This window comes from Ketobacter sp. MCCC 1A13808 (genome assembly GCF_009746715.1).
Taxonomy (GTDB): domain Bacteria; phylum Pseudomonadota; class Gammaproteobacteria; order Pseudomonadales; family Ketobacteraceae; genus Ketobacter.
In genome coordinates, this window is record NZ_VRKW01000005.1 from 230,686 (window position 1) to 280,342 (window position 49,657).

Annotated in this window: 44 protein-coding genes, 3 tRNA genes and 1 pseudogene (1 of these 48 cut by a window edge); 36 read left to right on the plus strand and 12 right to left on the minus strand. The window is 46.8% G+C overall.

Annotation, left to right across the window (positions count from 1 at the left end; all coding sequences use genetic code 11):
- The 3 genes in view from FT643_RS12260 to FT643_RS12270 are tightly spaced (at most 21 nt apart) and all read right to left on the minus strand, a layout consistent with a single transcriptional unit that may run on beyond the window.
- A protein-coding gene (locus FT643_RS12260; protein ID WP_156871688.1) for an ATP-binding cassette domain-containing protein crosses the window boundary here: on the minus strand, window positions 1-92 show its beginning. The gene continues 1,828 nt to the left of window position 1, outside the view; the window shows 92 of its 1,920 coding nt (coding positions 1-92); the start codon lies at window positions 90-92; its stop codon lies beyond the left edge, outside the window.
- Window positions 93-113: 21 nt separating this feature from the next.
- Entirely contained in the window at window positions 114-2,609 is a 2,496-nt protein-coding gene (locus tag FT643_RS12265) for an ABC transporter permease (protein ID WP_156871689.1), read from the minus strand.
- Window positions 2,606-3,313 (minus strand): ABC transporter ATP-binding protein, encoded by a 708-nt coding sequence (locus tag FT643_RS12270; RefSeq protein ID WP_156871690.1) that lies wholly within the window; start codon window positions 3,311-3,313, stop codon window positions 2,606-2,608. Before FT643_RS12270 ends, FT643_RS12265 begins: the two co-directional genes overlap by 4 nt.
- Before the next feature lie 47 nt (window positions 3,314-3,360).
- Between FT643_RS12270 and FT643_RS12275 the strand changes: the two genes are divergently transcribed.
- Window positions 3,361-4,014: an arylesterase gene (locus tag FT643_RS12275; protein ID WP_232340146.1), complete on the plus strand. Its 654-nt coding sequence runs from the start codon at window positions 3,361-3,363 to the stop codon at window positions 4,012-4,014.
- Between the two features lie 7 nt (window positions 4,015-4,021).
- Here the strand turns inward: FT643_RS12275 and FT643_RS12280 are convergent, their stop codons facing one another.
- Together FT643_RS12280 and FT643_RS12285 are read right to left on the minus strand one after the other, a co-directional pair.
- Window positions 4,022-5,260 carry an acyl-CoA dehydrogenase family protein gene (locus FT643_RS12280; RefSeq protein WP_156871691.1) on the minus strand — a complete coding sequence of 413 codons (1,239 nt, stop codon included), beginning with the start codon at window positions 5,258-5,260 and terminating at the stop codon, window positions 4,022-4,024.
- Window positions 5,261-5,393: 133 nt separating this feature from the next.
- On the minus strand, window positions 5,394-6,845 hold the full coding sequence (locus FT643_RS12285) for a rhomboid family intramembrane serine protease (protein ID WP_156871692.1): 1,452 nt from the start codon (window positions 6,843-6,845) through the stop codon (window positions 5,394-5,396).
- 280 nt (window positions 6,846-7,125) lie between these two features.
- Between FT643_RS12285 and ihfB the strand changes: the two genes are divergently transcribed.
- The 19 genes and pseudogenes from ihfB (at window position 7,126) to FT643_RS12380 (ending at window position 26,835) form a co-directional block, all read left to right on the plus strand.
- Window positions 7,126-7,458 carry an integration host factor subunit beta gene (gene ihfB, locus FT643_RS12290; protein ID WP_255473934.1) on the plus strand — a complete coding sequence of 111 codons (333 nt, stop codon included), beginning with the start codon at window positions 7,126-7,128 and terminating at the stop codon, window positions 7,456-7,458.
- A 93-nt stretch (window positions 7,459-7,551) separates the two neighbouring features.
- Entirely contained in the window at window positions 7,552-7,860 is a 309-nt protein-coding gene (locus FT643_RS12295) for a DUF1049 domain-containing protein (RefSeq protein ID WP_156871693.1), read from the plus strand.
- 1 nt (window position 7,861) lies between these two features.
- Window positions 7,862-9,034 (plus strand): lipopolysaccharide assembly protein LapB, encoded by a 1,173-nt coding sequence (gene lapB / locus FT643_RS12300; RefSeq protein ID WP_156871694.1) that lies wholly within the window; start codon window positions 7,862-7,864, stop codon window positions 9,032-9,034.
- Window positions 9,035-9,087: 53 nt separating this feature from the next.
- Window positions 9,088-9,783 carry an orotidine-5'-phosphate decarboxylase gene (gene pyrF, locus FT643_RS12305; protein WP_156871695.1) on the plus strand — a complete coding sequence of 232 codons (696 nt, stop codon included), beginning with the start codon at window positions 9,088-9,090 and terminating at the stop codon, window positions 9,781-9,783.
- Window positions 9,784-9,855: 72 nt separating this feature from the next.
- Window positions 9,856-10,173: a helix-hairpin-helix domain-containing protein gene (locus tag FT643_RS12310; protein WP_156871696.1), complete on the plus strand. Its 318-nt coding sequence runs from the start codon at window positions 9,856-9,858 to the stop codon at window positions 10,171-10,173.
- A gap of 117 nt (window positions 10,174-10,290) precedes the next feature.
- Window positions 10,291-10,974, plus strand: a complete 684-nt coding sequence (locus FT643_RS12315) for an MlaC/ttg2D family ABC transporter substrate-binding protein (protein ID WP_156871697.1) — start codon at window positions 10,291-10,293, stop codon at window positions 10,972-10,974.
- A 175-nt stretch (window positions 10,975-11,149) separates the two neighbouring features.
- Window positions 11,150-11,611, plus strand: a complete 462-nt coding sequence (locus FT643_RS12320) for a transcription termination/antitermination NusG family protein (protein WP_156871698.1) — start codon at window positions 11,150-11,152, stop codon at window positions 11,609-11,611.
- A 111-nt stretch (window positions 11,612-11,722) separates the two neighbouring features.
- The gene (locus FT643_RS12325; RefSeq protein WP_156871699.1) at window positions 11,723-13,198 is read left to right on the plus strand and encodes a capsule assembly Wzi family protein; all 1,476 of its coding nucleotides are present in this window, start codon (window positions 11,723-11,725) and stop codon (window positions 13,196-13,198) included.
- Between the two features lie 49 nt (window positions 13,199-13,247).
- Window positions 13,248-15,971, plus strand: coding sequence for an SLBB domain-containing protein (locus tag FT643_RS12330; protein ID WP_198043507.1), 2,724 nt, complete (start codon window positions 13,248-13,250; stop codon window positions 15,969-15,971).
- Between the two features lie 116 nt (window positions 15,972-16,087).
- Window positions 16,088-16,912, plus strand: coding sequence for a glycosyltransferase (locus FT643_RS12335; RefSeq protein ID WP_156871701.1), 825 nt, complete (start codon window positions 16,088-16,090; stop codon window positions 16,910-16,912).
- 772 nt (window positions 16,913-17,684) lie between these two features.
- Entirely contained in the window at window positions 17,685-18,629 is a 945-nt protein-coding gene (locus FT643_RS12340; RefSeq protein WP_156871702.1) for a Wzz/FepE/Etk N-terminal domain-containing protein, read from the plus strand.
- Window positions 18,626-19,507: an FkbM family methyltransferase gene (locus FT643_RS12345; RefSeq protein ID WP_156871703.1), complete on the plus strand. Its 882-nt coding sequence runs from the start codon at window positions 18,626-18,628 to the stop codon at window positions 19,505-19,507. Before FT643_RS12340 ends, FT643_RS12345 begins: the two co-directional genes overlap by 4 nt.
- 26 nt (window positions 19,508-19,533) lie before the next feature.
- Window positions 19,534-20,802, plus strand: coding sequence for an MATE family efflux transporter (locus FT643_RS12350; protein WP_198043508.1), 1,269 nt, complete (start codon window positions 19,534-19,536; stop codon window positions 20,800-20,802).
- 25 nt (window positions 20,803-20,827) lie between these two features.
- Window positions 20,828-21,649 carry a sulfotransferase domain-containing protein gene (locus FT643_RS12355; RefSeq protein WP_156871705.1) on the plus strand — a complete coding sequence of 274 codons (822 nt, stop codon included), beginning with the start codon at window positions 20,828-20,830 and terminating at the stop codon, window positions 21,647-21,649.
- 376 nt (window positions 21,650-22,025) lie between these two features.
- Window positions 22,026-22,175: pseudogene (locus tag FT643_RS24045) on the plus strand (DapH/DapD/GlmU-related protein); the annotation flags it as partial.
- Between the two features lie 29 nt (window positions 22,176-22,204).
- On the plus strand, window positions 22,205-23,083 hold the full coding sequence (locus FT643_RS12365) for an alpha-1,2-fucosyltransferase (RefSeq protein ID WP_156871707.1): 879 nt from the start codon (window positions 22,205-22,207) through the stop codon (window positions 23,081-23,083).
- 501 nt (window positions 23,084-23,584) lie between these two features.
- The gene (locus tag FT643_RS23445; RefSeq protein ID WP_255473936.1) at window positions 23,585-24,280 is read left to right on the plus strand and encodes an O-antigen ligase family protein; all 696 of its coding nucleotides are present in this window, start codon (window positions 23,585-23,587) and stop codon (window positions 24,278-24,280) included.
- A gap of 16 nt (window positions 24,281-24,296) precedes the next feature.
- The gene (locus FT643_RS12375) at window positions 24,297-25,169 is read left to right on the plus strand and encodes a glycosyltransferase (protein WP_156871709.1); all 873 of its coding nucleotides are present in this window, start codon (window positions 24,297-24,299) and stop codon (window positions 25,167-25,169) included.
- A gap of 259 nt (window positions 25,170-25,428) precedes the next feature.
- Window positions 25,429-26,835 (plus strand): undecaprenyl-phosphate glucose phosphotransferase, encoded by a 1,407-nt coding sequence (locus FT643_RS12380; protein ID WP_156871710.1) that lies wholly within the window; start codon window positions 25,429-25,431, stop codon window positions 26,833-26,835.
- A 150-nt stretch (window positions 26,836-26,985) separates the two neighbouring features.
- On the opposite strand, the gene cysC is transcribed toward FT643_RS12380, so the two are convergent.
- Window positions 26,986-27,579, minus strand: a complete 594-nt coding sequence (cysC, locus tag FT643_RS12385) for an adenylyl-sulfate kinase (RefSeq protein ID WP_156871711.1) — start codon at window positions 27,577-27,579, stop codon at window positions 26,986-26,988.
- A gap of 258 nt (window positions 27,580-27,837) precedes the next feature.
- Window positions 27,838-27,913: transfer RNA gene (locus FT643_RS12390), tRNA-Asn, on the minus strand.
- Window positions 27,914-28,078: 165 nt separating this feature from the next.
- On the opposite strand from FT643_RS12390, the gene FT643_RS12395 reads away from it, so the two are divergent.
- The 13 genes from FT643_RS12395 to FT643_RS12455 all read left to right on the plus strand — a co-directional run bounded on the left by FT643_RS12395 (window position 28,079) and on the right by FT643_RS12455 (window position 39,810).
- Window positions 28,079-29,359 (plus strand): aminotransferase class I/II-fold pyridoxal phosphate-dependent enzyme, encoded by a 1,281-nt coding sequence (locus tag FT643_RS12395; RefSeq protein ID WP_156871712.1) that lies wholly within the window; start codon window positions 28,079-28,081, stop codon window positions 29,357-29,359.
- Between the two features lie 138 nt (window positions 29,360-29,497).
- Complete coding sequence (locus FT643_RS12400) at window positions 29,498-30,913, plus strand: mannose-1-phosphate guanylyltransferase/mannose-6-phosphate isomerase (RefSeq protein WP_156871713.1); 1,416 nt, start codon at window positions 29,498-29,500, stop codon at window positions 30,911-30,913.
- Between the two features lie 19 nt (window positions 30,914-30,932).
- Window positions 30,933-32,945 carry an excinuclease ABC subunit UvrB gene (gene uvrB, locus FT643_RS12405; protein WP_317622014.1) on the plus strand — a complete coding sequence of 671 codons (2,013 nt, stop codon included), beginning with the start codon at window positions 30,933-30,935 and terminating at the stop codon, window positions 32,943-32,945.
- A gap of 97 nt (window positions 32,946-33,042) precedes the next feature.
- Entirely contained in the window at window positions 33,043-34,050 is a 1,008-nt protein-coding gene (locus FT643_RS12410) for an NAD-dependent epimerase (protein WP_156871714.1), read from the plus strand.
- 63 nt (window positions 34,051-34,113) lie between these two features.
- Window positions 34,114-34,190: transfer RNA gene (locus FT643_RS12415), tRNA-Val, on the plus strand.
- Between the two features lie 24 nt (window positions 34,191-34,214).
- Window positions 34,215-34,766 (plus strand): translation initiation factor IF-3, encoded by a 552-nt coding sequence (infC, locus tag FT643_RS12420; RefSeq protein ID WP_411267812.1) that lies wholly within the window; start codon window positions 34,215-34,217, stop codon window positions 34,764-34,766.
- A 60-nt stretch (window positions 34,767-34,826) separates the two neighbouring features.
- The gene (rpmI, locus tag FT643_RS12425) at window positions 34,827-35,021 is read left to right on the plus strand and encodes a 50S ribosomal protein L35 (protein ID WP_156871716.1); all 195 of its coding nucleotides are present in this window, start codon (window positions 34,827-34,829) and stop codon (window positions 35,019-35,021) included.
- A 30-nt stretch (window positions 35,022-35,051) separates the two neighbouring features.
- Window positions 35,052-35,411, plus strand: coding sequence for a 50S ribosomal protein L20 (gene rplT, locus FT643_RS12430; protein ID WP_156871717.1), 360 nt, complete (start codon window positions 35,052-35,054; stop codon window positions 35,409-35,411).
- Between the two features lie 101 nt (window positions 35,412-35,512).
- The gene (gene pheS / locus FT643_RS12435; RefSeq protein ID WP_156871718.1) at window positions 35,513-36,529 is read left to right on the plus strand and encodes a phenylalanine--tRNA ligase subunit alpha; all 1,017 of its coding nucleotides are present in this window, start codon (window positions 35,513-35,515) and stop codon (window positions 36,527-36,529) included.
- Window positions 36,530-36,596: 67 nt separating this feature from the next.
- Window positions 36,597-38,975: a phenylalanine--tRNA ligase subunit beta gene (pheT, locus tag FT643_RS12440; RefSeq protein ID WP_156871719.1), complete on the plus strand. Its 2,379-nt coding sequence runs from the start codon at window positions 36,597-36,599 to the stop codon at window positions 38,973-38,975.
- A 2-nt stretch (window positions 38,976-38,977) separates the two neighbouring features.
- Window positions 38,978-39,283: an integration host factor subunit alpha gene (ihfA, locus tag FT643_RS12445; protein ID WP_156871720.1), complete on the plus strand. Its 306-nt coding sequence runs from the start codon at window positions 38,978-38,980 to the stop codon at window positions 39,281-39,283.
- Window positions 39,261-39,623 (plus strand): MerR family transcriptional regulator, encoded by a 363-nt coding sequence (locus FT643_RS12450; protein ID WP_156871721.1) that lies wholly within the window; start codon window positions 39,261-39,263, stop codon window positions 39,621-39,623. Before ihfA ends, FT643_RS12450 begins: the two co-directional genes overlap by 23 nt.
- A gap of 110 nt (window positions 39,624-39,733) precedes the next feature.
- Window positions 39,734-39,810 (plus strand) — tRNA-Pro (locus tag FT643_RS12455).
- 93 nt (window positions 39,811-39,903) lie between these two features.
- Here FT643_RS12455 and FT643_RS12460 read toward each other — a convergent pair.
- Window positions 39,904-41,379: a DUF3237 domain-containing protein gene (locus FT643_RS12460; protein ID WP_156871722.1), complete on the minus strand. Its 1,476-nt coding sequence runs from the start codon at window positions 41,377-41,379 to the stop codon at window positions 39,904-39,906.
- A 68-nt stretch (window positions 41,380-41,447) separates the two neighbouring features.
- The gene (locus tag FT643_RS12465; protein ID WP_156871723.1) at window positions 41,448-42,362 is read right to left on the minus strand and encodes a CE1 family esterase; all 915 of its coding nucleotides are present in this window, start codon (window positions 42,360-42,362) and stop codon (window positions 41,448-41,450) included.
- Between the two features lie 584 nt (window positions 42,363-42,946).
- Between FT643_RS12465 and FT643_RS12470 the strand changes: the two genes are divergently transcribed.
- From FT643_RS12470 to FT643_RS12480, 3 genes are all read left to right on the plus strand, one after another.
- Window positions 42,947-43,219 carry a hypothetical protein gene (locus FT643_RS12470; protein WP_156871724.1) on the plus strand — a complete coding sequence of 91 codons (273 nt, stop codon included), beginning with the start codon at window positions 42,947-42,949 and terminating at the stop codon, window positions 43,217-43,219.
- A 339-nt stretch (window positions 43,220-43,558) separates the two neighbouring features.
- The gene (locus tag FT643_RS12475; RefSeq protein WP_156871725.1) at window positions 43,559-45,079 is read left to right on the plus strand and encodes a hypothetical protein; all 1,521 of its coding nucleotides are present in this window, start codon (window positions 43,559-43,561) and stop codon (window positions 45,077-45,079) included.
- Between the two features lie 178 nt (window positions 45,080-45,257).
- Window positions 45,258-46,442, plus strand: a complete 1,185-nt coding sequence (locus FT643_RS12480; protein ID WP_156871726.1) for an acetyl-CoA C-acyltransferase — start codon at window positions 45,258-45,260, stop codon at window positions 46,440-46,442.
- 95 nt (window positions 46,443-46,537) lie between these two features.
- On the opposite strand, the gene FT643_RS12485 is transcribed toward FT643_RS12480, so the two are convergent.
- The 3 genes from FT643_RS12485 to FT643_RS12495 form a co-directional block, all read right to left on the minus strand.
- On the minus strand, window positions 46,538-47,725 hold the full coding sequence (locus FT643_RS12485; RefSeq protein WP_232340158.1) for a fatty acid desaturase: 1,188 nt from the start codon (window positions 47,723-47,725) through the stop codon (window positions 46,538-46,540).
- A gap of 243 nt (window positions 47,726-47,968) precedes the next feature.
- Entirely contained in the window at window positions 47,969-48,388 is a 420-nt protein-coding gene (locus FT643_RS12490) for a hypothetical protein (protein ID WP_156871727.1), read from the minus strand.
- 232 nt (window positions 48,389-48,620) lie between these two features.
- On the minus strand, window positions 48,621-49,657 hold a 1,037-nt coding region (locus tag FT643_RS12495), incomplete at its 5' end, for a serine hydrolase domain-containing protein (protein WP_156871728.1).

Genomic DNA, 49,657 nt, shown 5'->3' on the forward strand with positions numbered 1-49,657 from the left:
CGTTCCCCCTTTTCCAGGATCAACTGAGCACCGCTCAACAACTCGGGGCCGCCAAAGGCCAGGTGGAGGTCACGTATTCTAAGTAGGGACATGTAAGGACTGCCTTTAAAAAGCTACTCTCTGAGAGCGGTTACCGGACTCATTCGCAAGATTCTGCGGCTGCTGATCTGACCGGCGCCTCCGATCAGCAACCCCAAGGTTGGGGGCACTATTATCCAGATCCAGAGGGACGGCGTATAGGGGAGGGCAAATAACTTAATATAAATAGCCAATCGCACCAGTTCCGCACCGAAGCAGGCCACCAATCCGGACAGGAAGCCGATGGCGAAAAACTCACTCCACTGTTGCATTATCAATTGCTTGCTGGTGGTTCCCAGAGTGCGCATGAGGGCCCCCTCCCGGTAGCGCTGGGGCATGGTGGTGACCAGGGTCGCCAAGGTGATAGTCAGGCCCGCCGCCAGGACAAAAAGAAGAATGAATTCCACGGCAGCGCTGACCTGATCCAGTATTGTACGGATCTGTTTCAATATTACATCCACTTCCAGAAGCGTGATGGCAGGGAATCGTTGCACCATTTTTTTCAATAATGGCTTGGACTCCGACGGAAGATAAAAACTGGTTAGGTAAGTAAAGGGCAGGTCTTCCAGGCCGCCGGGATTGAATATCATATAGAAATTAGGCTGAAAGGATTCCCATTTTACGCTGCGGATGCTGGTGACGTGGGCGATAAAAGTTTGATTGGCGACGAAAAAAGTCAGTTCATCACCGAGCTTGAGGCCCAGTTTTTCTGCCAGTTCTGCTTCGATGGATACGCCGGTTTTATCTTGTGTCGCGTCGCTCCACCATTGGCCATGCTCAATCCGGTTATCACTGGGAAGCTGTTCTGCCCAGGTCAGGTTCAGCTCGCGATTGATTTCCCTGGGGGTGCCGTCGGCATCGGCGTTGTTGTCTTCTTTGCTAATCCGTTCGTTCACCGGTACTTCGTTAATATGAGTAAGCCGACCGCGGACCACGGGGTACAGCGGCTGGGAATTAATATCATTGTCCAGCAGGAATTGTTGGAATGGAGCACCTTCCTCGGGCAGCACGTTGAGCACGAAATGATTCGGGGCCTGGTCAGGTAATTGGTCCTGCCAGGTGTTGATCAGCTCTCCACGCACCAGAAGCACCACCAGCATGGCCATTCCGGTCAGGCCGAACCCAAGCAGCTGTACCCGCGTGCTCATCTGGCGCCGTCGCAGGTTTCGCAGTCCGGCACGTACTGGTAAGGAGCTGCGCTTGCCAACCGATTCCAGTAGGCGGGTGAACACGTTGGTCAGGATCAATGTAACGAACCAGGCTGCCACAATACCGCCGGACAGTGCCGCAATTAAAACCGTGTCCCGGGTGTACCACAGCATCAGCACAGTAATCAGAACGATCACGACAATATAAGAAAATAGCGTCGACAGTGGCGCCGCTATCAGGTCTTTTCGAAGCACCCGAAGTGGTGGGGTTCGTTGTAATTGCAGCAACGCCGGAAAGCTGAATCCAAGCAGAATGACGACGGCCAGGATACACCCGCTATAGAAAGGTTGCAGGGACGGCAGCGGCACGTTTTCAGGCAATAAATCGGACAGCATATCAATGAGAACAAAATGCATGCTCCAGCCCAGGGCACCCCCGATAATGCCGCTGATCAAAGCCAGGGTGACCAGCTGAACACTGAAAATTACCAGTATTTGTTTTGAACTCAGACCGAAGCAGCGCAACAGGGCCGCGGTGTCAAAACGCATTTCGCTAAAGAAGCGTGCGCCCATAGCTAATGCCACCGATGCCAGCAGGATCGCCATTAGGCTGGCGAGCTTGAGATAACTCTGTGCTCGGCTCAACGCTGCGCTGATACTGCGTTGACGTGACTGCAGTGTCAGAATGGTTTGCCCGGGTTTGAGCAGGGCTTCTACCTGCTCTTGCAGCGGGGTTAGATTGCCGTCTGGCACCAAAAACTGGTAATAAAACTCAACCCGGCTACCGGTTTGTATTAAATTGGCTTTATCCAAATCCCCCGTGCTCATCATCAGGCGAGGTACGAAACTATAGAAGTTACCACCCCGGTCCGGTTCGAAGGTCAGCACTTTATCCACTCTCAATACTGCGTCACCGACTTCCACGGTATCGCCCACGTTCACCTCAAGTGCGCTAAGCAGTCGCGCTTCCAGCCACACGCTCCCTGCTGCCGGTCCATGTGTTACCGGAGAATCGTTGGAGTAGGGTTGATCTGCAATTTTTAATTCTGCCTTCAGGGGGTAATGTTCGCTAACCGCTTTGATAGCAGAAAGCTGCAAGGATTCCCCTGCCAATACGACGCTGGAAAACTCCACTGCCAGTGCCGATGTGTTGCGATCCAGCAATGTGTCTAATTCGGGGTCACGCGTCGGGCTGCGTACCACCAGGTCGCCACCCATCAAACTGGAGGCTTGCATGACCATTGCGTTTTCAATGCGCTCGGTGTGGAAGCCGATGGTGCTATGGGTAGTCACCGCGACCAGCAAAGCAACTACCAGCATGCGCAGTTGCCAGGAGTGTCCGTCGCGCTTTAGTAATTTGAAGGCTAAACCGATTAAATTCATGAATTGGACAGGTCCGATTGCAGTTGACCGGCATTCATGGTGATGGTGCGATTGCAGCGCAACGCTAACTTAATATCGTGAGTCACCAGAATCAGCGTGGTGTCTTCGGTGGCGTTTAATTCGAACAATTGATCAGCGATGCTCGCACCGGTTTTAGTATCCAGGTTGCCGGTGGGCTCATCAGCGAACAATATGTCTGGCTTGGCAACGAATGCACGGGCCAAGGCAACTCGTTGCTGCTCACCTCCGGATAATTGGCTGGGGTAATGATGTATACGCTTTTCCAGGCCAACTCGGTATAAGATGTCCTGAGCTTTTGTGTCCGCATTGGGTACATTACCAATTTCCAGGGGTAACATTACGTTTTCCAGTGCGCTCAAGTTGGCGAGTAGTTGAAATGATTGAAACACAAACCCCACGTGAGCCGCCCTGACTTTGGCGCGCTGGTCTTCGTTCATCGTCTCCAGGTTATTACCCATCAGTGCAATCGACCCGGAGCTGGGAACATCCAGTCCCGCCAGTAAACCCAATAATGTGGACTTGCCGGACCCGGACTCCCCGACAATGGCCAAGGATTCCGCTTTATTCACCGAAAGGTTGATGGCATTCAGGATCTGCAATGGCTGTCCGGGCATGGGAACCGATTTACTGACTTCACGGGCTTGCAACACGGAGCCGGAATCGGTAGATGTAGGGGTCGTCATAGATAAAATAGCCGCCTTAAAAAAGTCCAGGGAGTCATCCTACCAAAATGCGAACCTTCTTTTCTTCAATTTGTGCATTAATATTTGCCATGGTTTTGTTCCTCTTTCCGGCCGTGTCCCTATTAGCCGGGCCGGCGGTGCAAGGAAAATTGCTGCTTGTGGGTGATAGCCTGGGGGCGGGATACGGCGTTGAGCCGGGTAAAGAGTGGGCAGCGATATTGCAACAGAAATTTCAACAAGCTGACATGGATATTACCGTTGCGAATGCCAGTATCAGTGGTGATACCACCGCTGGCGGTGCCTCCAGAATCCAGACGTTACTCGAGCGAGAACAGCCGCAATGGGTATTGATCGAGCTGGGCGGAAATGATGGCCTGAGAGGAATGTCTCTTAAGGCCATGGCTGATAACTTACAGATGATGGTCACAGCAGTGAAATCCGCGGCCGCAGAACCCCTGCTTCTGGGGATTAAAGTGCCACCGAATTACGGACGTAAATATGCAGAGCGGTTTGAACAGGTGTTCAGTCGCGTTGCCCAGGAAAACAAGATTCCCTTGCTGCCCTTTTTGCTGGAAGGAGTGGGGGGAGAAGACCGGTTCATGCAGGCTGACAGAATCCATCCCAATGAATTCGCCCAGCCGATTATAGCGGAGCTGGTGTGGCAGTTTTTGCGCCCGCAGCTGACTGCGTCAAAACACTGATGGCGGGTTAATCTCTAGACAGCATTTCTCGCGCGATATGAGTGATTTGGATCTCGTCGGTCCCACCATAGATTTGCAGGATTTTTGCATCACGGGCGAGTTGTTCCACCTGGTACTCAGCCATATACCCGTTTCCGCCGTGAATTTGAACTGCTTCCATCGCCACTTCCACGGCCGTTTGCGCGGCATAGAGTTTCATAGCGGAAGCCTCGGCAAGGGTCATGCTGCGTCCCTTAGCGGAAGTTTCAATGTAGCGGAACACTAGATTCTCCAGGTTAATCCGGGCCACTTCCATTTTCGCCAATTTAGCCTGAATCAGTTGGAATTCACCTATTGGCTTGCCGAATTGCACGCGCTCCTTGGCGTAGCGCACACTTAATTCCAGGCAGCGTTCGGTGATTCCCAGCGCCATCGCTGCGACACCGGATCGCTCAGCCGAGAACGTGTCTTTTACACCACTGCGATAGGAAATTTCTTCCGACTCGCCCAGTAACCGCTCAGGCCCTGCTTTCACATCCTGTAAAAACAACTCCCCCGTGGGTGATGAGTGGATGCCCATTTTTCTAAACGGTTTGCTCTGTACCAAACCCTCCATGCCGGAATCCAGAATAAAGCTCAATACCTTACGTTGCGGGGATTCAACACCGGGTTCATCCAGCTTGCAAATAAAAACAAGGGTGTCGGCATAGGGGCCATTGGTAATAAACGTTTTGTTGCCATTCAGGATATAGCCGCCTTTGCCATCCCGTTTACAGGTGGCTTTCATACTGCCGAACGCGTCTGATCCCGAATTGGGTTCGGTAATAGCCCAGGCACCAATCTTATCCATGGTCAGCAAATCCGCCGCCCAGCGTTCTTTCTGTGCAATAGTGCCACGGGACATGATCGTGCCCGCGGTCAACCCCATACTCACGCCCATCGCAGTCACCATGCCGGGGCAGAAGCGGCATAACTCAATGGCTGGAATCAACCGCATAGCGGTTTCTTCACCGCGCATCATTTCTACCATGGCAGGATCTTTTTCGGATTCGTCAGCCTCACCGGCTTCTTTTGCCTTGGCAATATCCGCTTCGAACCGCTGTCGGGCCATAGCATCAATGCCGAAACTTCTCAGAAACTTGCGCAAAACGTCGTAGGGCGGGGTGTCGCCATGCTCCAGGGTTTCCAGGTTGGGGGCGATTTCTTTCTCTACGAATTGCCTTACGGCGGTGCGCAGCATGCGCTGGGATTCACTCCATTCGATCATCGGAATTCCTGTTTCTAATTATTGCTCATGATTAAACATCAGGTTTGACTGCAGGGTCATTTCTTCGATCGAGCTTAACGAAATGTGAGCACAGGGCAAATGACCAAAATTGCTGATTGCGGGAAGGATTGGGTCACTCTGGTGCGGTTTTTAACGAATTTTCCAGTTGGCCGGCCATCTCATTAAGCTGGTTACTTAAGTGGGAATCCCCGTTTTGTTCCACGTTACGGGACAGCAGGCGCAGTATCTTGACCATCATCGGATCCTGTATACGCCTTGTTTGCGCCTGCTTTACCATCTCCTGAACGGTATCCCAGGCTTCAATTTGACAAAAACTCAACATCAGCTTGAGCAATGTGCTCTCTTCAAGGGGGTGCGCTTTATTCAGCAGGGTATAATCCCGGTACACATCCCGCAGCATATACATGAAGACTTCGTCTCTAGTGGGCGTTGCCAATAGTTCGTGCGCAAATTGATGGAAGGACTTCGATTCCGGTGCCAGCTTTTCCAAAAAATAACGCTGCTCAACAATGGTCGCCTTGCTGGGATATTTAGTCTCCAGAGTGGTGAGTTTGCGCTTCGCGGACTCAAAATTAAATGCCGCCAGTTGCTTTAGAAAATCATCCAGTTCAGTACGGTACTCCAGGTCTTCATCGGGCGCCTGATCCAGATAGTTTTCTTCCACTTGCACCAGGTAGCGGCGAGCTGCCAGCATACCGAGCCCGCCCATCAACAGGCCACCTGCATGCGCTATATAAGCAACACCTGAAGTTGAACCCAGAAATGCGTTATACAGCTCCCAGGCGACCCAGATTGGCAGAATCACCAAGCCTGGTGCAGTAAAGTAACCGAAGTAAAATATCAGGCTGTAAAAAAAGCGGATCTTGCGCATACCGTAAATGGCCGCATACATGCCCATCACCCCTGATATAGAGCCGGAAGCACCCACCAACGGTAAATAGCTGCTCCAATTAAACAGGGTATAACTCAACCCGCCGACAATACCGCAAAGCAAATAACACAAGAGAAAATTAAACGAGCCAATGGCGGCTTCCACCGCGATACCCGTGAGCGCCAAAATAACCATGTTGCCGATCAAATGCATCGTGTCGCCGTGCATGAACTGATAGGTCAGATAGGTGATGGGTCGGCTTGCTTGTGGAATCAGCCCCAGTTTGAACGAGCTAATCTGGTCCAGTAGTTCGTTGACTTGTCGCCGCTTTCGCCGCCAATCAGCGAACACATCATCACCCCAGAACTCTTCGTCCGTTTTTTGCAAAACATGGGTAAAGGAAGGGTCGGACAGGATAGTGTAGATCAACGTGACGGCATCCTCCTGGGGATCAATTGATTCCAGCTCAGTGGATAGATCTTTGCGCCGGGTTTGCGATAAATGGCTCAGAAATATCGGCAGTTCCAGCTGCAACAGTTGATTCTCGTAATAATATTCCGCTGCCCTCTGCATGCGCGCGCTGTCACTCCATTGCCAGCCGAAAAATACAATGCAACACAATGCAATCATGGCTGCGGTAACTACGGGGGCCCGGCGCCAATCGATGCCGCGTTCAGCAGGGATAATCAACATAGTCAGGTTCCTAACCAAGAGGCCGTTTCAGGATCGGGTAGTTCTTTAAAAATAGTAGAAAAAACAGCTTTTTATAGAATTTTGTTCTAAAAAAGCACTGATTTTGCGGTTTGGGTGTTTTATGAGCTTGCAAATGCCGGAAGTTTGCTATATTTAAAGCATGAGGCATCTGAATAAATACAGTTTTCTCAAAGAGTTAAGCACACCCGGCCATAGAAACAATACGACGTTACAGGGACATAAGTACTGCGGGAGGTACTGAAAAATGGAAGATAACGGGATGAATGACACCATCAATAATTCCGTTCTGACCAAATCAGAACTAATTGAGCGTGTAGCCCAGCGGCAAAGCCAGCTGTCGCAAAAAGATGTGGAATTGGCAGTGAAAACCATGCTCGAAGAAATGTCCCAAGCGTTGGCCACCGGTGGCCGAATCGAAATCCGTGGCTTCGGCAGCTTCTCACTCCATTATCGAGCACCTAGGTTAGGGCGTAATCCCAAGACCGGAGAATCGGTCGACTTGACGGGGAAATATGTACCCCACTTTAAGCCGGGAAAGGAATTGCGGGACCGGGTCAATGGTGAAATTGAAAATCAAGGGTCATCCCACTAAGTATTTCCCTTGAATTCCCTGATAAAAACGGCATGATTACCGCATGCCGTTTTTTTATGGGCGTAAGCATAAGTTTCTGAAATTGAGAGAATAATGGTAAAACTCCGAATTTTGATCATCGTACTGATATCGTTAGCAGTGGCGTTGATTCTAGGAATGTTCCAAATCCAAAACGATCACGATATCTATGTCGACCTGATCTACACCTCCGAATTGGTTGAAATTAGCGTTGCCCGCTTCGCAATGGCTGTCTTTTTCGCCGGGCTTCTTTTGGGCATTGCGCTCTGTGTTGTCATCTGTGTGACTCTGGGGGTCGAGCTCAATTCCGCACGGCGGCAAAGCAAAAAACTCGCAAAGAAACTGGATCAAGCCCGAGAGCAGTCGATAAAGGGCCCCACCTGATATGGTGGATCTTTTCGTTGGCATTTTACTTTTTGTTGCCATCGTTATCGGCTGGCTACTTGGTAAAGCCGAGCGCAAAAAGACCCATACGGATGAGCCCGTCAGCAGTGTCGGAAAAGGCTACTTCGATGGACTTAACCTGCTTCTCAATGAAAAACGGGATGAAGCAGTAGACCTGCTGCTGAAAACCTTGGATGTAGACGGCGAAACGTTCGAGACTCACATCGTGATGGGCAGCTTGTTCCGGCGGCGGGGTGAAGTAGACCGCGCCATTCGTATCCACCAGGATTTACTTGCTCGTTCTGATCTGGCCCGCAATCAATATGCTGCGGTGAAATTGGAATTGGCACGGGATTATTTGAGCGCAGGGGTACTGGATCGTTCAGAGCGCCTGTTGAAGGAAATTGCTGAGGAAGATTCCCCCAACCAGATCAAGGCGCTTGAATATCTGCTCAGGATATTCGAACAGGAGCGAGAGTGGGAGCGCGCTACCGAAGTCGCGGAAAAATTGGTGGCCAAGGGCAAATCGCTGCAGACTCAGTTGTCTCACTATTATTGCGCTCTGGCCGAGCAGAATCTGAAAGTAGGGGATTTTGTGCATGCCCGGCAGGATTTGAAGAAAGCCCTGCAGACAGACAAGCGTTGCGTTCGTGCCAGCTTGATGTTGGCGGACGTGGAATCACAGGCGGATAATGCCAGGGAAGCGGTAAAATCCCTCAAGCGAGTGCTGGAACAAGATCCTGCTTTCATTCCCGACACTTTGCCTCAGTTACGCAAAAACCACGAAACACTCAATCAACTGGGTGAACTCTCCAGCTATCTTTTTGAATGCCTTGAAAAAAGTCCTGCTATTTCTATTGTTATCGAACTATCCGAGTTGGTGACCCAACTGGAAGGGGAGCAGGCAGGGGCCTATGTACTATCTGAATATTTGAAGAAGCGTCCGTCAGTAAAAGGTTTGGATCGTTTAATCAGCTTGCAAATGTCCAATGCCAGCGGTGAAGAAAAGGAGAATCTCGGTATTCTACAAGCATTCACCCAACGCTTAATCAAAGACAAGCCGATCTATCGTTGCGAGTCCTGTGGTTTTGACGGAAAAACCCTTCATTGGCAGTGCCCCACCTGTAAATCCTGGGGTTCGACCCGGCCTATTCAAGGACTTGAGGGTGAATAGAGTAGGCGCTCGGAAAGGTGTAGTTTTAGCAGCTTTGTACAAGGAGCCCCAACATGACTTGTAGCACTCCGGTAATTGTCGCTTTGGATTTTCAATATCTGGAGCAAGCCCTGAATCTTGCTGATCAACTTGATCCGGAAAAGTGCAGGGTAAAAGTCGGTAAAGAACTCTTTACACGGGAAGGCCCCTCCATACTGAAAGCGCTCCATGAGCGAGATTTCGACGTATTTCTTGATCTGAAATTTCACGATATCCCTAACACGGTTGCGCGGGCCTGTGCGGTGGCCGCGGATATGGGCGTCTGGATGGTAAACGTGCATGCATCCGGCGGCAGGCGAATGATGGGAGCCGCGAAAGAAGCGCTTGAATTATCGGGTGCAAAGACGCGTCTGATTGCAGTTACGGTTCTGACCAGTATGGAGCAACGCGACCTGGCTGATATCGGCCTGGATGTGGCACCCGCAGAGCAGGTGATGCGGCTGGCAAAAATCACTCAGGAATGTGGATTGCATGGCGTGGTCTGCTCAGCGCAAGAGGCCAGCCTCCTTAAGCAACAATTTGGTCCGGAATTCGAACTGGTCACTCCGGGCATTAGGCCAGAAGGCGTCGCTACAGACGATCAGCGCCGCATCATGACGCCCGCCCAGGCGGTGTCGGCCGGAGTGGATTATATGGTGATTGGCCGTCCAATTGCTCAAAGCAATCACCCTGAAAATGCGCTTGATGATATTTTAACCAGTCTCCGTTAGCTCTCTTAATCCCCTGAAATTTACGGGCAGTTTGTCTCTGTAGAAACACACTCCATCTGGAGGAAACTGCCCATGATAAACGAGTGCCAGCGCCGCAGCTTCAGGTTCATTTGTCTATTCAGCGTGCTGTTGGTTACGTTGAAATGTATCCAGCCAGACGTCAGTTACGCTCGTGAAGAATTTCTGATCCTTCTTCCGATTAATATTAATGAAGCCAATGCGTTGACCTTGTCCCGAGCACTCACCGGTATTGGTCCGAAGAAAGCCGAGGCGATCATCGCTTTTCGTGAAGAGCATGGTGATTTTGAAAATTTACACGACTTGTTACAAGTCAGGGGGATTGGGCCAGGAACGCTAGCTAAAAACCACAGTCGAATTACCTTGGAGTAAAGTTTTTCAAGGCGCATCAACAACCTAGCAAAAGAAATTATCCACAAACGCCGGGTTATTTCCTATACTAAGTGCCACGTTCGACCCAAAAATTATATCAAACGGAGCGACCCACCTGTGACCAGACGATCTTTTTCTTTAATGCCATTCTACCGCTTAATGAGTTTAGTCATTAGTGGGTTAGTGCTGTGCTTGTCGGTTTCCATGGCGAATGCAGCGGACGTGCCATCTCCGGATAAGCTAATCCAGTCTCTCTTCACCGAAGTCAATGAGCGTGTTCAAAAGGATCATTCCAAGATAGAGGCGGATAAAACGTACCTGATCACCATTGGCAATGAGGTACTTCTACCCTACGTTTCTTTCGAAACTATGGCTAAGCAAATCCTGGGAAAAAACTGGCGCAAAATCACTCCGGAACAGCGTTCCCGCTACACTGATGCCTTCCGCAATCGAGTATCGGTATCGCTGGTCTCCCAGTATGACCCGCAAAAGCGATATGACCTGGAAGTGACCGGTTCTCGCATGAACAGTAAAGGGGATCGGGCCGCGGTCAATAGCGTGGTTACCGAAGCGTCTGGCACCAATAAATACAATATCAGTTACAAGCTGTTTGTTGATCGCAAGGCGGGCAACTGGAAAGTGTACGACGTGGTAGTAGAAGGCATCAGTGTATTGCAAAGTTTCAAAACCGCCAGTGCGGAAGACTTCAAACGCAACGGAATCGAATACATGATTTCCCAGCTGGAGAGCTCAGACGCCAGCGCAGAACTGAATGCCAAAGCAAATTCCAAAGCTCAATAATTTCGCTCTAACCGGTTTTTCGCGTGGATAGGCTTATAGTTTAAACAAAAGCAAAATAAGTGCTTGAGATAATCGCAGTATCATTGAATACTCTGGATATTGTTATAAACTGTTAAAAACACTTGATTTTCAATGAGTAAACTTTTGACAGCGTCTCAAATGCGCGGGGGAAAACATGTCCTGGTATGTAATCCGAACCAAATCACGCCAGGAAGCGCGTGCTGTGTTCAATTTGGAAAATCAAGATTTCAAAGTCTACTGCCCCTGGTTAATCCGCAAAAATACTCAGCGGGAAGCGCTCTTCACCGGATATCTATTTGTTCAGGTCGATGCCTTTGAACGTTCCTATGCGAGCTTGCGAAGTACGCGTGGTGTTTTATCAATATTGAAGTTCGGAGAGACCTGGTCAACGGTAGACGATGAGTTTATCGATTACCTGAAATCGAACGAAAACAAACACTGCGGTGTACCCCTGTTTAAACCTCAACAAGAAGTGATATTCAAAGACGGACCCTTCAAAGGAATCGAAGCCGTTTATTTGTGTGCCAATGGAGAAGAGCGGGCGATGGTGTTGATCAGCATATTGAACCGGCTTCAGAAAATTCTAGTGGAAGAACACCTTCTTCAGGCAGTTTAATCTTTAGCAAATAAATTACACATTTATAAGATTACGCAACGGTTCTATGGGGTGGTTGCATCAGGGCGGTAGCGTGCTTTAGGCCCGGGTTTAGAGTCAGAATAAGGATTTATGCCAAAATATAAAAAGAGAGGATTAAGCCTCCTTATCATTCCATTCGTTTTTTACATCAGCGCGCTTAAAGCTGCCCCCTGGATTGATCCGGGTGATGAACGCTTGCGCCACCATATTACCGTTCTGGCCGATGCAGGAATAATTAAAACGCCCATAACCACCTGGCCCTTAACGTGGGGTGCGGTAATTGACGGCATCGAGCAGGCAGATGCTTCCGAAGTCAGTGATGCGGTCGTATGGTCGCTCGAGTATGTTAAATTCTCCTTCAAGCAAGCTACTGGATTTTTTAGCGCAAGATCCTATGCAGGAATGCAGTCAGACGTTTCCGCCATTTCTGATTTCGGCACCGATCAGCGTGAAAAAACGGAGTTGAAAGGGGAGCTGGACTGGTTGGGTGACAATATCGCTGTCCGTCTGCGCGGCACCTGGGTTAACGATGCGAGTGATGGGAAGGATCTTCGATACGACGGTAGTTACATTGCGGGGATGCTCGGTAATTGGATTGTCAATGCAGGGGCGATCGATCGCTGGTGGGGGCCGGGTTGGCAAAGTAGCTTGATCCTGTCCAATAATGCACGACCGGTAGATGGACTATCGCTTCAGCGTAATTTCTCCGATGCGTTCGAGTCGCCGATTTTAAATTGGCTGGGTCCCTGGAGCATCACGGCGTTTGCCGGACAATTGGAGCAAAATCGTGAGATTCCCAATGCAAAGCTACTCGGTGCTCGTTTTACTTTTCGTCCATTTTCAAATCTGGAAATCGGTTTAGCCCGGACGGCGCAATGGGGTGGAGACGGTAGGCCACAGGATTTATCTAGCTTGTGGGATTTGATTATTGGCAATGATAACCGGGGCAACAATGGTATTGATATCGACAATGAGCCGGGGAATCAGATGGGTGCAATCGATTGGCGTATAGGCGGCAATGTGCTCAATACCCACTCTGCAATTTATATGCAGTACGTGGGCGAAGACGAGAGTAATGGGTTTCCTTCACGTGGAACCTATTTGTATGGCCTGGAAACGGCGTTTTCAACTTCATCGGTTTTTCATCGGTTTTATTTGGAGTTTACGGATTCCATGACCAAAGGTAATTTGCCTAACAATGCCTATGAGCATGAGTTATATAGATCGGGTTATCGTTATCATGGGCGACCACTCGGTGCCAGTTTCGATAACGATTCTAAAGTATTTACATTTTCCGGGGCGCACTATTTTTCGAATGGCAATGCATTGGAATGGCGTATACATAGATTGGATCTTAATCGCGACGGTACCAATGTTGGTAAACCGGGCGGTAGCGTCTATGGTGACGTGAACAGCGAAACCGAAATGGTTGAAATTGCCTACAGCACAATCATATCAGACTTCAAAATCACAGCATCGGTACAGAATGCAAACGAAGAAATTTATTGGAACAACCAAACCATCAAAGGAGCCGGTGGTGGCCTCTCGATCGAATACAAGCTCTAGAAACTGCCTTTGGCTCATTGTGATTTCGCTATTGATAGGCGGAGCACCTATGTTTGCCAAACCGGCCAGTGCGTTTACGCCTACTGATGCGCAAATCGAACAGTTTTTAAAACTACCGAAATCCCAGCAGGAGCAAATTGCCAAGCAATTTGGTGTGGATCTGGATCAGTTTAAGATGTCGGCGCTATCGGGGGGCGGATCCAATACTCAGAGGGAAAACCAAGAAACAGATCAGTATTATCAACAGCCAAGGGCGCCTTATCAAGATTACAAACCGACCACGCGGCAGCAAAATAACGGGGCACAGGGATACTCGTCACCTCCAAGTCGTCAATACCAATACAATCAGCGGCAGGGGCAGCGTGAGGATTATCAAATGCAAGATTATTCGGGGCAAAGATACCCCGATGAGAACAATGTGCACCAGGGTCGATCAGCCCCAGATTCCAGAAGTTCATACCAGCAAGTCAACCCGTATTACAGATCGCAACAGGAATATCCGGATCGAACGGATAGTACGTTTTATCCATTAACTCCAGACTCACCCTATCAGCAGCGAAACCAGTTTGACTCGGACAATCCATCACTGGGACAGAAATTCTATTCCGGAATGCAGCATCAGTCCGGTGAACTGCGATCTTTTGGCTACGAACTATTCCAGAATAATTTTGAAGCATTTGTGCCCAACAGCAATGTTCCGGTTCCGCTGGATTACATAGTGGGCCCGGGGGACTCCTTTACGGTCCAGTTATATGGCAAGGAAAATTCCAGCTACGACTTCACCATAAACCGTGATGGTTTCGTGCAGTTCCCCGAAATCGGGCCTGTTTCCGTCGCCGGCCTCAGTTTTGGTCAGGTACAGGATTACATTAATAAAACAGTATCAGAGCAAATGATCGGAGTGAAAAGCTCCGTGACTATGGGCGCATTGCGATCCATGCGCGTGTTCGTTTTGGGCGAAGCCAATCAACCGGGCTCCTATGTTGTAAGTTCCCTCTCCACAATGACCAATGCGCTATTTAGTAGCGGTGGCGTACGCAAAATCGGTTCCTTGCGAAATATTCAGTTAAAACGCAAAGGGAAAGTGATAGCCACTCTGGATTTGTATGACCTATTGCTGCGGGGTGACACAGCGAACGACAGTCGCTTAGCCCCCGGAGACGTAATCTTCATTCCTCCTATCGGTAAAACCGTGAGCGTGGATGGCGAGGTTCGCAGACCCGCGATATATGAGGTAAAAAACGAAACATCGGCACAGCAGGCCGTTCAGTTAGCGGGGGGGCTTTTACCGACTGCCTATCCTAAAGAATCGAGAATCGACCGCATAAATGAAAAAGGTGAGCGAACGGTTGTCAATCTTGATTTATCTAGCAAGCAGGGTGCAGCTCTTCCCATTCGAAAAGGCGATGTGCTAACGGTTTTTTCAGTGCTCGATAGTAAACAAGATATAGTCGAGTTGCAGGGGCATGTAAAACGACCTGGAATTATGGCCTGGAAACAGGGTATGAGAGTAACGGATGTTCTTGGCGATATATATAACCTGAAACCAAATCCGGATTTGAGTGTTGCCATGATAGAACGTGAGGTTCAGCCTTCGCGAAAACTGGAAGTGCTCACATTTGATTTGGGCGCAGCGTTAATAAATCCGTTGTCAGAGTATAATGTAAAAGTTAAGCCAAGAGATAAGATAACCGTATTTAACTACACCGATCCGAGAGCAATGATTATGTTGCCGATCATCGATAGCCTACGAACACAGGCGTCGCAAAGTGAGCGTGAGCAGGTAGTAAAAATCGGTGGATTTGCGCGGTTTCCTGGTGAGTATCCGCTAATAAGGAACATGACGCCGTTGGAGTTGATCGCATTGGCCGGCGGTCTTACTCAGGATGCTTACAGTCTAGAGGTTGAAATAACTCGGTATACCCTTGATGAACATGAGAACCAGGAAATTAAATATCTTAACGTCGAGTTAGACGACACGGCGGGATACGTCTTGCAACGGCAAGATTACTTAAATGTTAAACGGTTACCCGATTGGTCGCCGGAAGAAACAATCACATTGGAAGGTGAAATAACCTTTCCAGGCACCTATACCATTAAAAAAGGCGAAACACTTAGGGAGGTTTTACTGCGCGCAGGTGGCTTGACCGAACAAGCGTACCCCAAAGGCGCTGTATTTACCCGTAGTGATTTGCAAGTGCTTGAAGCACAACGATTGGAAGAGCTGAAGAATAAGCTCAAAGGTGATATTGCCGCATCGAATATTGCGCAGCAAGAATCTATTGAACGAGTAGGCAGCGATGACGCAGAAAATCTTCTGGAGAGTTTGGGTGAAATTAAGCCGTTGGGTCGAATGGTTATAAACTTACCAGAAATAGTTAACAAGCCAGAAGCTCAGGATATTCTGATAGCAGATGGCGATACCCTAAATGTTCCTGGCTTTAAGCAATCAGTCACGGTGGTGGGTGAAGTGCAGTATCCGACTTCGCACCTATTCAATAAAAAGTACAGCGTTGAAGAATACATCGATAGGTCAGGCGGACTGAACACCAAAGCAGATGACGATCGAATTTATGTAGTCAAAGCGGACGGAAGCGTGTTGTTGCCAAAATCTTCTGGGTGGTTTGCGCGAAAATCGATTTCAGTCGAGCCGGGTGATACCGTGGTAGTGCCATTGGATGCGGACAGGATTAAGTCGTTGACATTGTGGACTAGTGTGTCACAGATATTCTATCAGATCGCGTTGGGTGCAGCTGCGGTCAATAGTTTTTAATCTTGATTATGATACAAAAAACATATCGACCTTGGGCTATGTGAAATAGGAAGCGATTTCATGAACTTAAATGAACGATTATTTCCTTCTTGCCACTATTGATAAAGAACTAATGTATGCGAGATTCAAGGGGTATTGAGAAAAAGATTAAAACATCGTGTTGCGTTCTAATACCATTTTATAACGCGGGTCATACGCTTGTAGAGTCCTTGGACTCGATTGATTATGGTTGCTTTATTCCAGATGTCCTAGTTGTAGATGATGGAAGTGAAGTTAAGGCGGTCGATGTTTTGAGCACCTATGCCGGATCTCTGAATGTCTTTATAATAAGATTGAGTGAAAATAGAGGGATTGAGTATGCGCTAAATGCAGGCTTGGAATACTGCGATGGGAAATACGATTACATTGCTCGTTTAGATTGTGGAGATAAATGCAAAAATAATAGGATACAAACGCAAGTCGACTATCTCGAGAGAAACCCAGAAATATACTTACTAGGTTCATGGGCCGAGTGTGTGGATTTGCATGGGGGCGTTGTAAGAATTTTACGGCCGGCGAATAGCTATAAACAGATTCAAAAAGGAATGTATGTTAATAATATGTTTGTCCATTCCTCCGTAATGTTTAGATCTTGTTTAATAAAGGAAGTTGGGTTTTATCCTGTTGAATTTGAGGCATCGGAAGATTTTGCTTATTTTTTTAAAATAGTCAAAAGATTTAAATCTGAAAATTTACCATCAGTCCTATTGGAGTATAGAGTCGATCCAAACTCCATCTCATCTATGAAGTGGAAGGCCCAGCTAATTAGTAGATTGAAAATATTGAAATCAAATTTTTATTTTGGGGCTTACCCTATATGGGGTTTGCTGCGCTCTTTTCTGTTGTTAATTTTCCCTCGGATGACCCTGTTTGCATTTGTTCGAACATTTAAAAGTCACTAAATATTATTGGGAACAGTTCTTATTTATAGCCATTGGCGGCTACAAGTTTCATCCTAATTCTAGGGCTAGGGCTAGGGCTAGTTTGTCGGAGAATAAAAATTCTATTAGGCTACTCATGGCCTCCCTGAGGCAATCCAATCTAAACTTTTCTTTCCCATACATGTGTGTAAAAAGGTAGTATTTTTGCTCTTGATTCAAGTTTTGGCTGAATCGTGATTGGTCAGTAATTTTAGTAGTGAGCGTATTTCTCGCTCAGAAAAGGTCAATGTAACTTCGGCGATCTTAGCTCGAATTTTACTGTATGAAAACTTTGTTGATAATTGAACTGGTTAAAACGTTGATATAGGTCTTTTTCACGCCAAACTAAAAAAGTTTCCGGATCTCTATTTAGTGCAGCCTTGGTATCGGAACTACATTTTCTTAACACGAGTAGCACTAAAATAGAAACGAAGCTGGCTTCACGCCATGCCACTTTATTCGTATAGATTTAACAGATCATAGAACGTTGAGTCAAATTCCTGTTTAAAATGCCGCAAGAAATTCGAAACAATTTTTATGGGGGTTTTCCGATATCGAAACGTCAAATACTTTGGTCGACTTAAACCAAATATTGGAGAGTGAAAGCCTTCCAGGTAGTGATGCTAGTTTGATTGTGGTGAAGTGATTTACTTTGTACTTGTGAAAAAATTATTGTTCTATTTTACTAGTGCTAAACTAAATCGAACGATTAGTTCGGATGTGTTAAACGATTTTTAAAATTAATAAGGGCGATATGATCGATACTAAATATCATAACGAAGAAATAGATTTAGCAAAGCTTGTAAGGAGCATTGTGGCCGAGTGGAAAACCATACTGTTTTTCTTTACGGTATCGGTGATCGCTTCGGTGATATACGCAATCAAAAGCCCTGATATTTACACTTCTACTGCTATGGTCATTGCAGCCCCGACACCTACTGCTACACAGAATTTAGAAATTCCAGGCAAATTGGGTAGTGTAGCATCTCTCATAGGACTAAATGGCGATAAATCTAACGACAATCTAATGTTAGCTCTTGCCATGTTAAAGAGTTGGGAATTTGTAGAGTTTTTTATAAGCAAGAGAGGTATAGGTCCGCAAATATATGCTTCCACAAGTTGGGATAAAGACACTGATACTCTGGTGTATGATGCATCGAGTTATGATGCTAAAGAGAAAAAATGGATTCATAGCAGTCGAAGTATCAGCCCCACTAATCCTGCGCCTTCTAGCTGGTATATTTATAAAATTTTTGAAGATTCATTGGGAATCTCAACTGACACCAAAAGCGGCATAATTCGAATATCCATAAGCCACTATTCACCAAAGCTAGCCCAAAAGTGGGTCGATTGGATCATTCAAGATATTAACCAGCATCTTAAAAAGGAAGAGATTGAGGACACGAAGAGGAGAATTGATTTCTTAAAAAATGAGATAGAAAAGAATAAAATCACACAAATAGATAGAATGTTTAATAGTCTTATAGAAGAGCAAACAAAGATTTTGATGCTCGCCGAGGCAACCGATGAATTTGTATTAAAGACAGTGAGTAAGTCCAAGGTGCCGGTCGAGAAATCGGGGCCAGACCGAATTCTTATTATCACAATTGGAATCATCTGTGGTTTAGCTTTATCTTTTGTTTTTATATATATGAAAAATTTTATTTTTAGATCTGAAAATAGCGATAACGGATTATGATAAAACCAAATACTATCAAAAAATACATAAAGCCAATTGTTGAGCTTAGCCCAATGGCGGCAACTAGTTATCGGTATTTTAGGGATTTAAGTCTTTTAGCAAAAGATTCTAGAATTACACCCTTTGGGTTTAAGTTCACTGGCAACGAAATGATGATAAACGGTCAGTTTGAGCCAGATGAAACCGCTCTTATAAGATCGCTGTTTTCTGAAGCAAGATTGTTCATAAATATTGGGGCGAACATAGGATATTACTGTTGTATGGCTCGAAAATTCAATGTCCCTGTCGTCGCATTCGAACCCATATATATGAATGTACAGCTCTTGTTAAAAAATATAAAAGACAACAATTATGAAGATGAATTTGTATTGTTTCCGATAGCTCTAAGCGATAAAAGAGGAATAGTCGAAATTTATGGGGCTGGTACAGGAGCCTCAATTGTACAAGGGTGGGCAGGTAATTCAAAAGCATCTCCCCAGCTCGCTCCAAGTTCTACTATTGACGCTATCCTTACAAATAAGTTTGAGTTAGATAATGCGCTGATATTAATAGACGTAGAGGGTGCAGAATATTTTGTTCTGAAGGGAGCTGAAGAATTGCTAAACTCGAGAAGCAGGCCAATTTGGATAATAGAGATAGCTATTGATGAACATCAGCCAGGAGGCGCTTCTATAAATAAATATCTTATGAAAACATTTGAGATATTGTGGTCTTCAGGGTACGAAAGTTGGACCGTTTGTAGTGAACCGAAAAAAGTAACAAGAGCCATGATTGAAAATATCATAAATTCTGGCGTCAATAATCTTTCTACTCATAATTTTCTTTTTAAGTCGGCTGAAAATCAATGTGTAATTAATGACATAAAACAATCTATTTGATGAGATTGTCCCTAAAGAAAAGTACTGTGTTGCAAACGATTTATACTAAGTCCGTTATATCATTTTGTTTAAAATTGATGTCGGCTGCAATTCTATATATTGTCACAGTGATTGTTACCAGAAAGCTAGGAAAAAGCGAAAGTGGTATTTACTTCATCGGATATTCTTTAACAATTATTTCATGTGAGATAAGCCGGCTTGGATTGGATAATGTGCTACTTAAGCGTGTAGGTATTCATTCAGGAAATCAGTTGTGGGGAGGAGCTAATAGTTTATTAAAGACCACGATGAGGATGGTTGTTTTTCCGTCGTGTATAGTTGGTGGGTTAATTTGGCTGTTTTCATTTGAAATAGCTGCAAATATATTTTCTGAGCCCGAGTTGTCTAGTACTTTAAGCTATTTCAGTCTTAGCATTCCTTTCTTAGCCGCATTAACTCTGCTTTGTATTGCTTTTCAAGGAGCGAGCCATACGTTTTCTTCAATAATACTTTCGTCAATCATGCCTCCAGGAATTTTGGGTATAGCGCTTTTAGTACTTCCCATTAAAACTTCTGAGCAAACTACTATTGTTTACTCTTTCTCCATTATATTCACATTTGTCGTGTCGTACTTAGGCTGGATAAAAGCTGTCCCCCGCGGGCTAGAGTCGAAAAGCATCTCTGTTAAAACACTATTGAATGAATCTTTCCCCCTTCTTTGGGTTGCAGTTATGTCCCAGGGGTTAAGTATTGGCACAATAATTATTTTGGGAATTATAGAAGGAGCCGATGAGGTTTCTCAGTTTGTTACTGCACAAAGAGTTTCTCTAATTATCAGTTTCACTTTAGTCGCAGTTAATGTTGCCTACGCTCCTAGATACGCTCAGTTGTACTCTGAGAGCAATTTGAGTGGTATCAAATCGCTTTCGTATAGTAGTACTAAATTTATGCTCTTGTTATCGATCCCTATTTTTCTGGTCCTCTCGGTCTTCCCGAAATATGTTATGAGTGTTTTTGGGCCAGAGTTTGCTCATTCTAGTCATGTCTTAGTTATATTATGCTTTGCTCAAATGGTTAACGTTATGACCGGGTCTGTAGGAATTCTGCTGGCAATGACTAATCATCAGATCGTGTTAAGGAATGCAGTAAGTGTGACTGGAATATTTTCGTTGCTATTAGTTTGTATCTTAAGTTATGCGTTCGGTCTGACAGGCGCAGCGATAGCCTCCAGCCTAGGATTAGCGGCGCAAAATTTATTTTTGGTAATTATAGTCAAAAGAAATCTAGGAATTAATACTATAACCTTTTGGAAATAATCCATAGAATTTTATAGAAGACATTATGAAAATCATTGCGAACTCTCTACCGAAATCTGGGACCCATTTGCTCGTAAATATTTTAGAGCTGCTTGATTTTAAGGATAGCAAAATACATTTTAGCGCCAGCATGGTCCGTAGAAATTCTAGATTTTTCGTTAAAAATATTCTTATATCTAGACGATTAGATGATGCTGGAATTCGCTTGGATATAGATAACCCAAGTTTGAAAATAAATAAAGACTGGTTTAATCGTTTGTTAGATAGCGTGAATTATAATAGTTTTTCGGAAGGGCATTTACCTTGGTCAGCAGAGCTGGTAAGTGCGCTGCATAAAAAAGGGTTTAAAATTATACATATAACAAGAGACCCTAGGGATGTCGCTCTTTCGCATATGAATCATGTGGGAAAATTCAAAAACTATCCCTTAAATAAGAAATTTAGGACTTTGAATCAGACGCAAAAATTATGTCAAATCCTATACGGGGTGAAAAATGGGGAAACTTACATAATTTCACCGTTAAAAAACAGAATTGAAGAATCGCTAGGATGGATTAATCAGGAGAATATTTGTAGTGTTAAGTTTGAAGATATTATTGGCGAGCAAGGTGGCGGATCAATTGAAAACCAGAGGGCCTCGCTTCGAAAGATAACTGATTACCTTGCTATTGATATTTCAAATAGAAAGTTGAATGAAATCGCAGCTAATATTTATTCGCCAAATGCTGAAACATTTCATAAAGGAAAAATAGGCTTGTGGCAGTCCGTGTTTACTGATGCGGAAAAAGAGTTGTTGTTAGAATCTGTTGGCTCTTTTCTAGAGAGGGGGGCAGAATTTGATCGATGATCTCGTGGCTAAAGTTAGCAAAATTAGATTTAGGCATACTAAACTCATATTCAAGGGCATATACATGGCATTTTATTTCTTGTCGTTTCGTGCCCTTTTTAAAAAGCTTACCGTTACATCTTATATTTCACCTTTTGCAAAAATATATCACAAAAGGAATGTTTCTGTAGGAAATCGCTTCGATATAAAGTCTGGCAGCTCAATTTCAGGAAAGTGTTTCAAATGTGAAGATATGGTGAGCATAGGGCATGGATGTCACTTGTTTGGTGATATTTCTATTGGGAGCCACGTACGCTTAGCACCTAATACTTGCCTAATTAGTGACTACTACGGTATAAAAAAAGGCCTGATCATTTTTTCCCAACCCGGTGTGAGTAAAGGGAGGATTGTCATAGGAAGCGATGTATGGATTGGCGCAAATTGCGTCGTTTTAAGCGGTGTTGAAATTGGAAATGGAGCAGTGATTGGAGCTGGTTCTGTTGTAACAAAAGATATTCCTTGCTATGCAATTGCGGTCGGCAATCCTGCGGCTCCCATAAAGTACAGAGAATAAAAATGATAATTTTACAATTGAACGGTGGGTTGGGTAATCAATTGTTTCAATACGCAGCTGCTTTAGCTGCATCTAAGAAATATCATAGGCCAATACTCATAGAAACATCCATGTTGCAAACGGATAGCTTGCGAAATCTTGAAATTGATAAATTAAGTATCCCTGGATTGGCAGCTTACAAGCATGATAACTCGCTTTTTGAATGCATCTTAAAGTTTAAAGTGCTGAAGAAAGTGATGTTTTATTTTTCAAGAATATTCCATCTTAAATTTGTTTATGTGGAGCATTCATTTAATTACGATCCGAATTTTTTTAGAGCCATAAAAGAGACTAAAACCATATTTCTTTTCGGCTACTTTCAAAGTTATCGCTATTTCACTAGGATCAGGCGAGAACTTAGGGCTTCGTTTTTGCCTAATAAAATTTCTGACATTTCGAAGCCTCTGCAAAAAGAGATACAGGAGAGCATGTCAGTTTCATTGCATGTTCGACGTGGCGACTACGTTTCGTCGAAAGAAACTAATGATTTTCATGGTGTCTGCTCTTTAGAATATTACGATGCAGCAATTAGTTATATTCAGAATAATGTCTTAAACCCAACTATCTATGTGTTTTCGGATGATTTGGATTGGGTCCAAAATAATATGCAGATACCATGCTCGCACGTTTTTGTCGATCATGCTTTTTCAAATAATCATTTTGATGATTTTTCACTAATGATGGCTTGCAAACATAACATAATTGCTAACAGTAGCTTTAGTTGGTGGGCCGCTTGGTTGAACGATTACCCTGAAAAAATTGTGATTTGCCCGGATAAGTGGTTTGCTTCCAAAAAAATAGTAACAACTGATCTTATTCCTGAAAAATGGGTTAGTATTTGACGTATGGTTTTACTTAAAAAGCCTACTATTCAGCTGGTTTTTTTTCTCTTTTTATTTTCTGCTTTTGTACAGTATAAGCTGTTTGATATTGGTGGCTATTCTGTAAGAGGTTACTATTTATTATCTCCTATCTTAGCGCTTCTTTTATTTAGGTACGATTTTTCTCACCTAAGAAATGTAGAAACTCTTTACTTTGTTTTGTTGTTTGCATCTTGTTTACATTCATTTCATGTCGGGGGTTTAAATAGCTATATACTTCTAACCTGTATTTCATTTTTATGCTTTTTTATAGGTCAAATTATATTCGAGACCTTGTCTGAGCCGGAAGTGAGAAATATATTTATACTATGTGCAATATCAATTCTATCATTGATATTGATTAGAACATTTTTCACATTGTCCTGGTTGTACGACAGTTTATCTAATCGATACTTGTTAACAGATTACTATTTTATTGCACCGGGTGGATGGAATATAGAAGTTACTCATCTCGGCTATTTAATGCTTGTGTTGAGAAAAACAAGGTATTTCAGACTATTATTTGTCACCTGTCTTGTTCTATCGTTGATATATCAAAGCAGGGCGGGAATGCTTTTCCTTTTCTTTTCGCTAGCTTTAAAGCCTAATCTAAAACTGAATTTTAACTCTATTGCATATTTTCTATTGTTTATCTTCGCTTTCAGCATTCTTAGCTTTGTGCTAGTTAAATATGGAGGCGGCGATACAGTATTAGACAGGTTTGTCGATATAGATTATGAAGTTTCCAATTATGAAAAAGGCTTAGGCAGGCTTGTTCTTATTGACGCTTCTATTGAATTGTTAAAGTTGGATTTGTTTGGCTATGGAGTCGGGCTGGGTATGGAATATGCGCAGAGAATTTACGGTGACATACAGGATGCGAATTTCCATAATATTTACCTGCAGATAAGTATTGAGTCTGGTATTCAGGCGCTATTAGTCTTTCTTGTTATTGTTTCTAGAATATTTACACGTTGTCGAAGTTCCAATTTTAACAACGGATATGCAAATGCGGCTCTTTGTTATGCGATTACTGGATTGTTCCAGTTCAACAGTTATGATCCGGTCGGCTGGCTCTTGATAGGCCTTAGCCTGGGTAATCATAGAAATATGATTAGAAGTTTCCGTCCAGGGATTTCCGGTAATTCGAAGTTATCAGATAACTCGGTGTATTCTTGATCCTGAGTGGCGTTTGATGAAAAATCTTGGTGATGGGAAGCAAAAGTTGATCAAATTTTCAGTGCTTATATCCGTCTATCATGGCGATAATCCAGAACATTTTGATGTGGCGATGAATAGCGTTACCTTCGACCAGACACTGCTTCCCAATGAGATCGTTTTGGTCGTAGATGGCCCTGTATCGACGGAAACTAACGCTATAATTACGAAGTGGGAGAGGAATTCCTTCGTTGATTGTACTGTTGTACGCTCTCCGATCAATGTTGGTCTGTCCAGTGCGTTAAACCTAGGCTTATCTGAGTGTCGGTACGAGTATGTTGCCCGAATGGATAGTGATGACATTTCTTTGCCACATAGATTTGAACTTCAGGTTGAATACCTGTCATTAAATCCTAATGTTGCTTTGCTTGGTGCTTGGTATAAGCAATTTGACAAAAATATGATCAATTGTATCACCGACCGTAAAGTTCCAATCACTCCTAGAGCGATATCTAGTTACGCGCAGTCTCGAACCCCTTTTAACCATGTGACCGCCATATTTAAAAAATCAAACATTCTTTCTGTTGGTGGATATCCGAAAATTGCTGGTTATATGGAAGATTGGTGGATCGCATTATCGCTTTTGAAAAAGGGTATGAGAATTGAAAATATTCCCACCTATTTGGTTCACGTTAGGGGTGATGATGATTTTATGGAAAGGCGTGGTGGAATTAAATACGCCAGGATGGAGATTCATAATTTAGTACAGATGTACCGTAATGATCTGATAACATTGGGTAGATTGGTTTTAAATATTATAGTCCGCTTGATTGTACGTTTAATGCCTAGGACAATACGGACATTGACTTACACGGTAATTAGATCCTTTGTTAAGGTTGATGTTAATTGATATATGCTCGTCGTTCGAAAGTTAGTTGGCAGCCACTTTTGCGCCCGGTCTAATCCACGCAAGCAAGTCGTGCTTGCTCCCTTATGTGTTCCATTCAGTTTTTGATTCATGCATATACCTAGCAATGTTTTTTAGCCAGTGAAAAAATTTAATCTATACTATTCCCCATTGAGCGAGAATTATATCTGTGAGAGTGAGCATTATTATTTTTAATACGTGTTCCTCGTCATCTTATGGGAAGGGGGGTTAAGATAACAGTATGAGAAGGGGCTTTTTAAGAGAGCACTACTGGTTGATTGTGTTGCTTCAACGCATTATCGACATATCCGTTATCGTGCTCTCCGCGCAAATAGCTTTCGATCTAACATTTGGCTACATTCTTGGTCCGGCGAGCCATGTTCCTGATTATTCTTCACTTCTACTCTCAAGCGTGGTTCTCGCTATTGTTGTGTTTACACGTTTCGATGTATATCGTCCATGGAGAGGCGCGCCGAAAGGTAGAGAGATTAGGGTGCTGATGTCTGCCTGGGTAACGGTATTCGTAGTTCTTGCCTGCTTCGGATTCGCTACTAAAATTGGGGACCAGTATTCAAGGATTTGGGTTGGGTTGTGGCTAATACTGGGTGCAGTCTTGCTGGTTGTTTGTCGAATAGTTCAGCGATATATTATCGACTCTTTAAGATCCAACGGTTTTAACCAAAGACATATCGCGATAGTAGGAGATGGAAAGCTCGGTGAGGATGTCTATCGTCGAGTTTCAGATTTGAATGAATTGGGTTTCCAGGTTCGAGGATATTTTCAACCCGGTAGGCCAGGACCGGCCAGATTTATATCCGATGATATTGAAGCTGGTTCATTGAAAGATTTTTTTGACTTTATTCGAAACGAGCAGGTGGATCAGGTCTGGATCGCGATGCCCTTCAATCGGATAAATCAGATTCGCAAGGTTTTATCTGGTCTGCAGCATTCAACGGTTGATATTCGATTGGTTTCAGATATGTTCGGTTTTCAGTTTATGAACCAGACGATCAATAATATTGCCGGATTGCCGGTTGTCGATTTGTCTGTAAGTCCTATGAGTGGCTTTAATTGGTTCCTAAAAGCTTTTGAAGATAGATTATTAGCATTGCTGATTCTTCTTACTGTAAGCCCTTTGATGCTACTTCTAGCTATAGGTGTCAAAATGACCTCGACTGGCCCGATAATCTATCGTCAGGAAAGGCTCAGCTGGAATGGCAAACCATTCAAAATGTATAAATTTCGTTCGATGCCTGTCGATGTTGAAGGCTGTTCAGGTGCTGTCTGGGCCAAAATGGGAGAATGTAGAGCAACTGCATTCGGTACTTTCCTTCGCAAAACCAGTTTGGATGAGCTGCCTCAGTTTTGGAATGTCTTAATGGGTGATATGTCTATCGTTGGTCCCCGCCCTGAACGGCCAGTTTTTGTAGAGAAATTTAAGCGGGAGATTCCAGGTTATATGCAGAAGCACCTCGTGAAAGCCGGTATTACTGGGTGGGCACAGGTGAACGGGTGGAGAGGTGATACAGATTTGAATAAGCGGATAGAATACGACCTGTTTTACATTAATAACTGGTCTTTATTTCTTGACTTGAAAATCATATGGTTGACTTTATTTAAAGGTTTTATGAATAAGAACGCCTATTAGTAAAATAGGATTTTACATCCTATTTATAAACCTCAGTTGATAGATTTAGATATCCATTCATTGTCGGAATTAGTAAAGTTGTCCTGAGCACATTGCAGCGCGCCATTCTAATTTAGCGCGCTGTGATAATTATCGATTACTAAGCCTTATTTACTCAATAATCCCGCGCCCCTTCAAAAGCGCCACCATCTCATCAACGCAAGCATCCAATTCTTGCGTAGTATCCAGCTTGATCTCAGGGTTCTCCGGAGCCTCATAAGGTGAATCAATCCCGGTAAAATTCGGAATCTCACCTGAACGAGCCCGCTTATACAGTCCCTTCACATCGCGGTCTTCACATACATCCAGTGACGCGGTGCAATACACTTCCAGAAAATCACCTTCCTCAAACAATTCGCGAACTTTTTCACGGTCACTGCGGAAAGGGGAGATAAAGGAACAAAGTACAACGGTGCCTGCATCCACAAACAGTTTGGCAACTTCGCCTACGCGGCGGATGTTTTCAACCCGGTCGATATCGCTAAAGCCTAAGTCTTTACATAGGCCGTGACGGACGTTGTCGCCGTCCAATACATAGATTTTGCAGCCCATGCCTGCCAGGCGTTTTTCCAGGTTGTGGGCAACAGTGGTTTTACCTGCACCGGATAATCCGGTGAACCACAGGGCGGCACTTTTGTGGCCATTCAGTTTCTCGCGGTCAGCTCGGCCGATCTGGCCATCCTGGAAATACACGTTCTCAGTCATGGGGGATACTCTCTTTGATTTAGGATCTGGTCTATTTAGGCGCCCAATTTAACCAGATTTGTATATCGGATGACACAGCTATTAACCATATTAAGTACTTTATTACGATTGGTAATAAGGCTGTGATCGGGTAGGGCGTAGGGTGGGAGTAAAGCGGTGGTAATCAGGTCGAAATGATGGGGGAACCGGCTTTTTTAAACCGAAGCGGAGCTTTAGGCGAAAAAAAAGGAAGCATAGAACAGCTTCCTTTCTTAAATATGGCTCCACAGGCAGGGCTCGAACCTGCGACCCAGCGGTTAACAGCCGCTTGCTCTACCAACTGAGCTACTGTGGATCAGCAATTTAGGCCGCGTATGTTAATGACACTCAGATACCAGGTCAACTACTTTTTTCTACAATTTTAACAAGGGCTTATGATTACCTATTGCATTAGCAAAGCAACGCACTATAGTGTCGGGTTTGTAGCGATGTGCCATTTGTATATCTAGGGGGTATCACCTTGTCTATCGACCAAGCGTCTGCTCAGGATTTGCAAGCCCAGCTGGCTGATCTGGAAAAACAGTATAATGCGTTTGAAGCGGCTAACCTGAGCCTGGATTTGACCCGTGGGAAACCCAATTCCGCGCAACTGGATTTGTCGAATTCTATGGATGGCATTTTGAATAGTGCCTATGTGACCCGGGCCGGTGAAGATTGCCGGAATTACGGTGGTCTGGACGGGCTTGCGGAAGCCAAAGAGTTGTTTTCCAAAGTGTTAGGGGTGAGCCCCCAGGAAACATTGATTGGTGGTAATGCCAGTCTGACGTTGATGTTCCAGACCCTCGCATTTGCGCATTTGTTCGGAGTGCGTGGTGCTGACAGTGCCTGGATTAAAGAGGGTGTCGTGAAGTTCTTGTGCCCCGTGCCTGGCTATGATCGTCATTTTAGTGTGTGTGAAGAGCTGGGGATTGAGATGATTCCGGTGGCCATGACTGATCAGGGCCCCGACATGGATCAGGTGGAAGCACTGGTGAAAGCCGACAGTGCAATCAAGGGCATCTGGTGCGTGCCCCGATTTTCCAATCCAACCGGCATTGTGTATAGCGATGACGTGGTCGATCGGATAGCGCAATTAGGCAAGATCGCGGGTGCCCATTTCCGAGTTATGTGGGACAACGCCTATGCTGTCCATGCTTTGCACCGGGAAGCACCCGAATTGGCCAATATAATGGATGCCGCGCGCCGTTATGGCACCGAAGATTCCGTTATCATCTTTGGCTCCACTTCAAAAATCACGTTCGCCGGTGCCGGTCTGGCTTTTATGGGTACTTCGGAAGAAAACCTGAAGTACTTTAAAAAGCACCTCGGAATGGTGACGATTGGACCTGATAAGGTGAATCAACTACGTCACGTGAAGTTCTTCGGGGATTTTGACGGTTTAATGACGCATATGGATAAACATGCCGAATTACTGAAGCCCCGCTTTGACGCGGTTTTGCAGCATCTTGAGGACGGCCTGAAGGGGTCGGACATGGGTGGCTGGACTGTGCCGGAAGGCGGATATTTCATATCGTTCGATTGCTTGCCCGGTTTGGCCAAAGAAATCATTGCCTTGGCCGCTGCTGTTGGGGTGAAGTTAACGCCTGCGGGTGCAACATTTCCCTATGGGCTTGATCCGGAAGACAAGAATATTCGGCTCGCACCCAGCTTTCCTGCTTTGTCCGATATCAATAAAACCATGGAAGTGTTCGTGGTGTGCGTGAAACTCGCGTCAATCAGGTTGAAACTGCAAGCTGAATAGCGTTTGCAGATCATTCTGATCACCGTCGTAAAAGGCCTGTGCTCCCTTCGTGTTGACAGGCCTTTTTTATTTTTTGCAACAGGCTTTGTGTTATATTCAAAGCATCTATGAGACTAACCCGCGCTAGAAGGTAGCCCTATGATTCCAGTAGTACTCTCAGGTGGAAGTGGTTCAAGATTGTGGCCTCTTTCCCGATCTTCTCATCCCAAACAGTTTCTGCCGCTTTGTTCTGATCAGTCAATGGTTCAGGAAACCCTGACTAGGCTTTCGCGATCGGTTGCCAGCCAAAGCCCGATTTTTGTGACGGCAGAAGATCAGCGCTTTTTGTTGGCTGAACAGATTCGTAGTCTTGGTGTTAGTGATTCCAGAATTATACTTGAACCCGCTCGACGCAATACCGCTCCGGCCATTGCGCTGGCTTGCTTATGCGCCTTGGAGCAAGATCCTGAAGCCGTGGTGTTAGTCCTTCCTTCTGATCATCACATTAAAGACCAGCCTGCCTTTCATGAGGCGCTGGCGTTAGCTAATGCCGCCGCACTGGAAGGCAAGCTGGTTACGTTCGGGATCGTACCGAGCAAGCCTGAAACCGGGTACGGTTACATCAAAGTGGGTAACCAGAAATCAGGGCCCTCTCGCCCGATAGCCGCTTTTGTTGAAAAACCGGACTTTGAAACCGCTAAACAATACGTGGCTGATGACCACTATTACTGGAATAGCGGGATGTTTGCTTTTCGTGCCGACTTATACCTGAGTGAATTGGCCAAGTTTAATCCTGATATGATAGCGGCCTGCAGAGCCGCGTGGCAGAACAAGTCCCTGGATCTGGATTTTGTGCGTATCGGTACCGATGACTTTTTGAAAAGCCCGGAAGATTCGATTGATTACGCCGTCATGGAAAAAACCGATAAAGGTGTCGTCATTCCGCTGGATGCCGGCTGGTCGGATGTGGGGTCTTGGCAGTCCTTGTGGGAAGTGAAGGAGGGCGATGAGTTTGGGAATGTGTTTGAGGGGGATGTACTGGCATTGGACACAGAGAACTCAATGGCTATTTCCCAGAGTCGGTTGGTGTCCTTATTGGGCGTAAAGAACATAGCCGTTATCGAAACCCGTGATGCAGTATTGGTCGCGGATATTGATCAGGTCCAGCGGGTCAAGAATATCGTTAAAACCATCGAAGAATCCGGGCGCACCGAACATGAATTTCACCGTGAAGTGCACCGGCCTTGGGGTAAGTTCGATTCCGTGGATGCCGGTGGCCGTTACCAGGTGAAGCGAATCACCGTTAAGCCGGGCGCGCGGTTATCCACCCAGTTACATCATCACCGTGCCGAACATTGGGTCGTCGTGCAGGGGACTGCGAAAGTTAGGCGTGGTGACGAAACAGTCATGATCAGTGAAAATGAGTCCGTTTATATCCCGCTTGGTGAGGTGCACTCGCTGGAGAATCCGGGCAAAATTATGCTGGAAATCATTGAAATTCAGACCGGCGCGTATTTGGGCGAAGATGATATTATTCGCCTGGATGATACTTACGGCCGGGGTAATAACGATTAGACTCCCCTTATAGGTAACAGTGCGCAAATTCAAAGTTCATTCAAAGTACCAGCCGGCGGGCGATCAGCCCACCGCCATAGCCAGTCTGGTGGAAGGCCTTAATGATGGGCTTTCTCATCAGACGCTGTTGGGGGTCACCGGTTCCGGTAAAACCTTTACTATCGCCAATGTGGTGGAGCAGATTCAGCGGCCGACAATGGTCATGGCCCACAACAAGACGCTGGCAGCTCAATTGTACGGCGAGTTTAAAGAGTTTTTCCCTGATAACGCTGTTGAATATTTCGTTTCTTATTACGATTATTATCAGCCGGAAGCCTATGTGCCTTCATCCGATACCTTTATAGATAAAGACTCCTCGGTTAACGAGCATATTGAGCAAATGCGGTTGTCTGCTACGAAAGCGTTGCTGGAGCGGCAAGATGTGTTAATTGTTGCAACGGTGTCCGCGATCTATGGTTTGGGTGATCCGGGGAGTTACCTGAAAATGGTCTTGCACCTGGACCGTGGTGATCCGATTGATCAGCGCACGATTCTGCGTCGATTGGCGGAGCTACAATACACCCGTAACGACACGGATTTTTATCGTGCGAATTATCGCGTGCGTGGAGAAATCATCGATGTGTTTCCCGCGGAATCTGAGCGAGAAGCGCTGCGAATCGAGTTGTTTGATGACGAAATAGAGAACCTGTCCTTGTTTGATCCGCTGACAGGAGAGGTGTTGCAGCGCTTACCTCGTTATACGATCTATCCTAAATCCCATTATGTTACTCCCCGCGAAACCGTGGTGGGCGCGATCGATAATATCAAAACCGAGTTACATGATCGGTTGGCGTTCTTCAGTAACGAAAGTAAATTGGTGGAGCACCAGCGTCTAGGGGAACGTACCCGTTATGATCTGGAAATGATGCAGGAGCTGGGGTATTGCACCGGAATAGAAAACTATTCCCGTTATCTCTCAGGGCGTGGTGCCGGAGAACCACCTCCGACGCTGTTTGATTATCTGCCCGATAATGCGCTTGTGGTAATCGATGAATCCCATGCGACGGTGCCCCAGATAGGCGCCATGTATAAAGGTGACAGGTCGCGCAAAGAAACACTGGTTCAGTATGGGTTTCGTTTGCCCTCTGCTTTGGATAACCGGCCCCTGCAGTTTGAAGAATGGGAGGCCTTATGTCCGCAAACGATTTTTGTTTCCGCTACACCGGGCAATTACGAGGCGGAGCACCAGCAGGCCGTTATCGAGCAGATTGTGCGGCCCACCGGTTTGGTCGATCCACAGATAGAGATTTTGCCCGCTACCACACAGGTGGAAGATTTGTTATCTCAAATCTCTGCGACCATTGCCAAACAAGAGCGGGTCCTGGTAACCACCTTAACCAAGCGCATGGCAGAAGATTTGACGGATTACCTGGCTGAGCACGGAGTACGTGTACGCTATCTGCACTCGGATATTGATACCGTGGAGCGGGTAGAAATTATCCGGGATTTACGCTTAGGCGAGTTTGATGTGCTGGTGGGCATTAATCTGTTGCGCGAAGGTCTGGATATGCCGGAAGTCTCTTTGGTGGCAATTCTGGATGCCGATAAAGAGGGCTTCCTGCGTTCTGAGCGTTCCCTGATTCAGACTATCGGACGCGCAGCCCGGAATCTGAACGGGCGGGCCATACTCTATGCAGACAAGATAACCAATTCTATGCGCAAGGCGATGGACGAAACAGAGCGTCGCCGCAACAAGCAGACGGAGTTCAACAAAGCGAACGGCATTACCCCCGCCGGGATCAGAAAATCCGTTGAGGATATTATGGAGGGTGCTCGTGCGCCGGGCGGTAATCGTAAAAATCTGCGGAAAGTGGCTGACCGGAGCGGTGAATATAAAGTGGATATTGCCTCGATGGAGCCGCGTCAGGTAGCGGCAATGATCAAGGAGCTTGAGCAAAAGATGTTTAAGAGTGCGAAAAGCCTGGAATTTGAAGAAGCCGCCCGTATCCGTGATGAAGTTCAGCGATTGAAGGATCTAGCCTTTATCCAATAGTTAGGCAGGGTAGGTAGCTATGCTATGATTCTGCATCTACGAGCTAGTATTAATATTGAAGTACAACGAACTATTTGAATAGCGAGGAACGCATCTTATGAAAGTTCTGGTGACCGGAGCGGCTGGATTTATCGGTTCCACTCTTTCCCACAAATTGTTGGATAGAGGCGATGAGGTTATTGGTCTGGATAACCTGAATGACTACTATGATGTGTCATTGAAAGAGGCAAGATTAAAGCGGCTTCAGGATCGCAATGGATTCACCTTTGTTAAAGCATCGCTGGAAGACCGGTCTGCAGTGGAACAGATGTTCAAGAAAGAACAGCCTCAAAAGGTGGTCAATCTGGCGGCTCAGGCGGGTGTGCGCTATTCCATTATTAACCCCTACGCCTACATTGAGGCGAATGTGGTTGGGTTTATAAACATTCTGGAAAATTGCCGTAACAACAAGGTTGAGCATCTGGTTTATGCATCCACCAGCTCTGTGTATGGCTCCAATACAAATATGCCGTTTTCGGTGCACGACAATGTGGATCATCCGGTGTCTCTTTATGCGGCCACAAAAAAGTCCAACGAACTGATGGCCCATACTTACAGCCACCTGTTTAATTTACCAACAACCGGATTGCGATTTTTTACGGTTTATGGTCCCTGGGGCCGTCCGGATATGGCTTTGTTTCTGTTCACCAAAGCGATTCTGGAAGGTAAGCCCATTGACGTCTTTAATTACGGCAATCATCGGCGCGATTTCACCTATGTGGATGACATCGTGGAAGGGGTGGTCCGCACGCTGGATAATGTAGCGGTGCCTAATCCGAACTGGACCGGTGACAAGCCCGACTCGGCAACCAGTAAGGGGCCATATCGCCTATATAATATAGGTAGCAATCAGCCAATTGAACTATTGCGCTACATCGAAGTGTTGGAAGAGTGTCTTGGCAAAAAAGCTGAGAAAAATCTGCTACCTATGCAACCTGGTGACGTACCGGATACTTATGCCGATGTAGATGATCTGGTCACTGATATGGGGTATCGTCCGGATACGCCGATAGAGACCGGCGTTAAGAACTTTGTAGATTGGTACAAGGACTTCTATCAAGTCTGATTTTTGAAATCTTGACTTGCACTTAGCGGAGCGCAGTGGTATTTTTGCGCGCCTAACTGTAACAGGCATGTAGCTCAGTTGGTTAGAGCACCACCTTGACATGGTGGGGGTCGTTGGTTCGAATCCGATCATGCCTACCAAATTCTATTAACGGGCCAGGAGGAATACCTATTAAGCAGCGCAGCAAACGCCCCGTATCCACATCGAAAAAAAATCGCATCAACGATGATATAACCTGTACTGAGGTTAGGTTGGTAGCGGCAGACGGAGAGCAAATAGGGATTGTTGACATCGCGAAGGCAATGGCTGTTGCCGCGGAGTCAGAATTGGATTTAGTTGAAATCGCTCCCGATGCTGAGCCACCGGTTTGTCGGATCATGGATTATGGTAAGCACATCTTCGAAGAGAAGAAGCGCCAAGCTGAAGCCCGTAAGAAGCAGAAACAGACCCAGGTGAAAGAAATCAAAATTCGCCCGGGAACTGAGGATGGGGACTACCAGGTAAAACTTCGCAACCTGAAACGGTTCCTTGAAGACGGTGACAAAACCAAGATTACCTTGCGTTTTCGTGGTCGTGAAATGGCGCACCAGGAGTTAGGAATGGAGATGATGAAACGCATCGAAGCCGACCTCGCTGAAATGGGTGCCGTGGAGCAGATCCCGAAAATGGAAGGCCGTCAAATGACTATGGTTATTGCACCGAAAAAGAAAAAATAAGCTTTCGCTTAAGCTTGTTTTTATACTATTTACTTTATATGCAGCAATGCGGAGCATATTATGCCAAAAATGAAAACCAACCGTGGGGCTTACAAGCGTTTTAAAAAAACCGCCAACGGTTTCAAGCGAAAACAAGCCTTCAAACGTCATATTCTGACCAAAAAGAATTCCAAGCGGATTCGTCAGTTGCGACCCATGTCCATGGTGCATAAGTCCGATGTGGCTTTGGTTGCACGCATGATGCCTTACGTGTAAGGCTGGATCAGGAATTTGGAGGTTTAAACAATGCCTAGAGTTAAACGCGGTGTAACCGCATCTCGTCGTCACAAAAAGATCCTGAAGCAGGCCAAAGGTTATTATGGTGCTCGCAGTCGCGTATTGCGCGTTGCCAAGCAAGCCGTAACCAAAGCCGGGCAATACGCTTACCGCGACCGTCGTCAGCGCAAGCGCCAGTTCCGTCAACTATGGATCACTCGTATTAATGCCGCAGCCCGCATGAACGGTTTGTCTTACAGTCGTTTCATTAACGGACTGAAAAAAGCGTCAGTGGAAGTGGATCGTAAAATCCTGGCTGATATCGCCGTCCATGATCAGGCAACGTTTGCCGCGTTAGCAGAGAAGGCGAAGGCCAGTCTTTCCAGCTAAACGCAGCGGATGAGTCACCGTCACATCGAGGTGACAAATCAAGCATAGAATAGGGGAAGGGCTTCGGCTCTTCCCCTTTTTTTTATTTTTTGGGAATCGTCATGGAACACCTGCAAAGCATTCAACAGCAAGCATTAGCTGAAATAGAAAGCGCCGACTCGGTCGCTCAATTGGATCAGGTCCGGGTTCAATATCTGGGCAAGAAAGGGCTGATTACCAGTCAGCTAAAAACGTTAGGTACGCTGGCGCCGGATCAAAGAAAAGCGGCAGGTGCAGAGATTAACCAGGTAAAAGAGCAGGTGCAAACCGCGATAAAAGCCCGCCAGGATGCTCTGGCTGAAAAAGCGTTGTTGGAGCAGCTTGCCAGTGAACAGGTGGATGTCACCTTGCCGGGCAGGAATTCGGGCGCGGGCGGATTGCACCCGGTGAGCCGAACTCTGGAGCGGGTTGAGTCCTTTTTTGCATCCATGGGCTTCGAAGTGAAAGACGGCCCGGAGATCGAAGATGATTTCCATAATTTTGAGGCTTTGAACATACCGGGACATCATCCGGCTCGCGCGATGCACGATACCTTTTATTTCGACGCAGGAACCCTGCTGCGTACACATACCTCGCCGGTGCAGATTCGAACCATGGAAAACAGTGAGGCCCCGTACCGGATCATTTGTCCGGGACGTGTTTATCGTTGCGACTCCGACTTAACCCACACTCCGATGTTTCACCAGATAGAGGGGTTGTTGGTGGATACCAATATAACCTTTGCTGATCTGAAAGGCATTCTGGCGGCCTTTCTTCGTGATTTCTTTGAAAAAGATCTGGATGTGCGGTTTCGGCCTTCTTACTTTCCGTTTACAGAGCCGTCTGCCGAAATGGATATCCAGTGTGTTATGTGCGAAGGCAATGGGTGCCGGGTTTGCAGTCATACTGGCTGGCTCGAGATCCTGGGTTGCGGCATGGTGCACCCGAAAGTATTTGAGCACGTTAAAGTGGATTCAGAAAAGTACACCGGTTTTGCTTTCGGTATCGGTATCGAACGCCTCACGATGTTGCGATACGGCGTCAATGATTTGCGTTTGTTTTTTGAAAATGACCTGAAGTTTCTCAGGCAATTTCGTTAGCAGGTCAATGGAAAGAAGACGATATTAACCGACGCAAATTAAGTAAAAGAATCAGGGGAAAATAGACATGCGCTTCAGTGAAAAGTGGCTCCGTGAGTGGGTTAACCCGGCGTTAAGTACTGACGAGCTGGTGGCTCAGATAACCATGGCAGGTTTGGAAGTGGACAGTGTTGAACCGGTCGCCGGTGAATTTAGCGGAGTCGTGGTAGCTGAAATTATCAGCACTGAACGGCACCCGGATGCAGCGAAGCTGCAGGTTTGCCTGGTGAATGCAGGGGACGCGGAACCATTGCAAATTGTGTGTGGCGCCTCTAATGCGCGCGCCGGAATAAAAATTCCCTGTGCTAAGATCGGCGCGGTATTACCTGGCGACTTTAAAATTAAACGTGCGAAATTGCGCGGTGTCGAATCGTTTGGCATGTTGTGCGCCGCCCAGGAGTTAGGCCTGGAAGAATCTTCCGACGGGCTAATGGAATTACCCGAAACGGCGCCAATAGGGCGCTCTATCGAAAGCTATCTGGCGTTGGATGACAAAGCAATCGACGTTGACCTGACGCCTAATCGAGGGGATTGTCTGGGCATTGCCGGTTTGGCGAGGGAAATTGGCGTGCTGAACCGGTGTGATGTTACTCCTGTGATTTGCAGGCCAGTAAAGCAAACCATTAATGACACTTTTAAAGTGGAAGTGGCCGCCGCACAGCAGTGTCCGCGTTATGTAGGCCGGGTGGTGCAGGGTGTCGACCTGATAAAGCCAACCCCGGTATGGATGGTAGAGCGGCTGCGACGCAGCGGTATCCGTTCGATTGACGCCGTGGTGGATGTGACAAATTACGTGTTGCTGGAATTAGGTCAACCGATGCACGCGTTCGATCTACACCAATTAAAGGGCGGTATTCACGTACGTATGGCAAACGAGGGTGAGCAGCTCACCTTGTTGGATGGTCAGACGATAACATTGGCTTCTGATGTATTGGTTATTGCGGATCAGGAACGTCCGTTAGCCATGGCGGGGGTGATGGGTGGTATAGGTTCCGGGGTCGGCAAATCAACTCGATCGATCTTCCTGGAAAGTGCATTCTTTGACCCTATTGCCATCGCAGGTAAAGCGCGTCGTTATGGACTGCATACTGATTCCTCCCATCGCTTTGAGCGCGGCGTTGATTTCGAGTTACAGCGTCACGCCATTGAGAGAGCAACTGCGTTGTTGCTGGATATCGTGGGTGGCGACGCCGGACCGTTGATCGAAGTCATGAGTGCCGAAAATATCCCGCACCTGCATTCCATTCAATTGCGTCGCGATCGAATCAATCGCATTTTGGGCTGTGACATACCGGATAACGACATTGAGGACATTCTCGGGCGCTTGGGGATGGATATGGTGTCCACGACAAACGGATGGCACATTGTACCGCCCAGCTACCGATTTGATATTCGCCTGGAAGTGGATCTAATCGAAGAATTGGGGCGGGTTTATGGTTACGATAACCTACCTACTTCCATGCCGATTCTGGATGCGTTTTCACCTCCCCGTGAAGAGTCTTTGATTCCCGTTTCACAGTTGAAAACTGTGTTGGTAGACCGTGGCTATCAGGAAGTGATTACCTATAGTTTTGTGGATAAAAAATACATTGAGCTGCTGACACCACAGCAACACTCGGTTGCGTTGGCCAATCCGATTTCAGCGGATATGTCTGAGATGCGCACTACGTTGTGGGCCGGTTTACTGAAAACGGCCAGTTATAATATTAATCGCCAACAACCTCGCTTGAAGCTTTTTGAACGGGGCTTAAATTTTCTGCAGGAGGAAACCGGGTTACAGCAAAAAGATTATCTGGCCGGTTTACTTTACGGTGGAGAGAGTGATGAAAGCTGGTTCGGAAAAGCCCGCCCGGTCGACTTCTACGATGCCAAGGGCGATGTAGAAGCGTTGTTGGCTTTGACCGGTGGAGAGCATGTTTATCGCTTTGAAAGTGGGGCTCATCCTGCTTTACATCCAGGCCAGACAGCTGTTATTAAGCGCGGTGATGAGGTGGTCGGATTCCTGGGCGCGTTGCATCCGAGCGTGCAGAAAAGCCTGGATTTACCACAGAAAGCTTTCCTATATGAGTTAGCTTTAGACGGAATTCGGTGCCGTAGCTTGCCCCAGTTCAAAGAATTGTCGAAATATCCGGAAGTTAGGCGCGATTTTGCAGTAATAGTTGATGAAAAGATTTCAGCACAGTCTATACTAAAAAATGTGCGCGAAATGGCTGGCGATTTGTTGACCGGACTCGTGCTGTTCGACGTCTACCAGGGTGATAATCTGGAAGCAGGCAAAAAGAGCATTGCTTTTGGAATCACGCTACAAGACCCGAACCGGACTTTGCAGGACGAAGACATCAACCCATTAGTGGAGCGGGTGGTTTCGCGCCTCAAAGAACTGTTCAATGTCACGTTGAGGGAATGAGGATGAGTGCGTTAACCAAGGCTGACTTAGCTGAAAAGCTATTCGAAGAACTTGGGTTGAACAAGCGTGAAGCCAAAGAAATGGTAGAACTGTTTTTCGAAGAAATTCGGGCTTCCCTTGAATCAAACGAGCATGTAAAACTCTCTGGATTCGGCAATTTCGATTTGCGGAATAAAAGGGAGCGTCCAGGGAGAAACCCCAAGACCGGCGAGGAAATTCCTATTTCGGCGCGACGCGTTGTTACGTTTCGTCCCGGTCAAAAGTTGAAGCAACGAGTGGAAGCCTATGCTGGAAGCAAGCAACAATAACGAACTACCAGCAATACCGGGGAAGCGCTATTTTACGATTGGGGAAGTGAGCGATCTGTGTGACGTAAAACCCCATGTTTTACGTTACTGGGAACAAGAGTTCACCCAATTGAAGCCGGTGAAGCGACGGGGTAACCGGCGTTATTATCAGCGACAGGACGTTATAATGATTCGTCAGATTCGCAGTCTGTTATATGACCAGGGCTACACTATTGGTGGCGCCCGTCAAAAGTTGACTGGTGAAGATGCTCATATCGATATTACCAAGTCTTCGCAGCTCATACGGCAAATGATCACTGAGCTGGAAGATGTTTTATTTGTACTTAAAGATCATCACTAAGGTGAGCTGCTGAGTACAAAAAACCGTTTGATAATCAGCTTGGATGCTGTATTATTTGCCTCCTCTTTGAAGGGTGAGTAATTCTCTAACCTTCTGAAAATAAAGAGATTCGGGGCGTAGCGCAGTCTGGTAGCGCACCACACTGGGGGTGTGGTGGTCGCAGGTTCAAATCCTGCCGTTCCGACCAAATTCGGGGTAAACTCCCTACAATATCCTGGAAAGCCCGCAGTAGCGGGCTTTTTTTGTGCCTGAAATTTATATGATCATCCTGCTTCGGGCGTTATTGTCGGTCGTATACTTCGATGGTTACCCGGCCCAAGCCCGGAGTGATGGTACCGACGAAATCAGTGTCATTGAGCCAATTGTATTCGCTGTCAGTGGCGGCTTCGAATAAGGGCCATGTTAAGTCGCCACTCCCGTAGTCACCGCAATTTCGGACCAGGATGGGTTCTCCGTTTTCCGGTTCTATGGTGTAGCGCGCCTCCAGACTGAGCTCACCATTCCGAGTGAGCTGGTAATCCGCACCGCCTGGATTTACGTTGCCATTGATAGTGCCACTGAAACTGCCGCCGGTAATGCCAATGATTCGGCGCGAACCGTACTTAGAGTCACCCACACTCTGGAATCCAGCAATTCCGACCCGTAGGGTCATCACTGAATCGCCTGCGGATACGGCGGGAGACAGTGTAGGGCATTCCCAGGTTTGTTGGCGGACATCGTTGTCGGCGAGCACCTGCACGCGCCGATCATTCGGTCTGGTAGACGCGTCGGTATAGACTTCCAGGTCAATGCTTTTACCATTCACCTTTCGTACACCGATATAGCGCCCATTGTTAAGCCAGGCATAGCGGCTGTTATCAGGCGCTTCAAAATCAGCAACAAACCGAATGTTGTCGGCATCAGCGACGCCACAATTTCGCATATAGATAAGCGTGCGATCCGAAGTGGTAATGACGTAGCGGCTTTCGTGCTCAACGGCACCACTGGGCAAATGCAGGTCTACGTCCAGTGCGTTGTCTTGTACGTCCCCGGAGAGTGGCGGACTACCAAAATCAGCAGCTTGAATTTGCCCGCCATTCACGGGAGTAACCTTTCGTTGACCGTATGGTGTGATCCCGATATCGCGAACATTGCCCGCAGATAAAGTGGTTTTAAAAACCAGGGTACCGGTTGTGGGGTCGGGAATGCCTTCGGGGGCCGAACAAGTCCAGCTCGAATCCGGCACGATAACCTTATGGTTACCTGACTCGGGCGGTTCGACGGGATCACATTCTTCTCCACAATTTTCCGCGTCTCCTTCTAGGGTGATGTCACTGACGTTATAGCTCTCGAAAAAGCTGCTTGCGTTCAGGGAGAAACGTAACGCCACCGTGTTGATGTCCGCAGAATGTGTGATAGGAAACGTAACCTTTCCATTCTCATCGCGAACAGATTCGAGGGTTGCGAAATCTTCACCGTTTACGGAAATCTGGGCTGCAGCCGCTTCACCCGGGTCCAGACGGTTGGTCGCCCGGTTGTATGACAGAACCAGATGCTGGTAGTCACTCACCTCAATAACTGGAGATTGCACTCGGGCGATAGTAGAGCCACCCTGCAGTCGTATGCCACCGCCGTTGATACTACTGCGTCCCTCCAGCGAAAAGCCATCATTGCCATTGCTGAATGAAGGCTGATACACAACGTCAGCCTGGACGGATAGGCTGAGTAGTAATGTGTTGGTCAGCAGCGGGAGAAAAAAGAGTTTTTGATATTTCATAGTCGCGGTTCCTTGCCCCTACCTAAAAGGGGAATGCGGTTTGTTAGCGCATTCCCCTCACAGTCAGTCTATGGCATGTGTTTATTTTTTAGAAAGTTCCAGGCTTCGTTGGCATCCCAGCCACTGTGCCCGCCGCTCGATTTGGTACATAGCACTACTTCGGTATCGCCTGCACAGCCACTAAAAGCTTGGCAGCCGTTGCCGATATTGGTCGGGCTACCGCTGCACTGATTAATTCGGCCCCATTCCGCAAAAGTACCTTCAGCACCGAGGAAGTGGATCGTATCCAGGTCGTAAGGGGTGGGGGGATTGGACGCGCCGCCACGATAGGGGACAATGAAATCAAAGCGACCGCGGGTTGAAAAAACAGAGATCGGGCGCGACGGATTGCACTGGCGTTCCTCTACCAAATCAAAAGCAGCGGGTGCCACTGCGGCAAATACGTCTGCTGCATCGCAAGCCAGATAGTGAGACATTCCGCCACCATTAGAAAATCCCATGGCGTAGACGCGCTTGTCGTCAATGCAGCCCTCATCTTTTAGTTCGTCGACAATAGCACGGGCAAACTTTTCATCGTCCACCTCTCTTGATTCGGTGCAGCAGGGTCCGAAATTCCACGAATCATCGACACCGTCAGGATAGGCAGCAATAAAGCCCGCTGTTTCTGAAAGGGCATTCGTTCCGGAGTTGCTGGATTGGTATTCCGAACTCGACATCAGCGGATGAAAATCGAGTAACAGAGGAACCTCTGTGGTCCCGTCATAGCTGTTCGGAACATTCAGAATGTATTGGCGGGTTTGCCCGTCGATGGTAATGCGCCGGGTTGTTTCACCAGGGCGTAACTGGTTGTCCGGGTTATTACAGGCTTCACCTTCAACCGGGTCCGTGGGAGGTGTCGGGGTGGGGTCACGATTAATTCCGTAACTGGCACTGCTTATTAGTCCAAACAGAATGCAGGCAAATGGGAGGGTGAGTTTTATCATGATGTAATGGCTCCATTGGGCTAAGAAAGTGGTCGGGTTCCGTTCACCGGTTGGATAAAAATGCGATGGGGATTTTGATGCTGATTAAGGGTGAGATCCGGTCCCGCTCAGTGGAAGCGCATTCCTTTCGGGAATGCCGGACTATGGTGGTTGATCGTGTTTCTCTAAACAAGTTGGCTGAAGGGACAAAGCGGTAGTGTGAAACAACCAGAATAGCCGGGTTGTACAAAATGGTGAGGATTCGTTGAGCGAAACTGATGAAATTCAGCTCAGAAAAAAATCCAGCGGCGTATTCGCGTGGCAATTTTTCATTCTTACAATGATTTTGAAATCCTATCCGTTGGTTTTCTTCTGATTGGTTAAGAAGCCAAACTATTTAACCGATTCCACCTGATTTGGGCCTGAATTTCGCGGTTTTTTGCGTTGGAAAACCTGGCACGCCAGTTGCTTTGTTACTAGTAAGGCCAAAAAGCGGTTTTGATAAGTAGGCTGGAGCTGAATTTTCAAAATGCAGGACAAGGCGATTTGGCCGGTGTAATTTCATTTACGATATGGAATTTGTAGATTCGAAAGGAGTTTTTGATATGAAAAAGTTAATGATTTTCACAGCAGCAGCAACACTGTCCACCTTTGCAATGGCAGGTGATGTTGAAAAGATCGATACCGATTTCGATAGCCTGGATAACAATGACGACATGCACATCTCTCAGGAAGAAGCCGATGATAACAACATCAGCCATTATTTCTCTGAGATCGATTCTAACGAAGATAAAGTGCTCAGCTTGGAAGAGTACAGGGATTACATCGTTAGTCATCCATCTTCCGTTGAGGAAGGTGAAGAGCTTCCCGAAAGCTAATATGGTCCGGGTTCGCACGCCATAGGGATATGGTGATCTAAATGGCTTAAGGAATTTGCTGATCACGGAGTGTTGGCAGGTGACAAAGCCATAGGAGTATGGCAGCGCTATTACCCAGCGGCTGTTGCTACAGGCAGGGATGCCTGGCCAGGATGGCACTACTTTTCCGGTGCAAAGCTTCCCTTAGGGAAGCTTGTTCCGGGGAAGGTTTCTTTATTATTCTCTGTTTTTTCCTTATTCTGCTTACCAGTGGCATCTTTTATGTTCCGTCAGCCGATTGAACCGATTTTGGTTGGTCGTTAGAGTAGGAAGTACGAAGTCGTTATCCGGAGTAAGTGAGTGAGGGAGCTTTCAGAAAGCAGTTGTTGTCGTGGCACCGGTTTTGGCGTGCGGTTAGCGTTGTGTTGCCTGGCGCTTTTGTTTTCCGCCTCTGCCCCCGCTAAAAACCCCTATGGTGGAATTTATTTAATCTGGGCCACTGGTGCTGATCAGTATTCTCTGGATTTTATAGATGGTGGACAAGTTATGCTGCAGTGGAAATCACTGCACACCGGTGAGGACGAGTATGATTGGGGTAAGCTGGATAAGCATCTTGCTTACTTTGATAATTTGGATATTAAAGTAACCTTGCAAATCAATGGAAACCGCAAACCGGCGTTTTTGTTTCAAAGGGTGCCTTACCATTCAGTGCCACACTCACACCAGATTAAAGACAAAGACGGTACATTAATGTACTGGCACCCGTACTACGTAGATCAATACGAAAAGTTTCTCATTGCGTTGTCGAAGCACCTCAAGAAAGCGGCTTACTCTGATCATATCCTCGGTATACGTATGAATTACAACAAGGTGGGGACAGAACATTCTATATCTGTGAAAGACATGCCGCCGAAAGCGGAGTGGAAGGTTCCCCGCGGCGTCAAATGGGTTGATTTTGAAAGCACGCAGAACGAAGATTATGTTGAGCGGATCAACAAAGCTTACTTAACGTATTTTCCGCCTGAATATAAGCTATTTCTGCGTATGACTGCGGCAACGTCACCGACGATAGAGGACGCTTTGTCTAAAGGTATAGCCGGGGTCTACCAAACCGGCGCAGAAATGGAGCCGCGTTACAAAGGTGATGAAAACGCTCGGTACGGGCCTTTTTTGCAATGGTGCAGGACAGGGATTACCGATTGCTACGCCGAGTCCTGGGCCGCAGCCGACGGTACCCATGGGACTAAGAAAGATAAACGCTGGTCTACGTTCGCTCAATTCAATTATTGGCGCATTCTTTCTGACCTGAACCTGGGCGTAAGCTATTTGGCCGTGTATGGCCTTGATATAGAGCGATGCCACGACCCGGAGTTTATGGCCGCATTTGATTTTGCCCGTAAATACGCGGGTTATCATGCTCGACCCCAAACGTCTCCCGGTGCTTGGATTGCGTTCAGGGAAGGGTTGCATTTAAAAGGTGATTATACGTTTCTCGCGAAGCCGGTACCGGCGTCAGAACATTTTAAACCTCGGGATTTGCGCTACAACCCGCCCCAGCAGTTGGGTGATCAGAGTGTTCGTTTCGGTGCCTGGGCGCGAAGCTTGTCAGCAGGTAAGTCCATTGACGTGGAGTTTGATAAAGGGTTCATTGAGAGTCTTTCAGGCACGACGAGAAAGCTGACGGTAACTTACCTTGACCGGGGAACGGGCGTATTGGCAGTAAAAGCGTTTGGGAAGGAACAGCGTATACAACTTGAAAATACACAAAAGTGGATTCAGCGCAGTATTGAATTTTCACAGGGGAACTCTGATTCGGTCGTTAACCTGAAGGCAAAGTCTCGTTCCATTACGCTACATATGGTTGAAATCGAGCGAATATAGTAGCCCGATAGGGCGTTGCATTGGTTTTGTCGACGTTTTCGGTAGACGTTTCTGTATCTCAGGCGTATTTCAACGCTCATGGTTTAATCGGAATTGGCCTGATTGCCTGACTTGTTGGGTCAACCTTCCGTAGAATATTCTTATAAACTTATCGTTTCGAAAATCAGAGGAATGTCCAATGAAAGAAGCCGTAATTGTCTCCACTGCGAGAACCCCGATCGGTCGCGCGTATCGTGGATCCTTAAATAACATCAAGTCACCCACTATGATGGGGCATGCTATTCAGCATGCGGTGGCTCGTTCCGGTGTGGATGGCGGAGAAATAGATGACGTGGTCATCGGGGCAGTACTGACGGCCGGTACAGCGGGTAACAACCTGGCGAGAACGGCCAGCTTGGCTGCTGGGCTCCCCGTAACCGCCTCCGGCCAGACCATGGATCGCCAATGTTCGTCGGGTTTGATGGCCATAGCAACCGCCGCTAAACAGATCATTGTGGATGGTATGAATGTGTGTGTTGCCGGTGGCCAGGAAAATATAAGTGCGGTTCAGAATAAATATTTTGAGTGGGTGAAAGCAGAAGAAGATGCGAACGTTATTGCTCACGCCGAGCATGCGTATATGCCGATGTTACTTACGGCTGAGAATGTAGCGAAGAAATACGGGGTTTCCCGCGAAGCGCAGGACGAGTACGCCCTTAGCTCACAACAAAGGACTGCTGCAGCGCAGCAAGCCGGTAAATTCGACGATGAGATTGTACCTATAAGCGCGGAACAGGCTGTGCTTAATAAAGAAACCAAAGAGGTGAGTTACCAGCAGGTGACTTTATCCAAGGATGAAGGTAACCGCCCTCAAACCGACTTGGCGTCACTCGCTCAACTCAAACCCGTGGTTGAAGGTGGAGTGATCACTGCGGGCAACGCCAGCCAGCTGTCAGACGGTGCTTCTGCGTGTGTGTTGATGGAGTCTAAACTGGCAGAGCAGCGTGGCTTGTCCCCACTGGGTATTTACCGAGGTATGGCGGTTGCGGGAAATGCGCCGGAAGAAATGGGAATAGGGCCTATCTACGCGATTCCTAAGCTGCTGAAGATTCACGGTCTTACTATTAATGATATCGGCCTTTGGGAATTAAACGAAGCATTTGCAGTTCAAACGCTGTATTGCCGGGATAAGCTGGAAATCGACCCCGAGATCATGAATGTAAACGGCGGTGCCATTTCAATCGGCCATCCCTATGGTATGTCTGGTGCCAGAATGGTGGGTCATGCTTTGATAGAAGGCAAGCGTCGAGGTGCGAAGTTCGTGGTAGTGACGATGTGCATCGGTGGTGGTATGGGGGCGGCCGGATTATTTGAAGTTGCTTAACCGGCGTCGGTTGGCTTGATATAGCGCAGGATAAGAAAGCAAAAGGTTGATTTAGCCAACCTTTTGCTGCCTAAGAATTGTTTGCTAACACACCTTTATGACGAGTGAGCCGTTGCGAAATTCAGGCTGAACATCTGCAAGCGCTTGCGCTGCATTTTCAGGTTGTATTCCATTTCAAGGAAGCGGGTGCGCACGGTGGCCTGTTGCCATTTTTCCTGCAGCTCCTGTTTCTTTTCTTCAAATTCCTGGCGTTTTTGTTGAACCCACTGTCCATGCAGCTCTTTCCAGTCGGCCAGGGTTTTTGAAAACTGTTGATATTCACTTTCCAGCGTTTGACGCAGCGCTTCTACGTTGGGGGTTGGCAGGCGGCTCAGGTTCAATTGCTTATGGGCTTTTTCAAATTGCATATGAACCAATGCTTCCTGAATTTTAAAGCTGGGCACTCGTTTCAGATTAGACGTCATGCCGATCCAGGATAAAGAAGCGATCATCCATTTTGTAGGATCGAATTGCCACCAGCGGACTCCATTGCGGTAATCGGTCTGGAAGTAGTGGTGGAAATTATGGTAGCCCTCACCGTAGGTTACCAGGGCCAGGAAGAAGTTATCTTTGGCGGTGTTGGTGCTGGTGTAGGGCTGTTTGCCCCAGGTATGACAAAGACTATTGATGAAAAAAGTGACATGGTGGCTAATGACCAGACGTAACACACCGGCCAGTAATAGCATGCCTAATACATCGCCATTGAGTATGCCCAGCGCCACGGGTACGCCGATATTGGATGCGACGACCAAAGGGACATAATATTTGTGCTGGAACATAACGATCTTGTCCCGTTGCAGGTCCTGGGTATTGGCCAGGTCAACATCACTGCTTTTATAATTGCGTAACATCCAGCCTATATGGGCGAACCAGAATCCGCGCTTTATGGAGTAAGGATCTTTGTCGACATCATCCACGTGACGGTGGTGGCGGCGGTGACCCGAGCACCAGATCAATATGGTGTTTTGTAGAGCACAGGCTCCCCAAAAAGCAAAAAACGCGCGTACTAAGGGGTTGGCATCATAGGCTCGATGAGACCAAAGACGGTGGTAACCGCCTGTGATCGAGAACCCGCAAAAGGCCACCATGACGATACAGGTGACAATTTCCACCCAGTCATAGCCCACCAGGAAACCATAAAGAGGAACGGCTGTGATAGCGATTAGGAATGTGCTGCTGAAGATGATTGCCGGGACCCAGTTGATAGGTGCGTCTTCCCGCATGCCTTGGTTAATGTCTGGCATAGACTACTTTCTCGCAAATATTTTGTAATGGTTGTTAACAGTATAGCCTCAGACGATCCTGAAATTGCACTGATCGTCAAATATGAGACTTGATTCTAACGTATATACCAAGTCTCTGTTACCAATATTTGAATTTGACTAATTGATAAAGGCGGGGAGGGAAAAGCGTATATTTATGAGAGGGTTAGCAGGATAAAAGCGGCTAAATAGCCGCTTTTATGTCCGCTCTGATGCGAAAATACCTTATTCTGCTTCTTCTGCCTCTAATTTCTTCGAGGCTTTAGGCTTTTTTACTTCTTCGATCTCGTCTTTAATTTCAGATTTCAGTTCGGTCAATTTGCTTGAGCCCAGTTCTACCAGCTCATCAAAGTACTGTTCGCCGCTGTTGCGTGCCTTTACTACCAGGCCAACATACGCATTTTTAATCTGATCCAGAGAACCTTTGACGTCATCAAACGGAGTAGTGATGTCTTTCTTAAGCTGCGCCAGAAAAGATTCTTCGGCACTTAATTGTTGTTCGCCTGTTTTGACCAATTCTTCGAACTGCTTGTTACTCTCTTCCTTGATCTTGGTGTAAAGACCACGGTAAGCATTTACGATCTGGTCAACAGAAGAATTAAACTGTTCCACTTGGTCTTTAACGCGATCCGAAAACTCGCTCATTTTATATTCCCTCATCAGGTTGGTGATGGCTTAAAATTGATGTGGTTGTGATTACTGCAGGTGTTAGGTTCCATTACCGCAACCTGTGTCATTGCACAACGAGTGGGAAGGTATACAAATAAATTAGAATGTTAACCCTAATTTCGAACTTAACTTACTAACGGTTCGGGTAGAGGGCCACTTGGTGATCAAGCGAATGCATTGCCGATGGCTAGGCGGAATGCATTGTTGCTTACAGTACCGATACGTCGTTGCGCCGGCGCCGCGGTAGAACACCACTGACAATTTTTTTAGCTGCGCCGTAATTAATCTTTCGATCACGGGGAAAAAACGGGCCGATCCCGGAAATCTGTTCGCTATCCGGATAAAGGTAACGCTTTTCAGCGGCTCTGATCACGGAATTGGTAATATGTAGCATGCGGGTATCTCCAAAGGGAGTGCCGAACCCGTTATTTAATGTGAAGCCGACCGATAAATTCCGTATAGGGTCTGCCCAGGCCCCCGAGCCGCCGAATCCGAAATGCCCGAAGCTAAGGGAGGTGGGGCGACCTAGCGCAAATACACGGTGGTATCCAAGCCGCCAGTGCATGGGTAGGGGAATAACGTCGCCCATTGTGCGATTTTGGATTTGCATTATTTCATTCATGGATTCCCGCGAAATTAAGCGGGTACCATCCAGTTGTCCGCCATTCGCCAAAACAGCGTAAAGTTTTGCCAGGGAGCGCGCGGTAAACATGCCATTGACCGCAGGCAGGCAGGAGCCAAGAAAATCCGGACTGTTGAAATCAAGGTACATTGCGCCTTTCGGCACTAACGCTGATATGGATTTATCCAGGTCAATGTTCGCGACTTTTAAACCTGCGGTGAGTGCTTTCATTAGCAGGTGCTGAGTGCGTCTTTCAAAGCGCATTGCGTTCGGGTTATTTTTTCCTACGTTATTAACCAGCTCGGCGCGGCGATTCATTTCCGAAGGGGGCAGGCCTACGAAAAGACCGTCCAACCCCAGGGGGATGGTCACCATTTCTTCAAGCACTTCGGCAAAGGTTTTGTGGGTGACCCGTTGGATCAGCTCACCGATAAGCCAGCCATAAGTGAAGGCGTGGTAGCCGTTAGTCGCGCCGGGTTCATGTATCGTTTTAGCCCGCTCAATGGCCGTGGTCATGAAATTCCAGTCCATCATCCGCTCCGCATCGTCGATCATCTCGCGGATGTGATATAAGCCGGCTTCATGACACAGCAGCTGCCGCACGGTAATGAATTGCTTCGATT

What these genes read in the sequence shown, in the direction of transcription:
- FT643_RS12460 (WP_156871722.1), bottom strand. Translation starts at nt 41,379, where the DNA reads ATGAAATATCAAAAACTCTTTTTTCTCCCGCTGCTGACCAACACATTA.
- FT643_RS12380 (WP_156871710.1), top strand. Translation starts at nt 25,429, where the DNA reads ATGAGAAGGGGCTTTTTAAGAGAGCACTACTGGTTGATTGTGTTGCTT.
- FT643_RS12330 (WP_198043507.1), top strand. Translation starts at nt 13,248, where the DNA reads ATGTTTGCCAAACCGGCCAGTGCGTTTACGCCTACTGATGCGCAAATC.
- FT643_RS12280 (WP_156871691.1), bottom strand. Translation starts at nt 5,260, where the DNA reads ATGATCGAATGGAGTGAATCCCAGCGCATGCTGCGCACCGCCGTAAGG.
- ihfA (WP_156871720.1), top strand. Translation starts at nt 38,978, where the DNA reads ATGAGTGCGTTAACCAAGGCTGACTTAGCTGAAAAGCTATTCGAAGAA.
- FT643_RS12345 (WP_156871703.1), top strand. Translation starts at nt 18,626, where the DNA reads ATGATAAAACCAAATACTATCAAAAAATACATAAAGCCAATTGTTGAG.
- FT643_RS12480 (WP_156871726.1), top strand. Translation starts at nt 45,258, where the DNA reads ATGAAAGAAGCCGTAATTGTCTCCACTGCGAGAACCCCGATCGGTCGC.
- pheS (WP_156871718.1), top strand. Translation starts at nt 35,513, where the DNA reads ATGGAACACCTGCAAAGCATTCAACAGCAAGCATTAGCTGAAATAGAA.
- FT643_RS12410 (WP_156871714.1), top strand. Translation starts at nt 33,043, where the DNA reads ATGAAAGTTCTGGTGACCGGAGCGGCTGGATTTATCGGTTCCACTCTT.
- FT643_RS12490 (WP_156871727.1), bottom strand. Translation starts at nt 48,388, where the DNA reads ATGAGCGAGTTTTCGGATCGCGTTAAAGACCAAGTGGAACAGTTTAAT.
- FT643_RS12465 (WP_156871723.1), bottom strand. Translation starts at nt 42,362, where the DNA reads ATGATAAAACTCACCCTCCCATTTGCCTGCATTCTGTTTGGACTAATA.
- ihfB (WP_255473934.1), top strand. Translation starts at nt 7,126, where the DNA reads ATGAATGACACCATCAATAATTCCGTTCTGACCAAATCAGAACTAATT.
- FT643_RS12470 (WP_156871724.1), top strand. Translation starts at nt 42,947, where the DNA reads ATGAAAAAGTTAATGATTTTCACAGCAGCAGCAACACTGTCCACCTTT.
- FT643_RS12285 (WP_156871692.1), bottom strand. Translation starts at nt 6,845, where the DNA reads ATGTTGATTATCCCTGCTGAACGCGGCATCGATTGGCGCCGGGCCCCC.
- FT643_RS12295 (WP_156871693.1), top strand. Translation starts at nt 7,552, where the DNA reads ATGGTAAAACTCCGAATTTTGATCATCGTACTGATATCGTTAGCAGTG.
- FT643_RS12335 (WP_156871701.1), top strand. Translation starts at nt 16,088, where the DNA reads ATGCGAGATTCAAGGGGTATTGAGAAAAAGATTAAAACATCGTGTTGC.
- FT643_RS12355 (WP_156871705.1), top strand. Translation starts at nt 20,828, where the DNA reads ATGAAAATCATTGCGAACTCTCTACCGAAATCTGGGACCCATTTGCTC.
- FT643_RS12320 (WP_156871698.1), top strand. Translation starts at nt 11,150, where the DNA reads ATGTCCTGGTATGTAATCCGAACCAAATCACGCCAGGAAGCGCGTGCT.
- FT643_RS12340 (WP_156871702.1), top strand. Translation starts at nt 17,685, where the DNA reads ATGATCGATACTAAATATCATAACGAAGAAATAGATTTAGCAAAGCTT.
- cysC (WP_156871711.1), bottom strand. Translation starts at nt 27,579, where the DNA reads ATGACTGAGAACGTGTATTTCCAGGATGGCCAGATCGGCCGAGCTGAC.
- FT643_RS12400 (WP_156871713.1), top strand. Translation starts at nt 29,498, where the DNA reads ATGATTCCAGTAGTACTCTCAGGTGGAAGTGGTTCAAGATTGTGGCCT.
- FT643_RS23445 (WP_255473936.1), top strand. Translation starts at nt 23,585, where the DNA reads ATGCTTGTGTTGAGAAAAACAAGGTATTTCAGACTATTATTTGTCACC.
- FT643_RS12265 (WP_156871689.1), bottom strand. Translation starts at nt 2,609, where the DNA reads ATGAATTTAATCGGTTTAGCCTTCAAATTACTAAAGCGCGACGGACAC.
- FT643_RS12450 (WP_156871721.1), top strand. Translation starts at nt 39,261, where the DNA reads ATGCTGGAAGCAAGCAACAATAACGAACTACCAGCAATACCGGGGAAG.
- FT643_RS12485 (WP_232340158.1), bottom strand. Translation starts at nt 47,725, where the DNA reads ATGCCAGACATTAACCAAGGCATGCGGGAAGACGCACCTATCAACTGG.
- FT643_RS12375 (WP_156871709.1), top strand. Translation starts at nt 24,297, where the DNA reads ATGAAAAATCTTGGTGATGGGAAGCAAAAGTTGATCAAATTTTCAGTG.
- FT643_RS12365 (WP_156871707.1), top strand. Translation starts at nt 22,205, where the DNA reads ATGATAATTTTACAATTGAACGGTGGGTTGGGTAATCAATTGTTTCAA.
- FT643_RS12325 (WP_156871699.1), top strand. Translation starts at nt 11,723, where the DNA reads ATGCCAAAATATAAAAAGAGAGGATTAAGCCTCCTTATCATTCCATTC.
- FT643_RS12310 (WP_156871696.1), top strand. Translation starts at nt 9,856, where the DNA reads ATGATAAACGAGTGCCAGCGCCGCAGCTTCAGGTTCATTTGTCTATTC.
- lapB (WP_156871694.1), top strand. Translation starts at nt 7,862, where the DNA reads ATGGTGGATCTTTTCGTTGGCATTTTACTTTTTGTTGCCATCGTTATC.
- rpmI (WP_156871716.1), top strand. Translation starts at nt 34,827, where the DNA reads ATGCCAAAAATGAAAACCAACCGTGGGGCTTACAAGCGTTTTAAAAAA.
- pyrF (WP_156871695.1), top strand. Translation starts at nt 9,088, where the DNA reads ATGACTTGTAGCACTCCGGTAATTGTCGCTTTGGATTTTCAATATCTG.
- rplT (WP_156871717.1), top strand. Translation starts at nt 35,052, where the DNA reads ATGCCTAGAGTTAAACGCGGTGTAACCGCATCTCGTCGTCACAAAAAG.
- FT643_RS12270 (WP_156871690.1), bottom strand. Translation starts at nt 3,313, where the DNA reads ATGACGACCCCTACATCTACCGATTCCGGCTCCGTGTTGCAAGCCCGT.
- pheT (WP_156871719.1), top strand. Translation starts at nt 36,597, where the DNA reads ATGCGCTTCAGTGAAAAGTGGCTCCGTGAGTGGGTTAACCCGGCGTTA.
- FT643_RS12275 (WP_232340146.1), top strand. Translation starts at nt 3,361, where the DNA reads ATGCGAACCTTCTTTTCTTCAATTTGTGCATTAATATTTGCCATGGTT.